54 protein-coding genes (1 of these 54 only partly in view) are annotated in these 55,212 nt (G+C 73.8%); 25 read left to right on the top strand and 29 right to left on the bottom strand.

Annotated elements, in window-relative coordinates; translation table 11 throughout:
* Both ACFVU3_RS12270 and msrA read left to right on the top strand, forming a co-directional pair.
* On the top strand, positions 1–596 hold the 3' portion of the coding sequence (locus ACFVU3_RS12270) for a hypothetical protein (protein WP_390065802.1). It extends 505 nt beyond the left edge of the window; the window shows 596 of its 1,101 coding nt (coding positions 506–1,101); the start codon falls outside the window, past its left edge; its stop codon occupies positions 594–596.
* 85 nt (positions 597–681) lie between these two features.
* Positions 682–1,341 (top strand): peptide-methionine (S)-S-oxide reductase MsrA, encoded by a 660-nt coding sequence (gene msrA, locus ACFVU3_RS12265; protein ID WP_390065801.1) that lies wholly within the window; start codon positions 682–684, stop codon positions 1,339–1,341.
* On the opposite strand, the gene ACFVU3_RS12260 is transcribed toward msrA, so the two are convergent.
* The gene (locus ACFVU3_RS12260; protein WP_390065800.1) at positions 1,281–1,679 is read right to left on the bottom strand and encodes a DUF1330 domain-containing protein; all 399 of its coding nucleotides are present in this window, start codon (positions 1,677–1,679) and stop codon (positions 1,281–1,283) included. The two genes, msrA and ACFVU3_RS12260, sit on opposite strands and share 61 nt — an antisense overlap.
* 47 nt (positions 1,680–1,726) lie before the next feature.
* Complete coding sequence (locus ACFVU3_RS12255; protein ID WP_390065799.1) at positions 1,727–3,082, bottom strand: BTAD domain-containing putative transcriptional regulator; 1,356 nt, start codon at positions 3,080–3,082, stop codon at positions 1,727–1,729.
* 59 nt (positions 3,083–3,141) lie between these two features.
* On the opposite strand from ACFVU3_RS12255, the gene ACFVU3_RS12250 reads away from it, so the two are divergent.
* Positions 3,142–3,708: a hypothetical protein gene (locus ACFVU3_RS12250; RefSeq protein ID WP_390065798.1), complete on the top strand. Its 567-nt coding sequence runs from the start codon at positions 3,142–3,144 to the stop codon at positions 3,706–3,708.
* Positions 3,709–3,765: 57 nt separating this feature from the next.
* Here ACFVU3_RS12250 and ACFVU3_RS12245 read toward each other — a convergent pair whose 3' ends face one another.
* Positions 3,766–5,037 carry an Ig-like domain-containing protein gene (locus ACFVU3_RS12245; RefSeq protein WP_390065797.1) on the bottom strand — a complete coding sequence of 424 codons (1,272 nt, stop codon included), beginning with the start codon at positions 5,035–5,037 and terminating at the stop codon, positions 3,766–3,768.
* Between the two features lie 190 nt (positions 5,038–5,227).
* Positions 5,228–5,611, bottom strand: coding sequence for a hypothetical protein (locus ACFVU3_RS12240; protein WP_390065796.1), 384 nt, complete (start codon positions 5,609–5,611; stop codon positions 5,228–5,230).
* A gap of 115 nt (positions 5,612–5,726) precedes the next feature.
* Between ACFVU3_RS12240 and ACFVU3_RS12235 the strand changes: the two genes are divergently transcribed.
* On the top strand, positions 5,727–5,999 hold the full coding sequence (locus ACFVU3_RS12235) for a hypothetical protein (RefSeq protein WP_390065795.1): 273 nt from the start codon (positions 5,727–5,729) through the stop codon (positions 5,997–5,999).
* Positions 6,000–6,181: 182 nt separating this feature from the next.
* Here ACFVU3_RS12235 and hutH read toward each other — a convergent pair whose 3' ends face one another.
* The 5 genes from hutH to ACFVU3_RS12210 form a co-directional block, all read right to left on the bottom strand.
* Positions 6,182–7,723 (bottom strand): histidine ammonia-lyase, encoded by a 1,542-nt coding sequence (hutH, locus tag ACFVU3_RS12230; protein ID WP_390066005.1) that lies wholly within the window; start codon positions 7,721–7,723, stop codon positions 6,182–6,184.
* 243 nt (positions 7,724–7,966) lie between these two features.
* The gene (locus tag ACFVU3_RS12225) at positions 7,967–9,100 is read right to left on the bottom strand and encodes a diguanylate cyclase domain-containing protein (protein ID WP_390065794.1); all 1,134 of its coding nucleotides are present in this window, start codon (positions 9,098–9,100) and stop codon (positions 7,967–7,969) included.
* 169 nt (positions 9,101–9,269) lie between these two features.
* Positions 9,270–10,058 carry an enoyl-CoA hydratase/isomerase family protein gene (locus tag ACFVU3_RS12220; RefSeq protein WP_390065793.1) on the bottom strand — a complete coding sequence of 263 codons (789 nt, stop codon included), beginning with the start codon at positions 10,056–10,058 and terminating at the stop codon, positions 9,270–9,272.
* A 49-nt stretch (positions 10,059–10,107) separates the two neighbouring features.
* A complete protein-coding gene (locus tag ACFVU3_RS12215) occupies positions 10,108–11,295 on the bottom strand; it encodes an adenylate/guanylate cyclase domain-containing protein (protein ID WP_390065792.1) in 1,188 nt (395 codons plus the stop codon).
* Between the two features lie 115 nt (positions 11,296–11,410).
* Positions 11,411–12,262, bottom strand: coding sequence for a biotin--[acetyl-CoA-carboxylase] ligase (locus ACFVU3_RS12210; RefSeq protein WP_390065791.1), 852 nt, complete (start codon positions 12,260–12,262; stop codon positions 11,411–11,413).
* A gap of 134 nt (positions 12,263–12,396) precedes the next feature.
* Between ACFVU3_RS12210 and ACFVU3_RS12205 the strand changes: the two genes are divergently transcribed.
* Together ACFVU3_RS12205 and ACFVU3_RS12200 are read left to right on the top strand one after the other, a co-directional pair.
* Entirely contained in the window at positions 12,397–14,001 is a 1,605-nt protein-coding gene (locus tag ACFVU3_RS12205) for an acyl-CoA carboxylase subunit beta (RefSeq protein ID WP_390065790.1), read from the top strand.
* Between the two features lie 20 nt (positions 14,002–14,021).
* Positions 14,022–14,234, top strand: coding sequence for an acyl-CoA carboxylase epsilon subunit (locus ACFVU3_RS12200; protein ID WP_189853451.1), 213 nt, complete (start codon positions 14,022–14,024; stop codon positions 14,232–14,234).
* 70 nt (positions 14,235–14,304) lie between these two features.
* Here ACFVU3_RS12200 and ACFVU3_RS12195 read toward each other — a convergent pair whose 3' ends face one another.
* Positions 14,305–15,696 (bottom strand): MFS transporter, encoded by a 1,392-nt coding sequence (locus ACFVU3_RS12195; protein WP_390065789.1) that lies wholly within the window; start codon positions 15,694–15,696, stop codon positions 14,305–14,307.
* A gap of 36 nt (positions 15,697–15,732) precedes the next feature.
* Between ACFVU3_RS12195 and ACFVU3_RS12190 the strand changes: the two genes are divergently transcribed.
* Complete coding sequence (locus tag ACFVU3_RS12190) at positions 15,733–16,398, top strand: TetR/AcrR family transcriptional regulator (RefSeq protein ID WP_390065788.1); 666 nt, start codon at positions 15,733–15,735, stop codon at positions 16,396–16,398.
* Positions 16,399–16,488: 90 nt separating this feature from the next.
* On the opposite strand, the gene ACFVU3_RS12185 is transcribed toward ACFVU3_RS12190, so the two are convergent.
* Positions 16,489–17,040, bottom strand: a complete 552-nt coding sequence (locus ACFVU3_RS12185; RefSeq protein ID WP_390065787.1) for a dihydrofolate reductase family protein — start codon at positions 17,038–17,040, stop codon at positions 16,489–16,491.
* A 127-nt stretch (positions 17,041–17,167) separates the two neighbouring features.
* On the opposite strand from ACFVU3_RS12185, the gene ACFVU3_RS12180 reads away from it, so the two are divergent.
* Genes ACFVU3_RS12180 through ACFVU3_RS12170 form a run of 3 tightly spaced genes read left to right on the top strand, consistent with a single transcriptional unit; the run spans position 17,168 to position 18,916 of the window.
* Positions 17,168–18,106: a LysR family transcriptional regulator gene (locus ACFVU3_RS12180; RefSeq protein ID WP_390065786.1), complete on the top strand. Its 939-nt coding sequence runs from the start codon at positions 17,168–17,170 to the stop codon at positions 18,104–18,106.
* Between the two features lie 47 nt (positions 18,107–18,153).
* Entirely contained in the window at positions 18,154–18,282 is a 129-nt protein-coding gene (gene mmpB / locus ACFVU3_RS12175) for a morphogenic membrane protein MmpB (RefSeq protein WP_390065785.1), read from the top strand.
* Positions 18,283–18,295: 13 nt separating this feature from the next.
* Positions 18,296–18,916, top strand: a complete 621-nt coding sequence (locus ACFVU3_RS12170) for a nucleoside triphosphate pyrophosphatase (protein WP_390065784.1) — start codon at positions 18,296–18,298, stop codon at positions 18,914–18,916.
* Positions 18,917–18,923: 7 nt separating this feature from the next.
* Here ACFVU3_RS12170 and ACFVU3_RS12165 read toward each other — a convergent pair whose 3' ends face one another.
* A complete protein-coding gene (locus ACFVU3_RS12165; protein WP_390065783.1) occupies positions 18,924–19,358 on the bottom strand; it encodes a hypothetical protein in 435 nt (144 codons plus the stop codon).
* Between the two features lie 373 nt (positions 19,359–19,731).
* On the opposite strand from ACFVU3_RS12165, the gene ACFVU3_RS12160 reads away from it, so the two are divergent.
* A complete protein-coding gene (locus tag ACFVU3_RS12160) occupies positions 19,732–21,486 on the top strand; it encodes an acetyl/propionyl/methylcrotonyl-CoA carboxylase subunit alpha (protein WP_390065782.1) in 1,755 nt (584 codons plus the stop codon).
* A 141-nt stretch (positions 21,487–21,627) separates the two neighbouring features.
* On the opposite strand, the gene ACFVU3_RS12155 is transcribed toward ACFVU3_RS12160, so the two are convergent.
* Entirely contained in the window at positions 21,628–22,554 is a 927-nt protein-coding gene (locus ACFVU3_RS12155) for a DeoR/GlpR family DNA-binding transcription regulator (RefSeq protein WP_390065781.1), read from the bottom strand.
* Positions 22,555–22,802: 248 nt separating this feature from the next.
* Positions 22,803–24,242 carry an NAD(P)H-quinone dehydrogenase gene (locus ACFVU3_RS12150; protein WP_390065780.1) on the bottom strand — a complete coding sequence of 480 codons (1,440 nt, stop codon included), beginning with the start codon at positions 24,240–24,242 and terminating at the stop codon, positions 22,803–22,805.
* A gap of 230 nt (positions 24,243–24,472) precedes the next feature.
* Between ACFVU3_RS12150 and ACFVU3_RS12145 the strand changes: the two genes are divergently transcribed.
* From ACFVU3_RS12145 to ACFVU3_RS12135, 3 genes are all read left to right on the top strand, one after another.
* Positions 24,473–24,910, top strand: a complete 438-nt coding sequence (locus tag ACFVU3_RS12145; protein WP_390065779.1) for a gamma-glutamylcyclotransferase — start codon at positions 24,473–24,475, stop codon at positions 24,908–24,910.
* 176 nt (positions 24,911–25,086) lie between these two features.
* Positions 25,087–25,890, top strand: a complete 804-nt coding sequence (locus ACFVU3_RS12140; protein ID WP_390065778.1) for a purine-nucleoside phosphorylase — start codon at positions 25,087–25,089, stop codon at positions 25,888–25,890.
* Positions 25,891–26,071: 181 nt separating this feature from the next.
* Positions 26,072–27,724 carry a phospho-sugar mutase gene (locus tag ACFVU3_RS12135; protein ID WP_390065777.1) on the top strand — a complete coding sequence of 551 codons (1,653 nt, stop codon included), beginning with the start codon at positions 26,072–26,074 and terminating at the stop codon, positions 27,722–27,724.
* 69 nt (positions 27,725–27,793) lie between these two features.
* Here the strand turns inward: ACFVU3_RS12135 and ACFVU3_RS12130 are convergent, their stop codons facing one another.
* The 12 genes from ACFVU3_RS12130 to ACFVU3_RS12075 form a co-directional block, all read right to left on the bottom strand.
* Positions 27,794–28,615: a phosphate ABC transporter ATP-binding protein gene (locus ACFVU3_RS12130; protein ID WP_390066004.1), complete on the bottom strand. Its 822-nt coding sequence runs from the start codon at positions 28,613–28,615 to the stop codon at positions 27,794–27,796.
* A gap of 49 nt (positions 28,616–28,664) precedes the next feature.
* A complete protein-coding gene (locus ACFVU3_RS12125; RefSeq protein ID WP_390065776.1) occupies positions 28,665–29,540 on the bottom strand; it encodes a sortase in 876 nt (291 codons plus the stop codon).
* A complete protein-coding gene (locus ACFVU3_RS12120) occupies positions 29,537–30,802 on the bottom strand; it encodes a hypothetical protein (protein WP_390065775.1) in 1,266 nt (421 codons plus the stop codon). Before ACFVU3_RS12120 ends, ACFVU3_RS12125 begins: the two co-directional genes overlap by 4 nt.
* A gap of 127 nt (positions 30,803–30,929) precedes the next feature.
* Complete coding sequence (locus ACFVU3_RS12115) at positions 30,930–31,904, bottom strand: hypothetical protein (RefSeq protein WP_390065774.1); 975 nt, start codon at positions 31,902–31,904, stop codon at positions 30,930–30,932.
* Between the two features lie 131 nt (positions 31,905–32,035).
* Positions 32,036–34,609 carry a hypothetical protein gene (locus ACFVU3_RS12110; protein WP_390065773.1) on the bottom strand — a complete coding sequence of 858 codons (2,574 nt, stop codon included), beginning with the start codon at positions 34,607–34,609 and terminating at the stop codon, positions 32,036–32,038.
* Positions 34,606–36,456 (bottom strand): phosphate ABC transporter substrate-binding protein PstS, encoded by a 1,851-nt coding sequence (gene pstS / locus ACFVU3_RS12105; RefSeq protein ID WP_390065772.1) that lies wholly within the window; start codon positions 36,454–36,456, stop codon positions 34,606–34,608. Before pstS ends, ACFVU3_RS12110 begins: the two co-directional genes overlap by 4 nt.
* Positions 36,453–37,667 (bottom strand): phosphate ABC transporter permease PstA, encoded by a 1,215-nt coding sequence (gene pstA, locus ACFVU3_RS12100; RefSeq protein WP_390065771.1) that lies wholly within the window; start codon positions 37,665–37,667, stop codon positions 36,453–36,455. Before pstA ends, pstS begins: the two co-directional genes overlap by 4 nt.
* 13 nt (positions 37,668–37,680) lie before the next feature.
* Entirely contained in the window at positions 37,681–38,724 is a 1,044-nt protein-coding gene (gene pstC / locus ACFVU3_RS12095) for a phosphate ABC transporter permease subunit PstC (protein ID WP_390065770.1), read from the bottom strand.
* Positions 38,725–38,802: 78 nt separating this feature from the next.
* Positions 38,803–39,174 carry a DUF1508 domain-containing protein gene (locus ACFVU3_RS12090; protein ID WP_390065769.1) on the bottom strand — a complete coding sequence of 124 codons (372 nt, stop codon included), beginning with the start codon at positions 39,172–39,174 and terminating at the stop codon, positions 38,803–38,805.
* Positions 39,175–39,315: 141 nt separating this feature from the next.
* A complete protein-coding gene (locus ACFVU3_RS12085) occupies positions 39,316–39,960 on the bottom strand; it encodes a PH domain-containing protein (RefSeq protein ID WP_390065768.1) in 645 nt (214 codons plus the stop codon).
* A gap of 80 nt (positions 39,961–40,040) precedes the next feature.
* On the bottom strand, positions 40,041–40,661 hold the full coding sequence (locus tag ACFVU3_RS12080) for a class F sortase (protein WP_390065767.1): 621 nt from the start codon (positions 40,659–40,661) through the stop codon (positions 40,041–40,043).
* Positions 40,662–40,838: 177 nt separating this feature from the next.
* Complete coding sequence (locus ACFVU3_RS12075; RefSeq protein WP_390065766.1) at positions 40,839–42,572, bottom strand: hypothetical protein; 1,734 nt, start codon at positions 42,570–42,572, stop codon at positions 40,839–40,841.
* A 328-nt stretch (positions 42,573–42,900) separates the two neighbouring features.
* Here ACFVU3_RS12075 and deoC point away from each other — a divergent pair, with 328 nt between their 5' ends.
* Genes deoC through ACFVU3_RS12060 form a run of 3 tightly spaced genes read left to right on the top strand, consistent with a single transcriptional unit; the run spans position 42,901 to position 46,185 of the window.
* Positions 42,901–43,860, top strand: coding sequence for a deoxyribose-phosphate aldolase (deoC, locus tag ACFVU3_RS12070; protein WP_189847232.1), 960 nt, complete (start codon positions 42,901–42,903; stop codon positions 43,858–43,860).
* A gap of 5 nt (positions 43,861–43,865) precedes the next feature.
* Complete coding sequence (locus tag ACFVU3_RS12065) at positions 43,866–45,302, top strand: aldehyde dehydrogenase family protein (RefSeq protein WP_390065765.1); 1,437 nt, start codon at positions 43,866–43,868, stop codon at positions 45,300–45,302.
* Positions 45,295–46,185 (top strand): aldehyde dehydrogenase family protein, encoded by an 891-nt coding sequence (locus ACFVU3_RS12060; protein ID WP_390065764.1) that lies wholly within the window; start codon positions 45,295–45,297, stop codon positions 46,183–46,185. Before ACFVU3_RS12065 ends, ACFVU3_RS12060 begins: the two co-directional genes overlap by 8 nt.
* Before the next feature lie 56 nt (positions 46,186–46,241).
* Here the strand turns inward: ACFVU3_RS12060 and ACFVU3_RS12055 are convergent, their stop codons facing one another.
* Positions 46,242–46,982, bottom strand: a complete 741-nt coding sequence (locus ACFVU3_RS12055) for a TetR/AcrR family transcriptional regulator (RefSeq protein ID WP_390065763.1) — start codon at positions 46,980–46,982, stop codon at positions 46,242–46,244.
* Between the two features lie 115 nt (positions 46,983–47,097).
* Between ACFVU3_RS12055 and ACFVU3_RS12050 the strand changes: the two genes are divergently transcribed.
* Together ACFVU3_RS12050 and ACFVU3_RS12045 are read left to right on the top strand one after the other, a co-directional pair.
* A complete protein-coding gene (locus ACFVU3_RS12050; protein WP_390065762.1) occupies positions 47,098–47,691 on the top strand; it encodes an NADPH-dependent FMN reductase in 594 nt (197 codons plus the stop codon).
* A 2-nt stretch (positions 47,692–47,693) separates the two neighbouring features.
* Entirely contained in the window at positions 47,694–49,256 is a 1,563-nt protein-coding gene (locus tag ACFVU3_RS12045) for an MDR family MFS transporter (RefSeq protein WP_390065761.1), read from the top strand.
* Here ACFVU3_RS12045 and ACFVU3_RS12040 read toward each other — a convergent pair.
* A complete protein-coding gene (locus tag ACFVU3_RS12040) occupies positions 49,189–49,596 on the bottom strand; it encodes a hypothetical protein (protein ID WP_390065760.1) in 408 nt (135 codons plus the stop codon). The two genes, ACFVU3_RS12045 and ACFVU3_RS12040, sit on opposite strands and share 68 nt — an antisense overlap.
* Positions 49,597–49,648: 52 nt before the next feature.
* Here ACFVU3_RS12040 and ACFVU3_RS12035 point away from each other — a divergent pair, with 52 nt between their 5' ends.
* Positions 49,649–50,344: a uridine kinase gene (locus tag ACFVU3_RS12035; protein ID WP_390065759.1), complete on the top strand. Its 696-nt coding sequence runs from the start codon at positions 49,649–49,651 to the stop codon at positions 50,342–50,344.
* A gap of 144 nt (positions 50,345–50,488) precedes the next feature.
* Here ACFVU3_RS12035 and ACFVU3_RS12030 read toward each other — a convergent pair whose 3' ends face one another.
* A complete protein-coding gene (locus tag ACFVU3_RS12030) occupies positions 50,489–51,211 on the bottom strand; it encodes a SigE family RNA polymerase sigma factor (protein ID WP_390065758.1) in 723 nt (240 codons plus the stop codon).
* A 172-nt stretch (positions 51,212–51,383) separates the two neighbouring features.
* Between ACFVU3_RS12030 and afsQ1 the strand changes: the two genes are divergently transcribed.
* The 5 genes from afsQ1 to ACFVU3_RS12005 all read left to right on the top strand — a co-directional run bounded on the left by afsQ1 (position 51,384) and on the right by ACFVU3_RS12005 (position 55,101).
* Positions 51,384–52,061 carry a two-component system response regulator AfsQ1 gene (gene afsQ1 / locus ACFVU3_RS12025; RefSeq protein ID WP_390065757.1) on the top strand — a complete coding sequence of 226 codons (678 nt, stop codon included), beginning with the start codon at positions 51,384–51,386 and terminating at the stop codon, positions 52,059–52,061.
* Complete coding sequence (locus ACFVU3_RS12020) at positions 52,058–53,608, top strand: ATP-binding protein (RefSeq protein WP_390065756.1); 1,551 nt, start codon at positions 52,058–52,060, stop codon at positions 53,606–53,608. The genes afsQ1 and ACFVU3_RS12020 overlap by 4 nt, the downstream gene beginning before the upstream one ends.
* Entirely contained in the window at positions 53,605–54,207 is a 603-nt protein-coding gene (locus ACFVU3_RS12015) for a hypothetical protein (RefSeq protein ID WP_390065755.1), read from the top strand. Before ACFVU3_RS12020 ends, ACFVU3_RS12015 begins: the two co-directional genes overlap by 4 nt.
* Before the next feature lie 39 nt (positions 54,208–54,246).
* Positions 54,247–54,807: a VanZ family protein gene (locus tag ACFVU3_RS12010; protein WP_390065754.1), complete on the top strand. Its 561-nt coding sequence runs from the start codon at positions 54,247–54,249 to the stop codon at positions 54,805–54,807.
* A gap of 90 nt (positions 54,808–54,897) precedes the next feature.
* Positions 54,898–55,101 carry a PspC domain-containing protein gene (locus ACFVU3_RS12005; RefSeq protein WP_360601528.1) on the top strand — a complete coding sequence of 68 codons (204 nt, stop codon included), beginning with the start codon at positions 54,898–54,900 and terminating at the stop codon, positions 55,099–55,101.
* Positions 55,102–55,212 lie beyond the last annotated feature (111 nt).

Raw genomic sequence — 55,212 nt, 5'->3', positions numbered from 1 at the left:
AGGAGCTCGCGGGCGACGACCCGAGCCCGTTCATCGGCGAGCTGCCGCTCGCGATGGGCCTCGGCTACCCCCACGAGGCGTTCGAGGCGATCTGGGCCGAGATCGAGAAGCGCGACCCGCTCAACTACCTCGCCTACTCCAGCGGCCTGCAGTACTGGTGCGCCAAGTGGCGCGGCTCGCACGAGGAGGCGCTCGCCTTCGCCCGGCGCGGGGCGGACCGGGGCCGTCCGGGGCAGCTGCTCTCGGTGTTCCCGCTGGAGGCGTACTTCGAGCAGGAGTCGTACGACTCCGATCTCAACCCGCAGACCTTCTACAACCGCCCGGAGGTCGTCGCGGCCGCGGACGCGGCCCTCGCCGACCTGGCGGAGGCCGTGAAGGTCCTCGACGCCGCCGACCCGCGCATCGCGGAGACCCGGCACATGCTGGCCTGGATCCTGTACTGGCAGGACCGCTACGAGGAGGCGCTCGCGCAGTTCCGCGAGATCGACGGCCACATCGGGTGCGCGCCGTGGACGTACTCGGGCGACCCGAAGGGCCGCTACACGAAGGTCCGGGACTACACGGCGGCGGAGGTCCTCAAGGCGCGCGGCGCCTGACCGCGGCACGGCGGGTCCGGGCGGGGAATCCCTCCCGGACCCGCCGTGTTGTGCTTGTCGCCCCCTTGCCGAGGAGAGATGCCGCATGTTCCTGTCCCGCACCCCCGTCCTGCCCGCCCCGGAGCAGGCCCTGCGCGGCCGCCCGGAGCCGGAGTTCTCGGTGCCCGAGCGCCACACGGTGCTCGGCAACCCGCTGCTCGGCCCCTACCCGGAGGGCCTGGAGGTCGCCGACTTCGGGCTCGGCTGCTTCTGGGGCGCCGAGCGGAAGTTCTGGCAGACCGACGGCGTCTGGACGACGCTCGTCGGCTACCAGGGCGGCTACACGCCGAACCCCACGTACGAGGAGGTCTGCTCGGGCCTCACCGGGCACACCGAGGTCGTCCGGGTCGTCTTCGACCCGGCGCGGGTGTCGTACGAGACCCTGCTGAAGGTCTTCTGGGAGTCCCACGACCCGACCCAGGGCTTCCGCCAGGGCAACGACGTGGGCACCCAGTACCGCTCCGCGGCCTACACCCACTCCCCCGCCCAGGCGGAGACCGCCGAGGCGTCCCGCGCCGCCTACCAGAAGGTCCTGGCCGCCTCCGGGTACGGCGAGATCACCACCGCCGTCCTGCCGGCCGGCGACCGCCCGTTCTACCCGGCGGAGGGCTACCACCAGCAGTACCTGGACAAGAACCCGGCCGGCTACTGCGGCATCGGCGGCACCGGCGTCTCCTGCCCGATCGGGGTGGCCCCGGCGGAGTAGGCCGCGCGCAGGGCCGCGGCCGTCGCGGCCGGGTCGTACCCCTCGGGGGTGCCGTCGATCAGCAGCACGTCGCCCGCCATGTGGCGGGTCCGCAGGGGCAGCAGGGCCTGGTACGGCTCGGAGTCGTACCAGGCCCTCGCCGTGTCGTACGACGGGAAGGCGATGATCACGACAGCGCCCGGCCACGTCCCTTCGAGCACCTCGCGCCGGGGTGCGCCGTGCACGAGGAAGCGTCCGCCGAAGGGGTCCAGGGTGGCCTGGATCCGCTCCATGTAGGCGAGCACCTCGGGGTCGAGGACGGGCTTCGGGCTCAGGACGGCCATCGCGTATGCGGTCATGGCCCCAGCGTGCCGGGCCCCGGCGCCGGGGTCGATTACCCCGGAGGTCAGGCTCCGGCCGCAGGCGTCCGGGCCGGGCCGCCGCCGCAGGTGGAGAGGGAGCACCAGCGGCGGCGGCCCGCCGCGTCCTGGAAGAGCCAGCCGCAGTCGGCGCCGGGGCAGGCGCGGAGGGTGAGGCGGGCGGGGGTGGTGAGGAGGTCGGCGGCGGCCCGTGCGGTGGCCAGCAGCGGCAGGCGCAGTCCGGCCGACGGGGGCAGCCGCCAGTGGGCGACGCCGTCGGGTCCCGCGGTGAGGACGGCTGCGGCCGCCGCCTCGCCGGCCGTGGCGGCCACGGTACGGAAGGCGCGGGCGTCGGCGGGGTCCGTGAGGCAGGCGTAGAGGGCCGTGCGGAAGGACCGGGCCTCTTCGAGGGCGGCGGTCGCGGCGGCGGGGCGGGCCAGGGCGAGGTCCAGGAGCGCGTCCACGACCGTGTCGTCGGCCAGGTCGAGGTGGCCGGCCCAGACGGCGAGGGTCGGGTAGCCGCGGAGCCAGTCGGAGCCGGGTGTCTCGGGGCTGCGGTGCCAGCCGGCGTAGGTGTTGCAGAACTCCAGGGCGGGGTGGCCTCCGGTGGACCAGGGCAGCCAGTGGTCGCGGACCCGGACCGCGTAGAGCGGGGCCGGCGGGCGGTCCAGGCGGGGGTCGGCGGCGAGGATCCGCTCGTGGAGGGTGGTGAGCGCGGGACCGGGGTCGATGCCGAGTTCGGTGACCAGGTGGTCGCGGGTGGCCCGGTACGCCTCCAGGGCCTCGGCCTGGCGGCCGGAGCGGTACAGCGCGGTCATCAGGGCGGCGACCAGGCGTTCCCGGTCGGGGTGCGCGGCGGCGAGCGGGGCGAGGTCGGCGAGGACGCGGGTGTGGAGGCCCATGGTGAGGTGGCTCTCGGCGCGTTCCTCCAGGGCGGTGAGGCGCAGCTCGGCGAGCCGGCCGCCGATCCGGGCGCGCCGGCCGGGGTCGAGGAGGCCGTCGAGGAGGGGGCCGCGCCAGAGGGCGAGGGCGCGGTCGTGGCAGCGGACCTGTTCGCCGGGGTCGCCGGCGTGCGCGGCCCGGCCGAGGAGCGCGAGGAACTCCTGCACGTCCACGGCGTGTCCGCCGGTCTCGACCGCGTATCCGTCGTGCCGGGTGGCGACGGTGACGCCGTGGGGCCGGAGGGCGGCCCGCAGCCGGCCCACGTAGGTGTGCAGGGTGGCGCGGGCGGTGGGCGGCGGGGCGCCGTCCCACAGCAGGTCGGCGAGGCGGCCGGTGGGGACAGGCCGGCCGGCCTCCAGGAGGAGGAAGGCGAGCAGGCACCGTTCCTGGCGGCGGATGCCGAGCGGCACGGGCCGTCCTTCGTGGCGGGCCTCGAAGGGCCCGAGGAGGGCGAAGTCCATGGTGCCGGAACCCTACGGGGCCGGTGGTCAGGTTGTGGTCAGGGGGCGGGCGGAAGGTGGTGCCGTTCGCATCCGCCTTCCTCACCGAGGAGTTCACCATGCGCAGCTCCGTCCTCGCGCTGGCCGTCTGCGGCGTGCTCGCCGCCCCGCTCGCCACCGCCGCCCCGGCGGCCGCCGCGACCACCGCGACCGCCCTGCCCGGCCCGTGGGAGCCGGCCCCCTCCCCGTCCTGGTCGTATCCGGCCGGTGTCCGCTGCGACTTCGCCGTGCACGGCGGTCCCGTCGTCGACGAGGTGGTGCGGCGCACGCTGGCCACGTACGAGGACGGCACCCTGGTCGTCGAGTACAAGGGCACGCTCGTGGTCCGGGTGACCCACTCGGGGACCGGCGCCTCGTACGACGCGGACGCGAGCGGCCACGCCGTCGTCGTGCTCCGGCCGGACCGCTCGCAGCGGTGGTACGTCACCGGCCCGATCCTGGCCGGCTTCGGCGAGGGCGGCGGGAACGTGGCGCGCGGGCTGTACACCGTGGACGGGACGTACACGCTCGACGTCTCGCCCACCGGGTACAAGACGCTGGACCTGCTGCGCGGCACGACCGAGCCGCTCTGCGCCGAGGTGGCCTGAGCGCGGAAGGGCCCCCTCCGGAGCGGAGGGGGCCCTTCTCGCGGGGCCGGGGGCGGGTCAGACCGCCGAGCCGGCCTTCCAGGCGGACCAGTTCATGTTCCAGCCGTTCAGGCCGTTGTCGGGGGCGATCGTCTTGTCCTTGGAGTTCTTGACGACCACGACGTCACCGGTGATCGACTGGTCGTAGAACCAGGCGGCCATCTGGTTGGGGTCGCCGGCGCCCTTGACGTCGGCGAGGCCGACGCAGCCGTGGCTGGTGTTCACGGAGCCGAAGATGGAGCGGGCGCCCCAGTAGTTGCCGTGGATGAAGGTGCCGGAGGTGGACAGGCGCATGGCGTGCGGCACGTCCTTGATGTCGTACTCGCCCTTGCCGTCGGAGTCGGTGAAGCCGACGGTGGCGCCGTTCATCCGGGTCTCCTTGAACTTCTCGGAGATCACCATCTCGCCGTTGTAGGTGGTGTTGTCCGGGGAGCCGGCGGAGATCGGAATGGTCCGGATCACCTTGCCGTCGCGCACGACGGTCATCGTCTTCTTCGCGACGTCGACCGTGGAGACCTGGCTGCGGCCGACCTTGAAGGTGACGGTCTTCTGCTGGACGCCGAAGACGCCGTCGGCGCCCTCGACGCCGTCGAGGTCGAGCTTGAGGGTGACCGTCGAGCCGGCCTTCCAGTAGTCGTCCGGGCGGAAGTCGAGCCGGGTCGAGTTGAACCAGTGGCCGACGATCTCCTGGCCGGAGCTGGAGGTGACCTCGATGCCGCCCTGGACGGCCTTCTTGTCGGTGATCGCCTTGTTGAAGTTGATCGAGACCGGCATGCCCACGCCGACGGTCGAGCCGTCCTCGGGGGTGAAGTTGCCGATGAAGCTGTTCTCCTTCGACACGGTGGTGAAGGAGGAGTTCTCGTGCGCCTCCAGGCCGGCCGCGTCGACGGCGGTGGCGGCGATCTTGTAGACGGTGGCGCGCTCCAGCTGGCCGGACGGCTTCCAGGAGAGGCCGTCGGCCGCTATCTCGCCCTTGACCGCGGTGCCCTCGGCGGAGGTCATGGTGACCTCGGTGAGCTTGCCCTCGGTGACGGCGACCTTGGCGTCGTTGTTGATGGAGGCGTTCTGCGAGCCGTTCTCCGGCGAGATCGTGATCTGCGCCTTGGAGGTCTTCTGCTCGGCGGCCTCGTCGACCTGGGCCTGTGACGTGGCGGTCGGCGAGCCGGACGCGGCCGCGCCGGCCGAGTCGTCGTCGTTGCAGGCCGAGAGCACGAGTACGCCGCTGAGCACCGCCGCCGCGGCTGCCAGGCTCCTGCGGCGCTTGCCGACCGTCATCACACGCTTCTCCATCGTCGCCGATTCCCTGTCAATCCATCAGAACACCCATGACACCCCGTCCGGTTCCGGAAGCGGGGGGTTTGTGGGGAACACCACTGATCGACACGCGTGCGGCGGCGTTCCGGTTCCCGCTCGTCGCACACCGGCGCGAAAAGGCCCCGGGACGCCGTCCCAGGGCCGGTGGACAGGGCGGTCGTCGCCCCTACGGCCGGTCGGCGCCCTCCGCGTCGTCGGAGTCGTCCCCGTCCCCATCTTCCTCGTCGAGCTCCCACTCCATCGCATCGGGGTCGTACTCGATCTCCTCGCTGCTCCAGGCGGCCTGGACGAGCTCGACGCCCGGCAGGTCGCGGACGAGGTCGAACGGCTCCACGAGGTAGGCCAGGGCCTCGGAGGCGTCCTCCCGGACGGCGGCCCGGGCGTGCTCGCGCTCGTCGGCCGGCATGAACTCGTCGGAGTCGATCCGTCCCTCGGCGGCGGTGGTCAGCTCGGCGGGCCCGTCGATCTCCAGGACGATGTCGACGCGGAGGCGGACGTGGCGGGCGGTGGTCTCGGGGCCGGCGGTGGCGGGGGTCTCGGAGGTGCTCATGGCTGGGAGCGTAGGGTCTGCCCGCCCTCGGCTTTCCCGCGACCCGCTGTGTTCAATAGCATCTGGCCCACCGCGGGGTCCCGCGGGGCCTGCCGTGAGGGAGAACGAGATCCGCGTGTCCGCCGCCCGACGTCCGCTGCTGACCGCCACCGCGGCGGGGACCCTGCTGTGCGCCCTGTGGTTCGTCCCGTCGGCGAACGCCTCCGACGGCGCCGCCGGGGCGGGGGTGCGGAGCGGCGGCTCGCACCCCGTGGCCCCCGGCGACGGCCGGCTGGCGGAGACAGGCGGCCCGGACACGACCGCGTACGTACTGAGCGGGACGGGGTTCCTCGGCGTGGGCGCCGGCTTCGTGGCGCTGGCGATGCGGCGGCACGGACGCGCCTCCTGACGCTTCCGGGACAGAGCCTCCCGGCCGAGCTTTCCGACACCGGGCCTCACCGAGGCCGGGGCTTTCCGGCCGGGGCTTCGAGACCGGGGCTTCGACACCGGGGCTTTCCGGCCGGACTTTCCCCGCACGCGAGAAGGGCCGCCCCGGAGGGCGGCCCTTCTCGCGCGGTCGTGGGGCGCGGGTCAGGCGAGCGGGCCGGTGACCGGCTCGACGGCGGCGACCAGCCGGCCCTCGCGGACGAAGGCGTCGGCGGCGGCCAGGTCGGGCGCGAGGAAGCGGTCCGGGCCGGGGCCCTCGACACCGGCGGCGCGCAGGGCGTCGATGGCGGCCCGCGAGGCGGGGGCGGGGGTGAGGCCGTGGCGCAGCTCGATGCCCCGGGTGGCGGCGTACAGCTCGACGGCGATGATCCGGGCGAGGTTGCCGACGGCGGTGCGGAGCTTGCGGGCGGCGGACCAGCCCATGGAGACGTGGTCCTCCTGCATCGCGGAGGACGGGATCGAGTCGGCGGAGGCCGGGACGGCGAGCCGCTTCATCTCGCTGACCAGGGCCGCCTGGGTGTACTGGGCGATCATGAGGCCCGAGTCGACGCCGGCGTCGTCGGCGAGGAAGGGCGGCAGGCCGTGGCTGCGGTTCTTGTCGAGGAGCCGGTCGGTGCGGCGCTCGGCGATGGAGCCGAGGTCGGCGGCGGCGATGGCGAGGAAGTCGAGGACGTACGCGACGGGGGCACCGTGGAAGTTGCCGTTGGAGCGGACCTCGCCACTGGACAGCACGACCGGGTTGTCGACGGCGGCGGCCAGCTCGCGCTCGGCGACGAGCAGGGCGTGGGCCATGGTGTCGCGGCCGGCGCCGGCGACCTGCGGGGCGCAGCGGATCGAGTAGGCGTCCTGGACGCGGGGGGCTTCGCCGGCCTGGAAGTGACCGGTGAGGCCGGAGCCCTTGAGGACGGCCAGCATGTTGGCGGCGGAGGCGGCCTGGCCGGGGTGGGGGCGGATGGCGTGCAGCTCGGGTTCGAGGACCTTCTCGGTGCCGAGGAGGGCTTCGAGGGAGAGGGCGGCGGTGACGTCGGCCGACTTGTAGAGGGTGTCGAGGTCGGCGAGGGCCATGATCAGCATGCCGAGCATGCCGTCGGTGCCGTTGAGGAGGGCGAGGCCCTCCTTCTCCCGGAGGACGACGGGCTCGATGCCGGCCGCGGCGAGCAGCTCGCCGGCGGGCTTCACGGTGCCGTCGGGGCCCTCGGCGTCGCCCTCGCCCATGAGCGCGAGGGCGCAGTGGGAGAGCGGGGCGAGGTCTCCGGAGCAGCCGAGGGAGCCGTACTCGTGGACGACCGGGGTGATGCCGGCGTTGAGGACGTCGGCCATGGTCTGCGCGACCTCGGGGCGGACGCCGGTGTGGCCGGAGGCGACGGTCTTGAGCCGCAGGAACATCAGGGCGCGGACGACCTCGCGCTCGACGCGCGGGCCCATGCCGGCGGCGTGCGAGCGGACGATGTTCCGCTGGAGCTGGGTGCGCAGCTCGTGGTCGATGTGCCGGGTGGCGAGGGCGCCGAAACCGGTGGAGACGCCGTAGACGGGCTCGGGCTTGGCGGCGAGCGCGTCGACGACGGCGCGGGAGGCGGCGAGCGCCTCGACGGCCCCCTCCGACAGCTCGACACGGGCGCCGTGACGGGCGACGGCGATGACGTCCTGCGGGGTCGTGCCGGACGTGCCGAGAACGACTGTCTGCATATCCATATTCAGCACCCTACGGATTGAAGACCGACCTGTCACTAGGCAATCCGTCACCGTCCCACACGGTCACGGCCCCTTACCGGTCACCGACCCCGCCCGGGGGCGGACGGAGGGGTTCCAGTCTGCCCCGCGGGGTCGCCGCGGCACCGGAGGCGGCGCCCCCGGGACCCCGGGGCGGGCCGCCGGGGAGCGCCCCCGCCGCGACACCCCGTCCCGCGGCACCCCCTCCCGCCGCGCCCGTCACGGACCCGGCGGCAGCTCCACCGTCGGGGCGTCGCGGAAGCGGCGGCGGTCACGGCCGCCGGGCGGGGCGTCGGCGAGGCGGATGACGGTGCCGTCGCGGCCGGCCACCACCGGTTTCGTGGAGCGGGCGGCCTTGGCCTGGTACTGGGCGGCGTCGGCGAGCCGGAAGAGGCGGCGGGCGGACTTGAGGGGGCCGATGGGGTCGCCGGTGGAGGCGACCCCGCAGGCCACGCCCTCGCCCAGCTCCAGCTCGGCGGCGCGGACGCAGAGCTCCTCCGCCACCGCCACCACCTCGTCGGCGGTGGGCCCGACCGCCAGGAGGCAGAACTCGTCGCCGCCGAGGCGGGCCGCGAGGGCTCCGGGGAGGCGGGCGCCGCAGCGGGAGAGGACGGAGCCGAAGCGTTCGAGGAGGCGGTCGCCGACGGCGTGGCCGTGGGTGTCGTTGACGCGCTTGAGGCCGTTGAGGTCGCAGACGACGAGGCTGACGACCGAACCGTCGGCCCGATAGCGCTCGATGGCCTCGTCGAGGCGGGCGTCGACCGCGCGCCGGTTGGCGAGGCCGGTGAGGGGGTCGGTGAAGGCGAGCTTGCGGACCTCCTCCAGGCGTTCGGCCTGGGCGATGCCGGCCGCGACGACCGCGGCGAGGACGTTCGCGAAGTCCGCGTCCGCCGCGGCGAAAGGTTTCGCCCCGGCGGGCCGGGCCACGTACAGCTCACCCCAGGCCCGCCCGTGCAGCACGATCGGGGCGACCACGCAGCAGCACCGGCCGCGCCGCCGCAGGCCAGCGACCCGGCCGGTGACGACGGGCGCGTCGGCGGTCTCGATCCAGGCGTGCGGACCGGCGCCGACCGCCCACCGCTCGTGCAGGAACTCGGTGATCTCGGGGAACTGGTGGACCGGATACGTCTCCGCGTCCGGGAACTCCTCCTCGCCGACCGCCCGCTCCCCGGCGTTCACCAGCACCCGCAGCCGCCCGTGGTCCCGCTCCCAGACCGACAGGGCGCCAAAGCTCCCGTCGAGCCCGGCACTCGCCCCGAGCGCCGCGGCCCGCCAGAACTCGCGCGGGGTGTGCGCCGCCGCCATCCCCTGCGCCAGCGCCACCACGGCCCGCAGCCGCACGTCCTCTCCCATTCCTCCAGCTTAGGGAGGTTTGATCTGATTTCCCCTCCGAGACGTCACGGAAAGTGATAATTGATCATCCAGAAGGGCGGAATCAGTCACTCCGCTTCACGGATCGCCTCGCCGATCACCTCACGGGCCGCCTCGGGGATCACCTCGGGGATCGCCTCGCGGATCGCCGTCACTCGCCGGGCCACTCCGGCTTCCGCTTCTCGTTGAACGCCGCCACTCCCTCGGCGCGGTCCCCGGAGAAGGCCACCGAGCGCCAGGCCGCGTCCTCGACCTCCAGGCCGGCCCGCAGGTCCAGGCCCTGGCCCAGCCGCATCGCCTTCTTCGCGGCGCGCAGCCCGACCGGCGAGTTCACGGCGATCCGCCCGGCGAGCTCCAGGGCGGCCGTGCGGGCGTCCTCCGCGACGACGTCCACGAGGCCCAGCTCGCGCGCCTCGCCGGCCTCGACCCGGCGCGCCGTGAAGACCAGCTCGGCGGCGCGCGCGGCACCCACCCGGCGCGGCAGCAGCTGCGTACCGCCGCCGCCCGGGATGACGCCGACGGAGACCTCGGGGAGGCCGACGACGGTGGTGGCGTCGGCGACGATCAGGTCGCAGGCGAGCGCCAGCTCGTAGCCGCCGCCGAGGGCGAAGCCGTGCACGGCCGCGACGGTCGGCATCGGCAGCTCCAGGACACCGGTGTAGGCGCCGCGGGCGGTGGGCCGCTGGCGGACCAGCTCGGCGTCGGTGAAGGAGTTGCGCTCCTTGAGGTCGGCGCCGACGCAGAAGGCCCGGTCGTTCGAGGAGGTCAGGACGGTGACCCGAACCGCCGGGTCGGCGGCGAGCGCCGCGCAGGCGTCGCCGATGGAGCGGGCCATCTCGGAGGAGACCGCGTTCATGGCCTTGGGCCGGTCGAGGACGAACTCGGCGACGTGCCCCTCCTTGCGGACCAGCACGAACTCACCAAAACGCTGCTCGGACATCTCCTGCGCCCTCCCGGTTAACGACGGTTCACATGCACCGGGAGGGATCTTAGGTCGGACGGCGGTTCAGGAGCCAGGGCTCCACGACGCCGAGGCCGCGGACCGACCGCTGCCACATGGGCTGGAGCGCGAAGCGGTACGTCTCCGGGGTCCGGCCCTCCTTCTCGGCGCGGGCGGCCTCCTCCGCCGCCTCGGCCTCCGAGACGGGCACCTCGCGGGTCCTGGTCAGCTCCTCGGCGAAGGCGCTGTCCACCAGGACGGCGTCCTTCGGCGCTATCGAGGTGAGCCGGCTCGCCAGGTTCACGGTGGTCCCGAAGACATCGCCCATCCGGGTCGTGACGGTGCCGAAGGCGATGCCGACCCGCAGCGCCGGCATGGTCTCGTCCTGGCTGAGGGTCTCGATCAGGCGCAGCGCGATCTCGGCGGCGATGCCGGCGTCGTCCGCCGCGTACAGCACCTCGTCGCCGAGGGTCTTGATGAGCCGGCCGCCGTGCGCGGCGACCAGGTCGGCGCAGGTGGTCTCGAACGCCTCGACCAGCTCGCCGAGCTCCTCCTCCTCCAGGCGCCGGGTGAGGCGCGTGAAGCCGACGAGGTCGGCGAAGCCGACGGCGAGCCGGCGGTCGACCATCTCCTCGTCGTCGGCGGCCTGCGCGACCCGGCCGGTGGCGGCGGCGAGCTGCCGCCGCCACACGTAGATCAGGAACTCCTCCAGCTCCGGCAGGAGCAGCTCGACCAGGGGGTAGGTGACCTCGGCGCGGGTCATGCCGGGCTCGGGCGGCTCGGTCAGGCCCTCCAGGAAGGAATCGATCTGCCATTCGGCCAGTCGGGCGGTGGTCTGCCCGGTGGAGCGGGCCACCTGCACCGCCATGGGCTCGCTGAGCAGTCCCGCCTCGACGAGGCCGGCGAGCCGCCGCAGGGCGAGCACGTCGGCCTCGGTGAGCGCCTTGGCCTGTCCGATGTCGGCGAAGCCCATGGCGCGCCAGAAGCGGGAGGCCAGTTCCATGGAGACGCCCGCGGTGCGGGCGGCCTGGAAGGGGGTGTAGCGGCGGTCGGCGCCGAGGATGAGCTGTTCGAGGCGGATGGCGAGCGGGTCGTCGGTCGGCTCGACCGTGTGGTCGACGGCGTGGTGGGGCGTCGGGTACGCCGAGGTCTCGGCGGCCGCCGCCGTCTCCGGCGGGTCCGACGGCTCGGGTGGCCCGGACCGGTCGTCGCCCGTGTTCGCGTCGTCGACGGTCACCGGCCGCCTCCTGCCCGTTCCCTGCCGCTGCCCACTGTCCTGCCGATCTGTTCGCCTGGATCGCGCTCCACGATACGACAGGTGTGGGCTGGCTCACGCCGGAACGGCCGGGGGATCAGCCCTCCGCGCGCAGGTGGACGATGTCGCCCGCGCCGACCGCCTCCGTGCCGCCGCCCTCGGTGGCCACGACCAGGCGCCCGTCGCCGTCCAGGGCGACCGCCTCACCCTCCAGCATCCGCTCGCCCGGCAGGTCGGCGCGGACCCGGCGGCCGAGGGTGACGCAGCCGGCCGTGTACGCCGCCAGGACCCCGGACTCCTCGGGGTCGCCGCCGGCCCGCGTCCAGGCGCCGTACCAGTCGGCGAGGGAGCGCAGGACGGCCCGGAGCAGGGTGTCGCGGTCGGTGGAGACGGCGTCGGCGAGGAGGAGGGAGCCGGCCGCGGGGACGGGCAGCTCGTCGGCGCGCAGGGAGACGTTGATGCCGAGGCCGACGACGACGCCGTCCTCGCCGGCCCGCTCGGCGAGGATGCCGCCGGCCTTGCGTTCGTGGCCGTCGACCGTCACGAGGAGGTCGTTGGGCCACTTGAGGGAGACGTCGGCGCCGGCGGCCTTCACCAGGCCGGTGGCGGCGGCGACGCCGGTGAGCAGCGGGAGCCAGCCGAGCCGGTGCGCGGGCACGTCCGGCTTGAGCAGGACGGAGAGGAAGAGCCCGGAGCGTGCGGGGGCGCTCCAGGTGCGGTCGAGGCGGCCGCGTCCGGAGGTCTGCTCCTCGGCGACCAGCACGGCTCCCTCGGGGAGCCCGGCGGCGCGGGCGGCGAGGTCGGAGTTGGTCGAGCCGGTGGTGGGGACCACGTCGAGCGAGGTCCACAGGCCGTCCGGGAGGAGCAGTGCCTGACGCAGCGCGCGGGCGTTGAGCGGGGGCCGTTCGAGGTCGGACCAGGGTCCGCCTGATGCGTGGGAGGACGTCATGCAAGCCAGACTAGGTGTGGGATAGACCGCACTGCGCTGCCCTACCGGCGCCGATACGCTACGGGTCAGTAGGCCGTCAGTAGCCCATTCGCAGTCAACGAACCCCCCGTGACCAGGCAGGGAGCCGCATCCCGATGTCCGAGCCGGCAGAGCAGTACGAGATCGACATTCACACGACCGCGGGCAAGATCGCGGATCTGAAGCGCCGCATCGGCGAGGCCACGCACGCCGGCTCGGAGCGCGCGGTGGAGAAGCAGCACGCGAAGGGCAAGCTGACCGCGCGTGAGCGGATCGCCCTGCTGCTCGACGAGGGCTCCTTCGTGGAGCTGGACGAGCTGGCCCGGCACCGGTCGACCAACTTCGGCCTGGAGAAGAACCGGCCGTACGGCGACGGTGTCGTCTCCGGCTACGGCACGGTGGACGGGCGTCCGGTGGCCGTCTTCTCGCAGGACTTCACGGTCTTCGGCGGGGCGCTGGGCGAGACGTACGGGCAGAAGATCATCAAGGTGATGGACTTCGCGCTGAAGACCGGCTGCCCGGTCGTCGGCATCAACGACTCCGGCGGCGCCCGCATCCAGGAGGGCGTGAGCGCGCTCGGCATGTACGGCGAGATCTTCCGCCGCAACACCCACGCGTCCGGCGTGATCCCGCAGATCTCGCTGGTCGTGGGCCCGTGCGCGGGCGGTGCGGTGTACTCCCCCGCGATCACCGACTTCACGGTGATGGTGGACCAGACCTCGCACATGTTCATCACCGGTCCGGACGTCATCAAGACGGTGACCGGCGAGGACGTGGGCTTCGAGGAGCTGGGCGGCGCCCGGACGCACAACACGACGTCGGGCGTGGCGCACCACATGGCGGGTGACGAGAAGGACGCCATCGAGTACGTGAAGCAGCTGCTCTCGTACCTGCCGTCGAACAACCTCTCGGAGGCGCCGGCCTTCCCGGAGACGGCGGACACCGAGGTCTCGGGCGAGGACCTGGAGCTCGACACGCTGATCCCGGACTCGGCGAACCAGCCGTACGACATGCACACGGTGATCGAGCACGTCGTGGACGACGGCGAGTTCCTGGAGACGCAGGCGCTGTTCGCGCCGAACATCCTGACCGGCTTCGGCCGGGTGGAGGGCTTCCCGGTCGGCATCGTCGCCAACCAGCCGATGCAGTTCGCGGGCTGTCTGGACATCAACGCCTCGGAGAAGGCCGCGCGGTTCGTGCGCACCTGCGACGCCTTCAACATCCCGGTGCTGACCTTCGTGGACGTCCCGGGCTTCCTGCCGGGCGTGGACCAGGAGTACGGCGGCATCATCCGGCGCGGCGCGAAGCTGATCTACGCGTACGCCGAGGCGACCGTCCCGCTGATCACGGTCATCACCCGCAAGGCGTTCGGCGGCGCGTACGACGTGATGGGCTCCAAGCACCTGGGCGCCGACCTGAACCTGGCGTGGCCGACGGCGCAGATCGCGGTCATGGGCGCGCAGGGCGCGGTGAACATCCTGCACCGCCGCACGATCGCGGAGGCGGAGGCGAACGGCGAGGACGTCGAGGCGGTGCGGGCGCGGCTGATCCAGGAGTACGAGGACACCCTGCTCAACCCGTACATCGCGGCCGAGCGCGGGTACATCGACGGCGTGGTCCTGCCGTCGGAGACCCGGGCGCAGGTCGTGAAGGGTCTGCGTCAGCTGCGGACCAAGCGGGAATCCCTGCCTCCGAAGAAGCACGGCAACATCCCGCTCTAACCCTCGGGAGGGACAGCACGATGATCAAGGTCGTACGAGGCAACCCGACGCCCGAGGAGCTGGCCGCCGCACTGGCGGTGGTCCAGGCCCGGGCCGCGGCCACGGCGGCGGCGGCCGCGCAGGGCGGCGGCCCGGCGGTACCGGAGGGCTGGTCGGATCCGTCGCGCATCGCGCGTGCGGTGCGGCAGCGGCCGGGCCCGCGGGCCTGGGCGCGGTCCTACTGGCCGGTCTGACCGGTCCGACCCGTGTGACGTGAGTGAAGGCCGGACCCCGTGTGCGGGGGGTCCGGCCTTCGTCGTGCGGTCAGCGCCGCCGCAGGAGGAGCGCCGGCACGAGGACCGCCAGGAGGACGAGGGCCGCGTTGACGGCGACCGCGCGGGCGATGCCGCCGGGGAGCGTCGCGGCGGTGACGACGACGGCGCTCATCACCGGGGTGCCGAGGGTGATGCCGACCTGCTGGGTCATGGTCGCGATGCCGGTGGCCATGCCCTGCTCGGTGTCGGGGAGGCCCGAGGTGGCGGTGACCATGAAGCCGACGATGGCGAGCATGTTGCCGACGCCGCCGGCGAAGGTGGCCGCGAGCAGCAGCCCGTACGTGTTCCGCCCGTCGCCGATGCCGAGGAGGGCGAGGGTGGCGGCGGCCTGGAGGACGCCGCCGGCGACGAGGGCGGCGCGGGGCGAGAAGCGGCCGATGAGGCGGGGGGCGAGCAGGCCGCCGAGGACGGTGCCGGCGCCGAGGACGCCGAAGGAGAGGCCGGCGGCGAGCGGCGAGAAGCCGAGCACGTCCTGGAGGTGCAGGGTCATCAGGAAGACCAGCGAGGTCTCGGTGGCGAAGGCGGCGAGCCCGGCGAGGTTGCCCCAGACGACGGTGCGGCGCTTCAGGACCCGGAGGGGGACGAGGGGCGCGGCGGAGCGCCGCTCGACGAAGGGGAAGGCGGTGAGGAGGCCGGCGGCGACGGCGAGCGGGACGAGGGTGCCGGGGGCGGTCCAGCCGTGCTCGTCGGCGCCGGTGAGGCCGAGGACGAGGGCGAGCAGGCCGCCGGTGACGGTGATCGCGCCGGGCACGTCGAGGCGGGGCCGGTCGGCGGGGCGGCTCTCCTTCAGGACGGCGGGGGCGACGAGCAGGACGGCGAGGGCGACCGGCACGTTGACGAGGAAGGCCCAGCGCCAGGAGAGCAGGTCGGTGAGGACTCCGCCGAGGACGGCGCCGGTGGTGAATCCGGCCGACATCAGGGCGCCGTTGAGACCGAGGGCCTTGTCGCGGAGCGGTCCCTCGGGGAAGGCGGAGGTGAGCAGGGAGAGGCCGGCGGGGGTGACGGCGGCGGTGGCGAGGCCCTGGGCGACGCGGGCGGCCATGAGGAGTTCGGGGGTGGTGGCGAGGCCGCCGGCGAGGGAGGCGGCGCCGAGGACGGCCATGCCGGCGAGGAAGACGCGGCGGCGGCCGAGGAGGTCGGCGAGGCGTCCGAAGAGGAGGGTGAAGCCGGCGGCGGCGAGGGCGAAGGAGGTCGCGATCCACTGGAGGCCGCCGAGGGAGAAGCCGAGTCCTTCGCCGATGACGGGGAGGGCGACGTTCAGGATCGAGAAGTCGACGGCCAGCATGAACTGGGCGACGAGGAGGACGACGAGGACGAGCCGGGTCCTGCCGTCCATGCGGACGGCCGGGGCCGGGACGGGACGGGCATCGAGGGCGACCATGACGGGACCCCTTAATGGGAGACTGGTTCCGTTAAGATGAACGAGACCGTAGCAGACCGCGACGCCTTAATGGAACAGGAGACCCATTTGAGCGAGAGCCCGTCGGCCGTGCCCGGCACCCAGCGCCCCGGAGGCCGCACCGCCAAGGTGCGCCGGGCGGTCCTCGACGCCACCGAGGAGACCCTCGCCGCCGGCGGCTTCCACACCCTGAACATGGACCAGATCGCCGCCGCCGCCGGCGTCGGGAAGACCACCGTCTACCGCCGCTGGACCTCCCCCGTCGGCCTGGTCGCGGACCTCCTGCACGACATGGCCGAGCAGTCGCAGCCCGCCGCCGACACCGGCACCCTCGCGGGCGACCTGCGGGCCAACGCCGCCCTCGTGCGGGAGACCCTCACCGACCCGCGGATGGGCGCCGTCTTCCGGGCCGTCATCGCGGCGGCCGCCTGCGACGAGGAGTGCGCCCGCGCCCTGAACGGCTTCTACCGCACCCGGCTGACCGAATGGGCCCCGGTCGCCGTCCGGGCGGCCGCCCGCGGCGAGCTCCCCGCCGGCACCGACCCGCTGGAACTCCTCCGGGCCGTCTCCGCGCCGCTCTACTACCGCTTCGCCGTCACCCGCGAGGAAGTGACCGCGGCCGACGCCGAACGGGCCGTCACGGCCGCTCTGGCCGCCGCCGCCGCGGGCGCGTACACGGCCTGAACCGCCGCACGCCGCCGGCACCCCGGGAAGCCGCTTGACCCGGGGCGCCGGCGGCGCCATAGTGACACAACGAGACGATACGGTTCGTCTCTACTGTGCGAGGGGGGCGGGCGCGTAGGTGAGCACCACGACCCCGGTGTCGAGGGTCTCGGTACGGATGTGCCGGAGCCGGCCCTCGAAGCCGTCGGCGGCGAGGGTCCCGCCGCCCGCGATCACCGGGTGGACCCAGAAGTGGACCTCGTCCAGCAGGCCGTGGGCGAGCAGGGTCTTGGCGACGGGGCCGAAGCCGTACATCAGGATGTCCCCGCCCGGCCGCTCCTTGAGCGCGGCGACCGCCTCGACGGCCCCCTCCCGGGGGATCACCGTGGTGGGACCCCACGCGCCGCCCGTGAGGGTGTCGGAGACGACGTGCTTGTCGAGGGCGTTCATGCGGTCGGCGAAGGCGTCGGTGCCCGCCCGCTCCGTCCAGGCGGAGGCGAAGTCCGTGTAGGTCCCGCGCCCCATCAGCAGCGCGTCGGCGGCGAACAGCAGCTTGTTCGCGTACCGCTCCAGCTCGTCGCTCCAGTACGCGAAGGACCACTGGTCGAGCTTCTCGATGTCGCCGTCGAGGGAGACGTACGTCGAATTGACGATCTTGCGCATGCCGGTGCACTTCCTTGGCCGAGACGGGCATTCCTGGGGCCCCAGCATCAGGAGCGGCCGGATCCACCGACAAGAACGGAAGGAGCAACGCTCGTTGAGCCTGGCTACACGAAGGGACGGACACCCCATGCTGGAGCGGCTGGAGCTTGAGGCGTTCCTCACGCTCGCCGAGGAACTGCACTTCGGGCGCACCGCCGCCCGGCTCCACGTGACGACGAGCCGGATCAGCCAGACCATCGGGCGGCTGGAACGGCGTCTCGGCACCCGGCTGTTCACCCGCACCAGCCGGAGCGTGGCGCTGACCGGGGTCGGCGAGCGGCTGCGGGACGACCTGCTGCCCGCGTACGAGCAGATCGGGCTGGGGCTCGCGCGGGCCGTCGCGGCCGGCCGGGGCGGACGGATCGAGGGGCTCGTCCGGGTGGGCTGGTCCGCGCCGTGGTGCGGCGACCTGGTGGCGCGGGCCGCGCGGCTCTTCCTGGCCCGGCACCCCGGCTGCGAGGTCGAGCTGCGGGAGGTCCAGCTCCGCGACCTGCTGGGCGGCCTGCGCGCCGGCACCGTCGACGTCCAGCTGGCGGAGTTCCCCGTCGACGAGCCGGACATCACCACCGGACGGCTGGTGTTCGCGGAGCCGAGGGCGCTGATGGTCCCCGTCGACCACCCGTTCGCCGGACGGGGGTCCGTCTCCGTCGAGGACCTCGCGGACACCCCGCTGGTCACCCTCGCCGACGCCCGCGCCCCCCGCCCCTGGATGGACCGCCACTTCCCCCGCCGGACCCCGGCCGGCCGGCCGGTCCCCCAGGGGCCCGCGACGCACTCCTGGCAGGAGGTGCTCGTCCACGTCGCCGCCGGCGCGGGCGTCGGCACGGCCGCCGCCCGCGCCGAGCCGTTCCACGGCCGGCCGGGGCTCGCCTTCGTCCCCTTCCGTGACGCCCCGACCGTCGACTACGGCCTGATGTGGCCCGCCGGCCGCCGCAATCCGCTGGTCCGCCCCTATCTCGACACCCTCGACGAGCTCGCGCCTCCGGAGCCGGGACACTCCCGGGAGGAGACCGCGGGGGGCGGTTGAGTATCCGTACTCAGGCGCTCCGGCCGCCCCGGCCGCAAGATCGGAGCATGCTGTGGTCCGACCCGGAGAACAAGCCGCCGAAGTTCCTGCGCGAGACGCAGGAGATGGTGCGCAGATCCGGCGTGCTCCTGGCACTGGCCATGGTCGTCCTGATGCTCGTGGTGGGCGCCCGCTGAGTACGCTGCCCCCATGACTGCTGATCGCCCGGGCGGCACGCCCCGCCGTCTCGTCCTCGCCTCCGCCTCCCCCGCCCGGCTGGGCCTGCTCCGCCAGGCCGGCCTCGCCCCCGAGGTGATCGTCAGCGGCGTGGACGAGGACAAGGTCCACGCGCCGACCCCGGCGGAGCTCGCCCTCGCCCTCGCGGAGGCCAAGGCGGCCCACGTCGCCGCCCGCCCGGAGGCGAGCGGCGCCCTGGTGATCGGCTGCGACTCGGTCCTGGAGCTGGACGGGCGTGCCCTGGGCAAGCCCGCGGACGCCGCCGAGGCCACCGCCCGCTGGAAGGAGATGCGGGGCCGGGTCGGCATCCTCCAGACCGGCCACTGCGTCTACGACACGGCGGCCAAGCGGTACGAGTCGGCGACGGCGGCCACGGTGGTCCGGTTCGGCGAGCCGACGGACGAGGAGGTCGCGGCGTACGTGGCGAGCGGCGAACCGCTGCACGTGGCGGGCGCGTTCACGCTGGACGGCCGGTCGGCCCCGTTCATCGAGGGCATCGACGGCGACCCGGGCAACGTGATCGGCCTGTCGCTGCCGCTGCTGCGCCGGCTCCTCGCCAAGCTGGACGTGGGCATCACCGAGCTCTGGGCCTGATCGTGCGTCAGGCCGCCGCGGGCGCCGCCGCCGGCTCCTCGGGGGCGGCGGGCTCCTTCCCGTACGCCACCAGGGTGAGCACGATCAGCCCGACGACGGTCATCAGGACGGCGAAGGCCCTCCAGCCGATCAGGCCGACCGCGACCGCGCCCAGGACGCCGTGGACGACCGCGCAGCCGATGAGCAGTCCCCGGCCGAAGCGGCCGGGGGCGCGGTCGCGGAGGCCGGCGAGGAGGGCGACGAGGGCGCAGAGCGCGAGGGCGAGGCCGGAGGCGATGCCGAGGGCCCAGGTGCCGGTGACCATGTGGCCGGGGTCGAGCCCGTCGAGGGACATCGACTGGACCTCCACGAACCGGGCCATGATCGCGTTGAGGCCGACGACGGCGGGCGCCTCCACGAGGAGCACGGCGGCCGTGACGAGTGCGATCGGTCTGCGGGCCACCTCGGCCACCCCCTGGATTCGCCTGTTACCGACAGTACGGTCGACAGCGCGAAGGCTACTGGCCGGTAAACGCCCGGACAAGAGTGCGCACGCGATGGCCGAAGGACGACGGTCCGGCAAAGAATCATTGAGCCATTCGTAGGGACTCCACAAAGAAACCCGAATGGCGACTGGCTCCACGAACAGAGACCTGCGCCACACCTCGGAGCTACTGTGCCGTAAAGAAACCCTGCGTACCTTGGTGCGACAAGGGATTTCACGACCCGAGCGACCGTCGATTCACGCTCCGTGTGGGCAAGCTCACCCTTGGGGACGGGTCGAGGGGCCGTGTCGGCAGTCCCTAAACTCAGCTTGTTTCAAGGAGGGAGCCATCGTGCGCAAGGTGCTCATCGCCAACCGTGGCGAAATCGCTGTTCGTGTCGCCCGTGCCTGCCGGGATGCCGGGATCGCCAGCGTAGCCGTCTACGCGGACCCGGACCGGGACGCTCTGCACGTCCGCGCGGCCGACGAGGCGTTCGCCCTGGGCGGTGACACCCCGGCCACCAGTTACCTGGACATGGCCAAGGTGCTCCAGGCTGCGAAGGACGCCGGCGCGGACGCGATCCACCCCGGCTACGGCTTCCTCTCCGAGAACGCGGAGTTCGCCCAGGCCGTGCTCGACGCCGGTCTGACCTGGATCGGCCCGCCGCCGCAGGCCATCCGCGACCTCGGCGACAAGGTGGCCGCCCGCCACATCGCCCAGCGCGCCGGCGCCCCGCTCGTCGCGGGCACCCCGGACCCGGTCTCCGGCGCGGACGAGGTCGTCGCCTTCGCCGAGGAGCACGGCCTGCCGATCGCCATCAAGGCGGCCTTCGGCGGCGGCGGCCGCGGCCTCAAGGTCGCCCGCACCCTCGAAGAGGTCCCGGAGCTGTACGACTCCGCCGTGCGCGAGGCCGTGGCCGCCTTCGGCCGCGGCGAGTGCTTCGTCGAGCGCTACCTCGACAAGCCGCGCCACGTCGAGACCCAGTGCCTCGCCGACCAGCACGGCAACGTGGTCGTCGTCTCGACCCGTGACTGCTCGCTCCAGCGCCGCCACCAGAAGCTCGTCGAGGAGGCGCCCGCGCCATTCCTGACGGACGACCAGAACGCGCAGCTGTACGCGGCGTCGAAGGCGATCCTGAAGGAGGCCGGCTACGTCGGCGCCGGCACGGTCGAGTTCCTCGTCGGCCTCGACGGGACGATCTCCTTCCTGGAGGTCAACACCCGGCTCCAGGTGGAGCACCCGGTGACCGAGGAGGTCACCGGCATCGACCTGGTCCGCGAGATGTTCCGGATCGCCGACGGCGAGGAGCTCGGTTACGGCGACCCGGCCGTACGCGGTCACTCCTTCGAGTTCCGTATCAACGGCGAGGACCCGGGCCGCAACTTCCTCCCGGCCCCCGGCACGGTCACGCTCTTCCAGCCGCCGACCGGCCCGGGCGTCCGCCTGGACGCGGGCGTCGAGTCCGGCTCGGTCATCGGCCCGGCGTGGGACTCGCTCCTCGCCAAGCTGATCGTCACCGGTGCCACCCGTGAGCAGGCGCTCCAGCGCGCCGCCCGCGCGCTCGCCGAGTTCAAGGTCGAGGGCATGGCCACCGCCATCCCGTTCCACCAGGCGGCCGTGGTCGACCCGGCGTTCACCGCCGACCCGTTCCGCGTCCACACCCGGTGGATCGAGACCGAGTTCGTCAACGAGATCCCGCCGTTCGCCCCGGCCGGTGCCGACGCGGAGGACGACGAGGCCGGCCGCGAGACGATCGTGGTCGAGGTCGGCGGCAAGCGCCTGGAGGTCTCCCTCCCGTCGTCGCTCGGCATGACCCTCGCCCGCACGGGCCTGGCCGCCGGTGCCAAGCCGAAGCGCCGCGCCGCCAAGAAGTCGGGCCCCACCGCCTCGGGCGACACCCTCGCCTCGCCCATGCAGGGCACGATCGTGAAGGTCGCGGTCGAGGAGGGCCAGGAGGTCAAGGAGGGCGATCTGATCGTCGTCCTGGAGGCCATGAAGATGGAGCAGCCGCTCAACGCGCACAAGTCCGGCACCGTCACCGGCCTGAACGCCGAGGTCGGCGCGTCCGTGACGTCCGGCGCCGGCATCTGCGAGATCAAGGGCTGACGGCCCTCGTCCACGCGGACGCCCGGAGGAAGGGCCCGCAGGCAGCCGCCTGGGGGCCCTTCGCCGCGTGCGGGGCGGGAAGGGACGGCGGCTCACTGCGTACGGGTGCGGCCCGGGTGGTACGGGGAGGGCCGCGCGGGGTCAGCGGCGGCGCAGGTCCGCGACGCGGGCCGTGCGCTCCAGGGGCTCGGCGCCCAGGCCGGGGCCGGGCCCGCGGAACTGGCCGCCCGGCATCCTGCCGCCGCGCTGGACGGGGAGCGGCATGTCACGGCGGCCCCGGACGCCCGGGGGCAGCTGCTCACCGGCGGGGGCGCCGCTCTGCCCGGTGCCGGCCACGGCGATCTGCACGCCCTGGTCGGCGAGGGCCTGGAGCTCGGTGGCGGCCCGCTCGTCGTGCGGCGGAGGCTCGTCGGTGACCAGCCGGGTGATCACGTCCGTCGGCACCGTCTGGAACATGGTGTCGGTGCCGAGCTTGGTGTGGTCGGCGAGGACCACGACCTCGGCCGCCGCCTGCACCAGCGCCCGGTCCACGCTCGCGGAGAGCATGTTGGACGTGGAGAGGCCGCGCTCGGCGGTGAGCCCGCTGCCGGAGAGGAAGGCGCGGGAGACGCGCAGCCCCTGGAGCGACTGCTCGGCCCCGCTGCCCACCAGGGCGTAGTTGGAGCCGCGCAGGGTGCCGCCGGTCATGACGACCTCGACCCGGTTGGCGTGCGCCAGGGCCTGGGCGACGAGCAGCGAGTTGGTGACCACGGTGAGGCCGGGCACCCGGGCGAGCCGGCGGGCCAGCTCCTGGGTGGTGGTCCCGGCGCCGACGACGATGGCCTCGCCCTCTTCGACCAGGCTCGCGGCGACGTCGGCGATGGCCGTCTTCTCCGCGGTCGCGAGATGGGATTTCTGCGGGAAGCCGGATTCTCGCGTGAATCCGCCCGGCAACACCGCACCGCCGTGCCGGCGGTCGAGGAGTCCTTCTGCCTCCAGGGCCCGTACGTCGCGGCGCACGGTCACTTCGGAGGTCTGGACGACGCGGGCGAGCTCGCGGAGCGACACGGCCCCATTGGCTCGCACCATTTCGAGGATCAACTGGCGACGTTCTGCAGCGAACACGAAACTGACAGTAACGTGCGCCGAGGTTGCTTTTCAGCACTATGCGCCGGATTGCGGAAGATGCACACGGGCGGGGTCTCCAAGTGGTATGGAGAGCCCCGCCATTGATCCGTTTTGTGCCCCGGCTATGCCCCGCCTTGCCGGGAGTTGTCCGAGTCGGCGAACCGTTCCCGCAGGCGGGGACGGTGATCGCCACCGTGGTCCGCGGGGTGTCAGCCCTCGCCCGAGGTCTTTCGGGTGTGCAACTGCCGTGCCACTTCCGCGATCGAGCCCGACAGGGAGGGGTACACGGTGAAAGCATTTGCGATCTGTTCGACCGTCAGGTTGTTGTCGACCGCGATCGAGATCGGGTGGATCAGCTCGCTCGCCCGCGGGGCGACGACACAGCCGCCGACCACGATGCCGGTTCCGGGGCGGCAGAAGATCTTCACGAAGCCGTCGCGGATGCCCTGCATCTTGGCGCGGGGGTTGCGCAGCAGGGGCAGCTTGACGACCCGGGCGTCGATCTTGCCGGCGTCGACGTCGGCCTGGGTGTAGCCGACGGTCGCGATCTCGGGGTCGGTGAAGACGTTCGAGGAGACCGTCTTCAGGTTGAGCGGGGCCACCGCGTCGCCGAGGAAGTGGTACATGGCGATCCGGCCCTGCATGGCGGCGACCGAGGCGAGCGCGAAGACGCCGGTGACGTCGCCGGCCGCGTACACGCCGGGGGCGGAGGTGCGGGAGACCTTGTCGGTCCAGATGTGCCCGGACTCCTTGAGCCTGACCCCGGCCTCCTCCAGGCCCATCCCGGCGGAGTTCGGGATGGCGCCGACGGCCATCAGGCAGTGGGTGCCGGAGATGACCCGGCCGTCCGCGAGGGTGACCTCGACCCGGTCGCCGACCCGCTTGGCGGACTCGGCGCGGGAGCGGGCCATGACGTTCATGCCGCGGCGGCGGAAGACGTCCTCCAGGACCGCGGCCGCGTCCGGGTCCTCGCCCGGGAGCACCCGGTCGCGGGAGGAGACCAGGGTGACGCGGGAGCCGAGGGCCTGGTAGGCGCCGGCGAACTCGGCACCGGTCACACCGGAACCGACCACGATGAGCTCCTCCGGGAGCTCCTTCAGGTCGTAGACCTGGGTCCAGTTCAGGATCCGCTCGCCGTCCGGCTGGGCGTCGGCCAGCTCGCGCGGGTGGCCGCCGGTGGCGATCAGCACGGCGTCGGCGGTCAGCGTCTCCTCGGTGCCGTCGGCGGCCGTCACGATCACCTGGCGGGAGCCGTCCACGGCCTGGCGGCCGGAGAGCCGGCCGCGGCCGCGCAGCACCCGGGCGCCGGCCCGGGTGACGGAGGCGGTGATGTCGTGCGACTGGGCGAGCGCGAGCCGCTTCACCCGTCGGTTGACCTTGCCGAGGTCCACGCCGACGACGCGGGCGGCCTGCTCGACGTGCGGGGTGTCGTCCGCGACGATGATGCCCAGCTCCTCGTAGGAGGAGTCGAAGGTGGTCATCACCTCCGCCGTGGCGATCAGGGTCTTGGAGGGGACGCAGTCGGTCAGGACGGACGCGCCGCCGAGGCCGTCGCAGTCGACGACGGTCACCTCCGCGCCGAGTTGGGCGCCCACCAGGGCCGCCTCGTATCCGCCGGGTCCGCCGCCGATGATCACGATCCGGGTCACTGGGATCTACGCCTCGCGCTCTCGTTCTGCCGGGGGTGTGCGGCCCCCGTGGGCTGCAGTGCGTACGCCATTGTCCCGCACGCTTCACGTGCGTAGCCCATTGTCCCGTACGCGGCCGGGTCCCTCGCGCCGGGGCCGGAAAATCGCCGCCGGGCCGCCGCGGAACCCCCCGGGCGGCCGCCACCCCGGGGTTCGCCGGGCACCCCCGTCCCTCCCGTACCCTCGGACCCATGTCGCTCTACGCCGCTTACGCCGGCAACCTCGACGCGCGGCTGATGAGCCGCCGCGCCCCGCACTCCCCGCTGCGCGGCACCGGCTGGCTGAACGGCTGGCGGCTCACCTTCGGCGGGGAGCAGATGGGCTGGGAGGGGGCGCTCGCCACCCTCGTCGAGGCCCCGCGCCAGCAGGTCTTCGTGGCGCTGTACGACATCGCGCCCATGGACGAGGAGTCGATGGACCGCTGGGAGGGCGTCGGGCTCGACATCTACCGGCGGATGCGCGTCCGCGTGCACACCCTCGACGGCGAGGAGCCCGCCTGGGTGTACGTGCTCAACGCGTACGAGGGCGGGCTGCCGTCCGCCCGCTACCTGGGCGAGGTCGCCGACGCGGCGGAGTCGGCCGGAGCGCCGCACGACTACGTGATGGAGATCCGCAAGCGGCCCTGCTGAGGCCATGCCCCCACCCCCGCCGCGGGGTGCTTTCGTGGGAAACGACAAGACAACGATCGCATGTCCGTCCGCGCCGTCATCTACGCGCGTAGGAATTCTCGGGCTAGGCTTCTTCGCGAACGAATTCCGTCCGGGGCCACCTCCCTCGGACCCCCTCCCCGAGGCGAGAAGAGCCAGTGAACGCTACTGCCACCCCGTACGAGGCCGCCGACGCCGCCGCCGCGCGCCTGCGCGAGCTGACCGGAGTCGAGAACCACGACGTCGCCCTGGTCATGGGCTCCGGCTGGGCCCCGGCCGTCGACGCCCTGGGCGCCCCCGAGGCCGAGTTCCCCGTCACCGAGCTCCCGGGCTTCCCGCCGCCGGCCGTCGAGGGCCACGGCGGCAAGGTCCGCTCGTACAAGATCGGTGAGAAGCGCGCCCTGGTCTTCCTCGGCCGCACCCACTTCTACGAGGGCCGCGGCGTCGCGTCCGTCGCCCACGGCGTCCGCACGGCCGTCGCCGCCGGCGTGAAGACCGTCGTCCTGACCAACGGCTGCGGCGGTCTGCGCGAGGGCATGCGCCCCGGCCAGCCGGTCCTCATCAGCGACCACATCAACCTGACGGCCGCCTCGCCGATCGTCGGCGCGAACTTCGTCGACCTCACCGACCTGTACTCGCCGCGGCTGCGGGCGCTGTGCAAGGAGGTCGACGAGACGCTGGAGGAGGGCGTGTACGTCCAGTTCCCCGGCCCGCACTACGAGACGCCCGCCGAGATCAACATGGTCCGCGTCATGGGCGGCGACCTCGTCGGCATGTCCACCGTCCTGGAGGCCATCGCCGCGCGCGAGGCCGGTGCGGAGGTCCTCGGCATCTCCCTCGTCACCAACCTGGCGGCGGGCCTCTCGGGCGAGCCGCTCAACCACGAGGAAGTCCTCCAGGCGGGCCGGGACTCGGCGGCGCGGATGGGTGAACTGCTGACGCGGGTCCTGGACCGGATCTGAGTTCTCCCGGCGGCCGGCGGCCCGGCCGCGGGCCGTACGGGGGCCCGGGGCTCGCCCCCGGTTCGGGAAGGGGCGGGGCGGGGAAAGGCTCCGCCCAGCGGCCCCGCCCGCGCCCCCGCCCGCCCGCACCCGCTCCCCCACGCACGCACCCCACCGCCCGCACTCCGAAAGGCGCATCACCGTGACGCAGGACGAACTCCTCGCCCGGGCCCAGGCGTGGCTCGCCGAGGACCCCGATCCCGAGACCCGGGAGGAGCTCGGCGCGCTCCTCGACCGCGGGGACACCGACGAGCTGGCCGTCCGGTTCGCCGGGACGCTCCAGTTCGGCACCGCGGGGCTCCGCGGCGAGCTGGGCGCCGGGCCCATGCGGATGAACCGGTCCGTGGTGATCCGGGCCGCCGCCGGGCTCGCCGCGTACCTGAAGGCGCAGGGGCGGGCCGGCGGGCTGGTCGTCATCGGCTACGACGCCCGCTACAAGTCCGAGGACTTCGCCCGGGACACCGCCGCCGTGATGACGGGCGCCGGGCTGCGCGCCGCGCTGCTGCCGCGCCCGCTGCCGACGCCGGTCCTGGCGTACGCCATAAGGCACCTGGGCGCCGTCGCCGGCGTCGAGGTGACGGCGAGCCACAACCCGCCGCGCGACAACGGCTACAAGGTGTACCTGGGCGACGGCTCGCAGATCGTGCCGCCGGCGGACGCCGGGATCGCGGCCGAGATCGACGCCGTCCGGGCGCTGGCCGACGTGCCGCGGCCGGAGGACGGCTGGGAGACCCTGGGCGAGGAGGTCCTGGAGGCGTACCTGGCCCGCACCGACGCCGTCCTGACCCCCGGCTCGGCGCGCGGCGCGCGGACGGTCTACACGGCCATGCACGGCGTCGGGAAGGACGTCCTGACGGCCGCCTTCGCGCGGCACGGCTTCCCGCCGCCCGCGCTGGTCGCGGCGCAGGCCGAGCCCGACCCGGCGTTCCCGACCGTCGCGTTCCCGAACCCGGAGGAGCCGGGGGCCATGGACCTCGCCTTCGAGGCGGCCCGGGCCGTGGGCCCCGACATCGTCATCGCCAACGACCCGGACGCCGACCGCTGCGCGGTGGCCGTGCCGGACGCGTCCGCCGAGGGCGGCTGGCGGATGCTCCGCGGCGACGAGGTCGGCGCGCTGCTCGCCGCGCACCTGGTCAGCAAGGGGGCGACCGGCGTCTTCGCCGAGTCCATCGTGTCGTCCTCGCTGCTCGGGCGGATCGCCGGGGCGGCCGGGGTCGGGTACGAGGAGACGCTGACCGGCTTCAAGTGGATCGCCCGCGTCGAGGGGCTGCGGTACGGGTACGAGGAGGCGCTCGGCTACTGCGTGGACCCGGAGGGCGTCCGCGACAAGGACGGCATCACGGCGGCGCTGCTCGTCGCCGAGCTGGCCTCGGAGCTGAAGGAGCGGGGCCGGACGCTGACCGACCTGCTGGACGACCTGGCGGTCGCGCACGGGCTGCACGCCACGGACCAGCTGTCGGTGCGCGTGGAGGACCTGTCGGTCATCGCGGACGCGATGGCGGCGCTGCGCGAGAAGCCCCCGGTGCGGCTCGCCGGGCTCTCCGTCGTCTCGGCGGAGGACCTGACCAAGGGCACGGAGTCGCTGCCGCCGACGGACGGCCTGCGCTACCACCTGGACGGGGCGTACAAGGCGCGGGTCATCGTCCGCCCGTCGGGCACGGAGCCCAAGCTGAAGTGCTACCTGGAGGTCGTGGTCCCGGTCGCCGGCGCGAGCGGTCTGGCCGCGGCGCGGGCGACGGGCACCGAGGTGCTGGGCGCGCTGAAGAAGGACCTGGCGGCGGCCGCGGGGCTGTGAGCCGGGCGTGAAGGGCGAGGGCCGGTACGGGAGTTCCGTACCGGCCCTTCGCCGTCCGCGCCGACCGTCCTACCCGAAGCGGCCGTTGACGTAGTCGGCGGTGCGCGGGTCGCCCGGGGCGCCGAACATCCGCTCCGTGGGGCCGTGTTCGACGATCACCCCGGGCGTGCCCTGTTCGGCGAGGAAGAAGGCGCAGGAGTCGGAGACCCGGGCGGCCTGCTGCATGTTGTGGGTGACGATCACGATCGTCACCTCGGACTTCAGCTCGGCGATGGTCTCCTCGACGCGCCGGGTGGAGGTCGGGTCGAGGGCGGAGCAGGGCTCGTCCATGAGGAGCACCCGGGGGCGGACGGCGAGCGCGCGGGCGATGCACAGACGCTGCTGCTGGCCGCCGGAGAGTGCCCCGCCGGGCTGCCGGAGCCGGTCCCTGACCTCGTTCCAGAGGCCGGCCCGGGTGAGGCACTCCTCGACGAGGGCGTCCTTCTCGTCGCGGCCGGCCCGGACCCCGCCGAGCTTGAGGCCGGCGAGGACGTTGTCGTAGAGGGACATCGCGGGGAACGGGTTGGGCTTCTGGAAGACCATGCCGATCTCGCGGCGGGCGTGGGTGATGCGGCGGCCCCGGTCGTAGATGTCGGCGCCGTCGAGGAGGACGCGGCCCGAGAGGGCGGCGGAGCCGATGAGCTCGTGCATCCGGTTGAGGACGCGGAGGAAGGTGGACTTGCCGCAGCCCGAGGGGCCGATGAGGGCGGTCACCTCGCGGGCGGGCATGGCGAGCGAGACCCGGTCAAGGACCTTGCGGTCGCCGAACCAGGCGGAGACGGCCTCGGCGTCGAGCGCGCCGGCGCGGCCGGCGGCGCCGGCCGGCGGCTTTCCGGCGGGGACGGGCGGCAGGGTGACGGTGTCGGCGAGGTCGGTCACGGCGGCATCAGCTCCACGCGGTTCAGAGGAGGTTGGGGAGGAGGCGGGTGAGGTCGCCGGAGACGAGGACGCCGAGCGCGACGAGCACGGGGGTGGCGGCGATCCAGGTCTGGCGGGGGCCCCAGCGGCGGCGGGCGGCGACGGTCAGGACGGCGGCGAGGAGGAGGGCCTGGGCGCCGAGGAAGACGCGGGGCCAGGCGGCCGGGTCGCCGGCGAGCGGCTTCTCGGCCCCGGTGATCCAGCCGGGCCGGAGCGGGCGGGGCGGGGCGGGCTGGACGGCGGAGACCAGCTTCGCGTCGACGAAGAGGTGGTCCTCGGGGGTGTACGCGCCTCCGCTCGCCGTCACCAGGGTCAGCCGGCCCTCGCCGTCGCGGGGCGTGGCCGGGGTCGGGTCGCCGGGGCGGCGGACGCCCATCACCTCGTACACGGCCTCGCCCTGGCCGGTGGTCACCTCGACGCGGGCGCCGGACGGCAGCCGGTGCAGGTCGTTGAAGGGGCTGCCGTAGCCCCACTGGCGGCCCATGAGCACGGCCTGGCCCGCCTGGCCGGGCAGGGGGGTGTCGCGGCGGTGGCCGGGGCCGGACATGAGGACCCCGGAGGTGGTGCCCTCGGCGACGACCTCGCGCAGCCCGAGGACCGGGATGCGGAGGAGGGCGACGGGGTCGCCGAGGGCGACCGCCCTGCCGTCGTACGTGGTCTGTCCCACCGGGGCGGTGCCGAGGGCGAGTTGCTCGCGCAGCTCGTCGTAGGCGGTGGACTGGTCGCGGGCGTGCTGGAGGTGCCCGACGACGGTCAGGTTCGCGGCGAAGCCGATGAGGAGGGCGGCGAGGACGCACAGCGCCGCCCCGGCCAGGCCGAGCCCGGCGCGGGGGGCGGCCGGTGCCGGTGCGGTGGTCACGGCCGGGCGACCGCCGTGCGGCGGCGGGCGTGGAGGACGGCCGCGGCGCCGAGCAGGCAGAGCGCGAGCGCGCCGGCCGCGGCCGAGGCGGCGGAGGCGGCGCCGGTGGCGGCGAGGGTGCCGCCGCCGCCCTGGGCGGTGGTGCCGCCGGTGCCGGAGCCCGTGCCGGTGGAGCCGCTGTCGCCGGAGCCGCCGGCGGATCCGGAGCCGGACGGGCCGGACGCGTCCCCGGTGGTGCCGGTGCCGCCGGTGCCGGACGCGGTCGGCGTCGGGGTGGCGCCGCCGGTGGTCTCCGTGGGCGTGGGTCCGTCGGTCGGCCCGTCGGTGGGGTCGTCGGTGGGGTCGTCCGTCGGCTCGCCGGTGGGGGTGTCCGTGGGCGTCGGTGAGGGGGTGCCGGTGGGGGTGGGCGTGGTGGCGGTCGGCGTCGGGGTGGCCTCGGGGCCCGCGGTGAAGACCTGGAGGACCTGGGCGGGCGTGTACGCGGCCGGGTCGGCGGGGGCGTACTGCGCGAGGACGGGGAAGGCGAGGTTGACCGTGGTGTGCATGGTGGCCGTGATCTCGGCCTTGCCGGAGACGAGCTCCCTGGTGCCGAGCTCCTTGATCTCGCCGGTCGCGTCGTCGAGCGTGAGGAAGGTGACCGTGCCCGCCGCGCCGGCCGGCTCGATCTCCGCCCTGATCGGGAAGGCCCGGCCCGCGGGCGGGGTCTCGCTGTCGGAGCCGACCCTCAGGCGGGGCGCCTGCTGGTCGATGGCGGACCAGTCCTCCCCCGCCACCTCGATCATCCGGGAGAAGTACGCGTCCCGCGTCCCCGGTTCGGCCGTCTCGCAGAAGAGCCTCAGCTCGTACCGGCCGTCGAGGGGGCCGGAGGGCGTGATCTCGCGGAGCCGGTCCTGGAGGGAGGCGTAGCCGGCGCCCGAGCCGTCGACCGTGCCGGAGAGGGGGGTGGTGCCGGGCTCGGCGCCCGCCGCGACCTCTCCCAGGAGCGCCTCCGGCAGGGTCGGGTCCACGGGGTTCACGAGGCCGAGGACGCCCTTGACGTACGGCCGGCCGGCCTCGGCGGGCGCGGGGCAGGGTCCGTCGGCGGTGACGGACGGCAGTCCGGTCGCGAGGGTGCCCGAGGCCGGGGTCGGCGTGAAGGTGCCCTGCCGGGTGACGGCGGCGGCGGGCGTGGACAGGGCGAGGACGATCGCGAGGGTGCCGCAGAGGAGGGCGAGGGCCGTGAGCAGGGCCACGGGCGGTCTGAGGGGGGTGACGCGGTTCATGGGGCGGGGTTCCTCCGGGGCGGGTGGACGCCGGCGGCGTGGCCGGCGCGGACGGTGGGCGGGGTACGCCGTGGGGCCGGGCACCCTGGGGTGCCCGGCCGTCGCGCGGGTCGGGGGAGCGTGGCGGTCAGCGCTCGCCCTTGAGGGTGGTGGTGCCGCAGCCGGCGCCGAGCGTGCCGAAGCCGTAGGCGGTGATCGTGGTGCCGGCGGCGCAGACCTTGGACGTCGAGCCGACGAAGGTCGAGGCGACCGTGGCGTTCGTCAGCTTCGCGGTCGGGACGACGTTGTAGACGTCGCGGGTGAAGGGGAAGGACAGGTTGAGCGTCTTGTCGGCGTTGCGCGGGGCGACGGTGCCGACGGAGCCGAGGACGGCCGCGCCGCGGCGGTCGGTGACCACGGCCTTCTCCTGCGCCGTGTACTGGGCGACGGAGTACGGGGCGATGTCGCCGGCGGAGTCGAGGACGGTGCCGTCGTTCTCCTGGACGCCCTGCTGGACGCAGGTGCCCGGGGTGGTGACGCCGATGGAGGAGAGGAAGAACTGGCGGGTGCCGGAGTTGGACTGGGGCAGGATCGGAGTGAGGGCCACGCCGTTGAGGGACGTCGTGGTGCACTCGTAGACCGCCTTCAGCTGCGCGGCCGTGAGGTCGGACGGCAGGGCGCTGTCGGAGCGCTTCACCCAGGACACCGCGTCCTTGGCGAAGGGGATCCAGGTGAGGTCGGTGGTGGAGGCGTCGGCCGGGCCGCGCGAGGAGCGGGCGAAGTCGAGGCAGCCGGAGGCGGTGTCCACGGCGTTGCGGAGCGCGTCGATGCCGGCCGAGGAGCCGTTCGGGCGGTTGATCACACAGCCGGTGGCCTTGGTCTTGACGGTGGCGGTGCCGGTGGCGTCCCAGGACGCGATGATCTTCTGGCCGAAGGCGTTGGTCACGACGTTGCCGAGACCGTTCAGGACGTCCTGGGTCGTGTCGGAGCCGACACCCGCCAGGGTGCGGTACTGGGTGACCGGGCTGGGGTCGGCCTGGGCCGCCGGGGCGAGGGCGGCACCGAGACCGAGGGCGGCCACGGCGAGGGCGGCACCGAGACGAGCGCGGGACTTGACGTTCACTTCTGATCTCCTCCGTGAAAACGGATGTCATGGAATGCACGCACAAGCAGATCCGGATTCTTTTTCCCGGCCGACCCGTCGACCGGCCGGGAACAACGATTCCTTATCGGCGGATCCGGACACCACCACGTTCAGCCGCTTTTCAGGTTACGAATCCCTGTCCTAGGTGAATCCGCGGGGATCGCTCGCCGGCCGGCGAATCCGAGGACGGCGGGACCCGCGATCCCGGCGGCTCCGCCGGCGACCAGGACGCCCAGCAGGACCCAGCGGATCCAGCCGAGCACCCCCGAGGGCGTGGTTCCGGTGGTGGCGGCGAGCTGGGGGCCGGGCGCCGGGCCGGAGCCCGTACCTCCGCCGGCGCCGGAGTCGTCCGCGGCCCCGCCGGGCGGGGCGGAGGAGGGGGCCCCGGGTCCCGTACCGCCGCCGTCCGTGCCGGAGCCGGCACCGGGGTCCGCGCCGCCGGCCGGCCCGGTGGCGGAGGAACCGGACGCGGAGCCGGGGCCGCCGGGTCCGGAGCCTGGGTCGCCGGTCCCGGAGCCCGTCGTGCCCGATCCTCCGGAGCCGGCGGAGGTGCCGGGCGTTCCGCCCGGCCCGCCCGGTCCGGCGGGCGCGCCGCGCTCCAGCCGGTCGGCCGCGGCGGCGGCCTGCGCCCTGAGCTCCGCGGGCATCGGAGCGTACCCGTAGGGCAGTTGGCCCGGTCCGGTGCCCTGGTCCTGGCCCGGTCCTGAGGCGTACCGCATCAGCCGCGCGTACTCCTTGCGGGCGTCGGCGGGGAGGCCGCTGGAGGAGGCGGCGTAGGTGACCACCGTCAGCGGATAGCCGCCCCCGCCGACCCGCGCCGGGTCGGCGGCGAGCACACCGGGGACGGAGGAGTCGCGGAACTGTCCGACCGCCTGGAGCAGGGCGGCGGCCGTGGGGCGGACGAAGGTGCCGTCCCGGTTCGGCAGGGCCGCGTACTCCAGGCTGTACCGGGCGGCGGAGGCGGTGTCGACGATCCCGAAGGCCCGGCGGGCGCCGGGGTAGGTCGTCGCGGCCTTCAGCTTGAGTCCACCGGTGGTCGTGTCGTTCTCGGCCTCGAACCTGGAGTTGTGGGTGCCCCGCCTGATCCACCGGGCGGCGTCGTGGAGGTCGGTGGCGTACGGGGAGCGGTCGACCGCGCCGTAGACGATGGTCCGGTCGCCCAGGACGAGGGGCGTCTCCGTGGGGTCGGCCTTCGGGAATTCATGGGGGCTGGCCCCCGCGACGTCCAGTTCCTTGTAATGGGGGTTCACCTTCATTCCCCACGGGTCTGCTTTCCCTTCGAGAAATGCGCGGGCGCCCGGATCGCTCCGGACATAGTCCCAGACGACCGCGGAGGTGTCGGACCGCTCGGCGGAGAGCAGAATTCCGCCCGGATAGTTCAGCTCGCCCTGGCGGATCTCGTCGAATTTCGGATTGAGCGCCAGGAATTCCGGGTCGCGGAGGAGGGAGTTCGGGTTGCCCTTCAGGTGTTCCAGGGGTTCGAGCCCGTGGACGCCGACCCTGACGTCGTACGGGTAGGAGAGCGTGAGCAGCTTGGCCAGGAGCCGCTGGTTGAGCCGCAGGTCCTTCACGAGGCCGATGCCGTCGGCCTCCCAGAAGAAGCCCACGGTGAGCCCGCTCACGGCGACGGGGGCGTGGACGAACCCGGCCTTCTCGCCGCCCTCCACCGGCTCGACGGTGAAGGCGAGCCCCGGCGAGGTGGAGGTCGGGGCGAGCAGGCCGGCGCGGGCCAGTTCCTCGCCCCGCTGGGAGAAGGTGAAGCGGGTGCTGCCGGTGGCGCACAGCGATGCCTGCCACGAGGTGACGGCCTCGGTCATCAGCTCGGAGCCCGAGATCCGCCGCTCGGCCTTGTCGGCCGGGCAGGGGTCGCCGACCGGGAGGAAGTCGAGCGGGAAGACGATCCGCTGGTTCCAGTTGCCCTGGGAGAACGGCGAGCTCTGCGGCCGGCCGTTGTTCCGCGAACCGTCCGGGTCGAAGGAGCCGCGGGGCACGACGACGAGCCAGCACGTCCGGCCGCGTGCGCCCGCGCCCGCGCCGCCGGGATCGCCGCAGCCCAGGTGGGGGGCCTCCCGCGTGGACTGGAGGTTGAACCCGACCTCGCCGGTGCCGTCGGGCTGGGTGACGGCGTACGCCTCCTCGTTGGTGTCGTTGGGGCCGAAGTAGGTCCAGTCGGTGACCCTCGTCGTGGCCGGCCCGGACACGGGGGTGAAGGGGACGAAGGGGCTGGTCTTCAGCCCCGGCACGTCCGGGTCGGGGATGTCCTCGGTGTACGTCCGCTCCAGGGGGTCCGTGCCGGGGATCAGCTTGCGCTGGCCGACGAAGCTGCCGAGCGATCCGATGGAGGACATGTTGGTGGCTCCGAACTGGCACTGCTCGCGCTCCGGCCCCGCCGGGTCGTCCCCCCAGCACTGCATGATCTGGAGGAAGTTCGTGCCCAGCGCGGTGGGCTCGCCGCCCTTCCACGTCACCCGCACGCCCTGTCCCCGCAGGTCCCGGGTCTGGTGGACGGTCACCTCCAGGCCGGAGAAGTCGTCGTACGGGCCCGCGGTGCCGCGCTTCGTCATCGCCGAGCCCTCCGGCTCGGCGGCGACCGCGACGGTGTCCCGCGGCAGAGGGAGGAGGGCGAGGAGGACGGCGGCGAGGAGGGCGCCGAGGCCCGTCGCCCTGCTGCGGCGGTACGTCATCGGGTGCCTCCCGGGCGCTCGGCGCGGTGCGCCATGAAACGGCCGACCAGCGGCGGGACGACGACGGTGGCGAGGAGCAGGAGGGCCGAGAGGACCATCAGCAGGCCGCGCAGGCCGGCGCCGGAGTCGGCGGCGAGGGTGACGGGGGTGCCGACGACGGGGTTCGCCGCGTCGCCGCCGCCCGCCGCGCCGCCCGCGCCGCCGTCGGTGACGATGTCGCCGGTGTCGGGGTCGACGACGGGGCCGCCGGAGGTGCCGGAGGCCGTACCGGCGGAGCCGGAACCGGCCGCGGAGCCCGGACCGCCCGGAGCCGCGCCGCCCGTGGAGCCGCCGCTGGTGCCGGTCGCGCCGGACCCGCCGGTCGCCGCGGAGCCGGGGGCGCCACCGGAGCCCGTTCCGGAGCCCGTGCCGCCGCCGTTGGCCGCGCCGCCCGGGCCGCCGGTGCCGGTGCCGGTGGCGTTCCCGCCGCCGGAGCCGCCCGTGGTGGCGGTGCCGCCGGAGGACGAGCCGCCGGTGGTGCCGCCTCCGGTGACGGGGGTCGCCACGCCCTTCGCGCCTCCGGTGCCGTCGGCGCACTGCCGCGCGCCCCGCTTGTCGCACTCCTTCGGCCTCGGGGCGTTCCTGGCGAGGGTGTTGGTGCCGTCGGCGGAGAAGGTGGGGTTGCGGCAGGAGGAGAGGTCCACGGCGCCGGTGGGGGCGCCGGGGATGCGGCGGACCTGGTCGAAGCCGGCCTGGACGAGGTTCTTCGGCAGCGGCGAGTAGCCCAGTTCCTCGGCCTGCTGCTGGCCCTCGCAGAGGAAGTAGCGGGCGAAGGTGCCGAGCGAGCGGCCCTTGTCGGCGGTGTGCGGGGCGGCGTCCGAGGTGGGGACGATCATGTAGCTGTAGCTGGAGAGGGGGTAGGCGCGGGCGTCGCCGGAGCGGTAGACGTCGTCGAGGATCTGGGTGAGGTGGTCCGGCGAGGCGCGGTCGGTGTTGATCCGGGCCTTGAGGAGGGCGACGGCGACGGCCTGGGCGGTCGGTTCGACGTAGTACCCGGACCGGTTGAGGACCTTGACGACGGGGAAGTGCGCGTTGACCGCGTAGGAGTACTCGACGTAGGTGATCGCGCCCTCGCCCTGCGGCTGGCGGACGTGCGCCGAGACGCCGAGGGAGCCGGACTTGGCGACCGCCGTCGTGCCGGGCACCACGGGGAAGTACGAGGTCATGCCGCAGGGGGTGGAGCGGCCGGCCCGGCGGCAGTGCTCGTTCCAGACCGCGCCGTGCTCCTTGGCGAGCCAGGTGGTGAACTGGGCGGTGGTGCCCGAGCCGTCGGAGCGGACGACGGGCACGATCCGGCGGGCGGGGAGGGTGAGGCCGGGGTTGTCGGCCTTGATCTCGGGCGCGTTCCACATGGTCAGCTGTCCGGTGAAGATCCTCGCGAGGACGGGGCCGGAGAGGCGCAGGTTGGTGACCTGGCGGCCGCCGATGCGGAGGTTGTACATGAAGGCGGTGCCGCCTGCGACGATCGGCATGTAGGCGTAGCCGCGGCGCGGCGGGACGTCGGTGGCGCCGCCGTCGGTGAGGCCGTACGGGATCTCGGAGACGGCGAAGTCGACGGTGCCGTTCTTGAACTGCTCGCGGCCCTGCGAGGAGCCGTTGGCGTTGAAGTTGACGGTCAGTCCGGCGTTGGCGCCGATGTTGCGCCGCCACTGCTCGACGGCGTTGGAGCTCCAGGTCGAACCGGAGCCGGTGATCTTGGTGTAGCCGGCGGCGTGGGCGTCGGGCGGGCCGGCGAGGAGGGCGAGCAGCGCGCAGAGCACGGTGCCCAGCCCCAGGAGGGTGCGGGCGAGCGGGACGGGCGATCTCACGGCGTGCTCCTCGGAGGTGCGGGCGGGGAGGGAAGGAGGGAGGCGCGGGCGAACCGGGCCGCGTCCTCCCGCGAGGCCGCCGCGCGCCGCCTCTCCTGGCGCTTCGTCAGCTGTCCGGGGCCGCGCCCGCCGGCGATCCGGGCGAGCACGAAGAGCAGCAGGACGAGGAGCATCAGCACGGCGGCGGTGCCGAACCCGCGGGCGATCATGTGCGGTTCGGGCGACTTGACGAGTTCGAAGGTGGCGAGCGGCAGGGAGACCTGGGCGCCGGAGGTCGGCAGCGCGTTGAGCTCGGCGGTGAAGCCGGCGGTGAGCAGCACCGGGGAGGTCTCGCCGACCCCGCGCGCGGTGCCGAGGATGACGGCCGTGGTGAGGCCGGAGCGGGCGGTGGGCAGCACGACGTGCCAGACCGTGCGCCGGCGCGAGGCGCCCATGGCGTACGAGGCTTCGCGCAGGGTGCCGGGGACGAGCCGGATGACGACGTCGGAGGCGCGGATGATGATCGGCAGCATCATCACGGAGAGGGCGAGGGCGGCGGCGAGGCCGGAGCGTTCCATGCCGAGGGCGAGGATGACGGTCGCGTAGACGAAGAGGCCGGCGACGATCGACGGCAGCGCGGTCATCGCCTCGACGACGGTGCGGACCAGGCGGGCGAAGAAGCCGGGGACCTCGTTGAGGAAGACGGCGCAGACGATGCCGGCCGGGACGGTGAGGACGAGCGCGATGCCGACCTGCTCCAGGGTGCCGACGACGGCGTGCAGGACTCCGCCGACGTCGAGCGGTTCGAGGGGGCCGGCGAGGCTCATGTCCTCGGTGAAGAAGTTGAGGTGGACGAGGGCCTCGCGGCCCTCCCAGAGGGTGAAGGCGACGACGAAGACGAGGACGGCGAGGAGGACGAGTCCGAGGGTGCGCACGACCGCGCCGGCCACCCGGTCGCGGACGGCGGGACCGTCCTCGTCGAAGGAGACGAGCAGGGCGTAGAGGCCGAGGAAGAGGGCGTACGCGACGAGGACGAAGCCGACGGTGCCGGTGAAGGGGAGCAGCCGGGCGAAGAGCAGCCAGGTGAGGGCGAGCGCGGCGGCCGCGGCGCCGAGCACGGCGTAGAGGTCGGTGGCGCGCGGGCCGGAGGTGGTCCGGCGCCGTTCGGGGCCGGCCGGCGGGGCCTGCCCGACGGACGGCCGCGGCGCCGGCCGCTCCGGGGTGATGGTCATGGGGTTCCCCCTGTTACGCGTCGCTGGACGCGCCGGAGCGGCTGCGGGCGACGATGGACGAGGCGGCGAAATTGACGATCAGGGTCAGGACGAAGAGGGCGAAGCCGGCCGCCATCAGGGCGGACATGCCGAAGGGGGTGGCCTCGCCGTAGCGCAGCGCGATGAGCGAGGAGACCGAGCTGGTGCCGGTCTGGAGCACGTGCCACTGGATCGTGAAGACCTGCGAGATGACCATGTAGACGGCGATGGTCTCGCCGAGGGCGCGGCCGAGGCCGAGCATGGTGCCGCCGATCATTCCGCCTTTTCCGAAGGGCAGGACGACGGAGCGGATCATGCCCCAGCGGGTGGCGCCGAGCGCGTACGCCCCCTCGCGTTCGCCGGCGGGGGCCTGGGAGAAGACCTCGCGCATGATCGAGCAGATGATCGGCGCGACCATCATGGCGACGACGAGTCCGGCGACGAAGGTGGAGGAGGTGTAGACGGTGGGCGGGGCGAGCGGGTCGTCGGGGTCGGCGCCGTCGACGCGCAGGAAGGGGATCCAGCCGAGGTACGCGGAGATCCAGCGGGCGATCGGCAGGATCGATTCCTCCAGCCAGAACACGCCCCAGAGGCCGTAGACGACCGAGGGCACGGCGGCCATCAGGTCCACGGTGGAGATCAGGGTGCGGCGCAGCCGGGGCGGGGCGTACTCGGAGATGTAGAGCGCGGCGCCGGTGGCGAGCGGCACGGCGACGGCGATCGCGACGAGGGCGATGAGGACGGTGCCGAGGAGGACGGCGGCGATGCCGAAGTTGCCGGCGTCGGGCTCCCAGTTCTCGGTGGTGAGGAAGGAGCCGCCGGCCCGGTCGAGGGCCTGCCGGGCACGGTGCAGGAGGAAACCGCCGACGAGGAGCATCACGGCGAGGACGAGGCCGCCGCCGGTGCGGGCGACGCCGCGGAAGACCCGGTCGGCGGGACCGGGGTCGGCGTGCAGCCGCCTCGGCGTGTCGGGCGGGAGGTCGGGCCTCGGGCCGGGAGCGCCGGGCGGCGCGGCCGGATCGGTCGTCTCGGTCGTCACGGGAAGGACGTAAGTCAGGTCCGATGGACATGCGCGCCACGAGACGTGAACGAGGGGCGCCCGAGAGGCAACTTCCGTTCACCATAAGGAGGTGGAGCTCCAGTGCGTGGCCTCGGCGGCCAGCAGGGCGCGGAAGCGGTCGTAGGCGGAGCGGCACGTGGAGTGGCGCTCGTACGCCCTCCCGGAGAGGGCGGCGGTCCGGCCCTCGGCGTCGCGCAGCAGCCAGACCCAGCCGTTGCCGCCCGCGGTGTGCTGCACCCCGCCCCCCATGGCCGCGTGCCCGGCGCAGAGCGCGGCGAAGGCGGCCCGGCAGGCGGCGTGGTCGGCGAAGCGCTGCCCCGACCGCGCCACCACCCGCCCGTTCTGCGCGACCAGCCGCCAGCCGTATCGTCCGTCGGCTCTGACGTCGACCAGACAGCGCGTTCCGGACACACCGGTGCCCTTGGTCATTGCCCCCACCCCCACAGTCTCGGCAGGCGCAATCTATTGACCCCGCCGGGATCGTTGGGCGCTAAACCATCTGCGGGAGGCATGCTTCACCCCGCCGTTGCCCCTTGGACACCGGCGGGGCGGGGGGAGCGGACGCGGGGCTCAGCCGGTGGCGGCGAGCACCACGAAGAGGATCAGGCCGACGACGGCCGGGACGATGATCTCGTACGCCCAGCGCGTCTGCGGCTCGCCCTGCGCCCCGGCCCTGCCCTGGTGGCGCTCGGCCATCTCCCGCAGGTCGGCCACGTTCTGGTCGCTGGGCGCGACGCGCGAGGCGCTGTCCCGGACGTCGGCGGTGACCGAGGTGCGTCCGTGGGGGTCGTCCTGGGAGGCGCGGGCCGCCTTGCGCGCGGCCTTCTTCCGCTGCCGCAGCGAGACGGGGACGGCCCACAGCTGGTACTTCGCGCCCTCCTTGGTGAAGACCTCGCTGGAGTAGCCGGCCCGGAGGTCGGCGACCGACGCCCAGGGCAGCAGGATCGAGCGGAAGGGGTTGCGGATCCGGAGCCGGTCCTCGTTGGCGTACACGGCGGGCCGGACGGTGAAGGCGGTGATCAGCGGCACGGCGAGCAGCAGCCCGGCGAGGGCCAGCCAGGGCGCCCGGCCCTCGCCGCGGACCAGCGCGTCGATCACGAAGACGAGCGTCAGGGCGAGCAGGAAGACGCCTCCCGCGATGCCGAAGGAGGAGCGGTAGACGCGGTCGGCGGAGGCCGGCTCGGGGGTCGGCTCGGAGGGCGTGGGGCTCGTCATGCCGCCGATTCTGCCTCAGGAGGCGCCGGGAGGCTCGGGCGCCCCGCTCGGCGCCGCCGGGGGCCGCTCCGGGGCGGCGCTCATGCCTTCCGGGTGGCGACGAGGTCCGCGTACAGGATGATGTTGTCCGGCCGGTGCCCGTCGACGAGTTCGCCGCCGCAGGTGATCACGCGCAGTTCGGGGCGGCGGGTGTCGCCGTACACCTTCTCCGTCGGGAAGGCGTCCTTGTCGACCTGCTCCAGTTCGCGGACGCGGAAGACGGCGGTGGTGCCGTCCTCGCGGGTCACGGTGATCTCGTCGCCGACCCGGACCTTGGAGACGTCCTTCAGCACGGCCGGTCCGCGCTCCGTGTCGAAGTGTCCGATGAGGACGGCGGGGCCGGTCTCGCCGGGCGTGACGGCCTTCCCGTACCAGCCGATCCGGTCGGCACGGTCGACGGAGGGCACCTCGACGGTGCCGTCCGCGTTCAGCCCGAGGTCCAGGAGGTCCCGGGCGTCCACACCGGCCGAGGGAAGCTGGACCCGGACGGGCCGGGAGCGGTCGAGCGGGCGGACCTGCGCGGCGCTCGCGGTGGGGGCCGGCGCGGCGGACTCGGCGATCCGGGCGGGCGGGGTCGCCTCGGCCCCGGCCGAGCAGCCGGTGAGCGCGAGGAGGACGGCCGCGCACAGCGCGGCGGAGGCGGAACGGCGGCGGTGCTGCATGGGCGGGGCTCCGGCGGCGGTAGGTCCGTACGGCGGGCGGCCGGCCGCCACGAGGGTCGTGACGGCCGGCCGGGGGCGGGACGGGGTGGGGCGGGACGGGGTGGGACCGCTCCGGGCTCGGGTCATGGGGCGGGGAGCGGGGTGAACGGGGCGTGCGGGGCGTGCGGGGTGTACGGGTCAGCCCCGGGCCGCGGCGGAACGGCGGCGCAGCACGGTGAGACCGAGCCCCGCGGCGGCCAGCGAGGCGGCGCCGGCACCGACCGCGACCAGCGTGGCGGAGCCCTCCTCGGCGGCGAGCTCGGCACCGGCCGCGACCCCGCCCCTCGGGACGACGGAGGTCTGACCGCCCTGCGGGGCGGTGCCCCGGCCCTGGGCGGCGGGGGCGGCGTTCAGCTCGCAGCCCTTGGGGAGCTTCGGGAAGGCGTGCGTGCCGCCCTTCGCGTCGCCGCCCTGGGTCTTGGTGTAGAGGGACGGGGTGGTGCTGTGGGCGTCGACGATCCGGGCGATGATGCCGGCGTCCTTCGGGAGCGACGGGTGGGCGCGGTCGAGGACGGCGATGACCTTGTCGTCACCGGCGGTGATGAGCTTGGCCTTCGGACCCTTGGGGCTCATGATCAGCTTGGCGCCGGTGCCCGCGCCGATGTCCACGAAACGGGTGACGGTGCACTCGCCCAGGGCGTCGGGGTCGGTGTCGACCGGGCGCTCCTCGCCCTGGCCGCCGCCGCCCATGCCGTACGGCTGCGGGGCGGCCTGCCGGGCGGCGCCGGGGATGTAGGCGGCGAAGCCCCCGTCGCTCTCCAGGACGACGACGGCCTTCGCGAAGAAGAAGACCTGGCGGTCGCCCGAGAGGTAGGTGAAGCCGCGGCCCTTGTCGTCCACGATCTGCTGGAGGCCGAGGCGGCCGTTGTGCCTGGCGAGCTCCAGGACGGTGCCGTCGGCGAGCCGGTAGATGCCGGGGGTGGCGCCGGCCCGGTGGTTGCCGACCCAGTTGTGGAGGCTGCCGTCGGAGTTGAGGACGACGAACTCGCCGTTGTCGTTGCCGGCGACGGAGCGCCGGTCGGCGTCGAGCTCACCGACCGGGTGGCCGCCGCGGAACAGCTCGGCGCGGTGGTGCGTCGCGCCGATCTTGTAGATCTTGGCGACGGTGCCGCCGATGAGCGTCCGGGTGCCGACCAGGGTGCCCTCCGGGCCGGCCTCGACGGCGGTGACCCTGCCCTCGGAGTCCAGGGTCACCGCGTAGCCGGCGAAGACCCCGGTCGCCGTCGCCGGGTAGCCGGCGCCGGCCTTGAGCCGCCCGAGCTCCGAGCCGCTCTTCAGGACGGTGGCGGTGTAGTAGGGGTGCTGGTCGCCCTTGGCGTACACCTTGGCGGAGAGCCCGCCGTGGAGCTGGACGGTGCGGACCAGGGTGCCGTTCGCGGCGTCGACGGCGACGGCGGTCACCTTGCCCGCGGAGTCCAGGGTCACCGCGTAGCCCACGATGGTCGTCGTGTCGTCCGCGCCGTAGCCGGCGCCCGCCTGCAGCTCGGCGAGGACGACGCCGTCCCGCTCGACGGTGGCGGTGTAGTAGCGGTGCTGGTCGCCCCGGGCGTACACCTTGGCCGAGAGGCCGCCGGCGAGCTGGACGGTGCGCAGCGGGGCGTCGGCGGGAGCGGCGGCGGGAGTCTTCGCGGTGGCGGCGGCCTTGCCGGGCGCGGCGGGCGCGGCCTTCCCGGGCGCCGGCGTCGCGGCCTTGCCCGGCGCGGTCGCGGTCCTGCCGGGCGTGACCGTCGCGGTCTTGCCGGCCGCGGCGGTCGCGGGCTTCGGCGCCGGGGCGGTCCCGGCGGCGAAGGCGCTGCCGGCCGCGACGGCCGGGGTGGCGACGACGCCGGCGACGAGCGCGGTGGCGAGGGCGGTGCGAAGGGCGGTGCGCATAACGACTCCCGAAGAGGTTCGGTGGCGGATGGAGCAGAGCCGCATGCCGCTGATATCTCCTCGGGGAGGGCCGGTGAGTTCTCGCTGGCTGCTGATAAAGAATCTAAAGATCTCGTATGGGGGATCCGTCCGCTCCGTGTCACGGCCCTGTGACAGCCGTCACCACCCCGACGGACCTTTCGCGCGCGGCCGTTCGCGCCCGGCGCACGCCGGTGTCGCGTCCCGTCCGACACGGGCACCACGCCGTCCCGTGCCCGTGACCTCGGCCTCCTCGGACGCCCTCCCCTGTACAGGTCGCTACGCGCGTAGATATGCTCGACTGGTGACCATGCCCACCACTGCATCCGCAGCAGCAGCTTTCGCCGACGTGACCGCGTCCGAGAGCACGCTGCGCCGCTTCCTCCACGGGCTGCCCGGCGTCGACGCCGTGGGCCTGGAGGCGCGCGCCGCGTCCCTCGGCACCCGCTCGATCAAGACCACGTCGAAGGCGTACGCCATCGACCTGGCCATCTCCATGATCGACCTGACGACGCTCGAAGGCGCGGACACCCCGGGCAAGGTCCGGGCCCTCGCCGCCAAGGCCGTCCACCCCGACCCGACCGACCGCACGACCCCGACGACCGCCGCCGTCTGCGTCTATCCCGACATGGTGGCCACCGCCAAGGCCGCCCTCGCGGGCTCGGACGTCAAGGTCGCCTCGGTCGCCACCGCCTTCCCGGCGGGCCGTGCGGCCCTCCCCGTGAAGCTGGCCGACACCGCCGACGCGATCGCCGCCGGCGCGGACGAGATCGACATGGTCATCGACCGCGGCGCCTTCCTCGCCGGCCGCTACCTGGAGGTCTACGAGCAGATCGCCGCGATCAGGGCCGAGTGCGGCGACCGCGCCCGGCTGAAGGTGATCTTCGAGACCGGCGAGCTGTCCACCTACGACAACATCCGCCGCGCCTCCTGGCTCGGCATGATGGCCGGCGCCGACTTCATCAAGACCTCGACCGGCAAGGTCGCGGTCAACGCCACCCCGGCGAACACCCTGCTCATGCTGGAGGCGGTGCGCGACTTCCGCGCCCAGACCGGCGTGCAGATCGGCGTGAAGCCGGCCGGCGGCATCCGCAACACCAAGGAAGCCATCAAGTTCCTGGTGCTGGTCAACGAGACCGCGGGACCGGACTGGCTGGACAACCACTGGTTCCGCTTCGGCGCCTCCAGCCTGCTCAACGACCTGCTGATGCAGCGCCAGAAGATGGCGACCGGCCACTACTCCGGCCCCGATTACGTGACGGTGGACTGATCGACATGACCTCCCCCTTCGAGTACGCCCCCGCGCCCGAGTCGCGCGCGGTCGTCGACATCGCCCCGAACTACGGCCTGTTCATCGACGGCGAGTTCACCGACGCGGCCGACGGCAAGGTCTTCAAGACCGTCTCCCCCTCCTCCGAGGAGGTCCTCTCCGAGATCGCCCAGGCGGGCGAGGCCGACGTGGACCGCGCGGTGAAGGCCGCCCGCCGGGCCTTCGAGAAGTGGTCCGCGCTGCCCGGTTCCGAGCGCGCCAAGTACCTCTTCCGGATCGCCCGGATCATCCAGGAGCGCTCCCGCGAGCTGGCCGTCCTGGAGACCCTGGACAACGGCAAGCCGATCAAGGAGACCCGCGACGCGGACCTCCCCCTGGTCGCCGCGCACTTCTTCTACTACGCGGGCTGGGCCGACAAGCTCGACCACGCGGGCTACGGCGCGAACCCGCGCCCGCTGGGCGTGGCCGGCCAGGTCATCCCCTGGAACTTCCCGCTGCTGATGCTGGCGTGGAAGATCGCCCCGGCGCTCGCGACCGGCAACACGGTCGTCCTGAAGCCCGCCGAGACCACCCCGCTCTCCGCTCTGTTCTTCGCGGACATCTGCCGCCAGGCCGGGCTGCCGAAGGGCGTCGTCAACATCCTCCCCGGGTACGGGGACACCGGTGCCGCCCTGGTCGCGCACCCGGACGTGAACAAGGTCGCCTTCACCGGCTCGACGGCCGTCGGCAAGCGGATCGCCCGCACGGTCGCCGGCACCGACAAGAAGGTGACCCTGGAGCTGGGCGGCAAGGGCGCCAACATCGTCTTCGACGACGCCCCCCTCGACCAGGCCGTCGAGGGCATCGTCAACGGCATCTTCTTCAACCAGGGCCAGGTCTGCTGCGCGGGCTCCCGCCTGCTGGTCCAGGAGTCGGTCCAGGAGGAGCTGCTCGACAGCCTCAAGCGGCGCCTGTCGACGCTCCGCCTCGGCGACCCGCTCGACAAGAACACCGACATCGGCGCCATCAACTCCGAGGAGCAGCTGGCCCGGATCACCTCCCTGGTCGCGCAGGGCGAGGCGGAGGGCGCCGAGCGCTGGACCGCCGCCTGCGACCTCCCGGAGGCGGGCTACTGGTTCGCGCCGACGCTCTTCACCAACGTCACCCAGGCGCACACCATCGCCCGTGACGAGGTCTTCGGCCCGGTCCTGTCGGTGCTGACCTTCCGCACCCCCGACGAGGCCGTCGCCAAGGCCAACAACAGCCAGTACGGCCTCTCCGCCGGCATCTGGACGGAGAAGGGCTCCCGCATCCTCGCGGTCGCGAACAAGCTCCGCGCCGGCGTCGTCTGGGCCAACACGTTCAACAAGTTCGACCCGACCTCGCCGTTCGGCGGTTACAAGGAGTCGGGCTTCGGCCGCGAGGGCGGCCGCCACGGCCTGGAGGCGTACCTCGATGTCTGATGTGACCCGCCTGAACGTCTTCAAGACCTACAAGCTGTACGTCGGGGGCAAGTTCCCCCGTTCCGAGAGCGGCCGGGTGTACGAGGTGACCGACTCCAAGGGCAACTGGCTGGCCAACGCGCCGCTCTCCTCCCGCAAGGACGCCCGTGACGCGGTCGTCGCCGCGCGCAAGGCGCAGGGCGGCTGGGCGGGCGCGACCGCGTACCTGCGCGGCCAGATCCTCTACCGCGTGGCCGAGATGCTGGAGGGCCGCAGGGACCAGTTCGTCCGCGAGGTCGCGGAGGCCGAGGGCCTGTCCAAGTCGAAGGCGGCGGCGCAGGTCGACGCGGCGATCGACCGCTGGGTCTGGTACGCGGGCTGGACCGACAAGATCGCCCAGGTCACCGGTGGCGCCAACCCCGTCGCCGGCCCGTTCTTCAACCTCTCCACCCCGGAGCCGACCGGCGTCGTCACCGTGATCGCGCCCCAGGAGTCGTCCTTCCTGGGCCTGGTCTCGGTGATCGCCCCGGTCATCGCGACGGGCAACACGGCGGTCGTCGTCGCCTCGGAGAAGGCCCCGCTCCCGGCGCTCTCGCTGGGCGAGGTGCTGGCCACCTCCGACCTGCCCGGCGGCGTGGTCAACATCCTCTCCGGCAAGGCGTCCGAGATGGGCCCGCACCTCGCGGCCCACCGGGACGTCAACGCGATCGACCTGACCGGCGCCGGCGCCGACCTGGCGAAGGAGCTGGAGATCGCGGCGGCGGACAACCTGAAGCGCGTCCTGCGCCCCCGTACCGAGGACTTCGCCGAGTCCCCCGGCACGGACCGCATGACCGCGTTCCTGGAGACCAAGACGGTCTGGCACCCGACGGGTTCGCTGGGCGCGAGCGGCTCCTCGTACTAGGAACCGGCCGTACGGACGGCCCCCGGGCAGCAGCACTGCCCGGGGGCCGTCCGCGTTCACCGCCCGCCGCGCTCGACGAGGCCCGCGACGCCGTCGAGGACGCACTCCAGGCCCGTCTCGAAGGTCCACTCGGCGTCGTCCTTGCGCGCCGCCGTCCGCGTGTACCGCAGATACACGGGGTAGCGGCCGGTCCCGAGCAGGTAGCTCATCTGCGGGGCCAGGCCCCGCCGGGTCTCGTCGCCGCTCTCCCAGCCCTGCTCGCGCATGTACTGCCGCAGGGAGACCTCCGACTGGGTGGCCCCGTGCACGTACGAGGACACCGTCCGGAACGCGGCCATCATCGTGTCGTCGTCGAGGCCGAGTCCGTCGAGCGCGGCGAGCTGCCGCTCGGCGCCGGCCATCCGGGCCGGGGTGATCGCGAAGAGCGGCGCCGGCAGCTGGGCGAGCCAGGGGTGCCGGAGGATCGAGGCCCGGGTCCGCCGCGCGTGGGCGCGCAGCGTCTCCCGCCAGTCGAGCGCCTCCTCCCCCTCCCCCGGGTCCAGCTCGGCCGAGACCCGGTCGACCATGAGCGCCCAGAGCTCGTCCTTGCCGTCGACGTGCCGGTACGCGGCCATCGGCGCGACGCCCAGTTCGGCGGCGATCTTCCGCATCGTGACGGCCCCGAAGCCGTCCCGGTCGGCGATGCCGATGGCGACCTCGGCGATCCGCCGCGGGGTGAGGGAGGTGCGCGGCGCGGCCGCGGGCCGCTCCAGCCGCTCCCAGAGCGAGACGCCGTCGGCCTCTTCCTTCTTCACCATCACACACTCCTCATCTCGCGTACAGCGTACGCCGAGTAGACGCCGTACACGGTGATGTGTACGTTGTACACCGCTGAGTGTACAACGTACACATCACTCGGTCCGAAGGGGATCCATGACCACCGCTCCGCTCCGCGTCGCCGTCGTCCAGGGCTCGACCCGCGACGGCCGCCTCGGCCCCGTCGTCGCCCGCTGGATCCGGGACCACGCCGCCGGACGCCCCGACATGACCACCGATCTGATCGACCTCGCCGAGACCCCGCTGCCCACGGTCTTCCCGCAGCTCGGCCAGGCCCCGGCCCGCGCCGAGGACCGGGAGCTGCTCGCCGCCGTCTCGCCCCGCCTCGCCGGCGCCGACGCCTTCGTCGTCGTGACGCCCGAGTACAACCACAGCTTCCCGGCTTCCCTCAAGAACGCCATCGACTGGCACAACCGGGAATGGCACGCGAAGCCCGTCGGCTTCGTCGGCTACGGCGGCTTCTCCGCCGGCCTGCGCGCGGTCGAGCAGCTGCGCCCGGTCTTCGCCGAGCTGCACGCCGTCACCGTCCGCGAGGCGGTCGGACTCCAGGGCGTCTGGGGGCAGTTCGACGCCGGGGGCCGGGCCGTCGACCCCGCCGCCGACACCGCCGCCCAGGCGATGCTCGACCAGCTCGGCTGGTGGGCCCAGGCCCTGCGCGAGGCCCGCGCCACGTCCCCCTACGCGGGCTGACGATGACCCTCGCCGCGCCCCGCCCCGGCCTGCCCCGCCTGGCGATCTCCGGCCTCATGCTCGGCATCGTCCTCGGCACCCTCGACGGCACCGTCGTCGGCACCGCCCTGCCGACCATCGCCGGCGAGCTCGGCGGCCTCGACCGGCTCTCCTGGGTCGTCACCGCCTATCTCCTCACCACCGCCGTCACCACCCCGCTCTGGGGCAAGGCCGGCGACCTCCTCGGCCGCAAGGGCGCCTACCTCGCCGCGGTCGGCGTCTTCCTCGCCGGCTCCGTCCTCTGCGGCCTCGCCGCGACGATGGACCAGCTCATCGCCTTCCGCGCCCTCCAGGGCGCCGGCGCCGGCGGCCTGATGGTCGGCGCCTTCGCCCTGATCGGCACCCTCGTCCCGCCCGAGGACAGCCCCAAGGTGCAGGCGGTCACCGGCACCATGCTCCCGGTCGCCTTCGCGGGCGGCCCGCTCCTCGGCGGCCTCCTCACCGACCACGCCGACTGGCGCTGGGCCTTCTACGTCAACGTCCCCGTCGGCCTCGCCGCCCTGCTGATCGTCTCGCTCGCCCTCACCGTCCGCACCCCGCGCGTGAAGGCCCGGATCGACTGGGCGGGCGCCCTGCTGCTCACCACCGGCGTCCTCGCCCTCACCCTGCTGGCGAGCCGGGCCGGCGGCACCGGCACGGGCGTGGCCCTGGCCGCCGTCGCCGTGGTCTCGCTCGCCTGGTTCGTCCGGGTCGAGCTCCGCGCCGAGGAACCCGTCATCCCGCCCCGCCTCTTCCGGTCCCGGAACTTCACCCTCGCCCAGATCCTCAGCCTGCTGGTCGGCGCGGGCATGCTCGCCGCCCTCAACCACCTGCCGCACTACCTCCAGTTCGCGCGCGGACAGTCGTCCACCGCGAGCGGCCTGCTGCTCCTGCCGCTGATGCTCGGCATGGTCGCCGCCCAGCTCGCCTCCGGCCGGCTGGTCGCCCGCACCGGCCGCTACCGCGCCCACCCGCTGCTCGGCGGCGCGCTGATGACGGCCGGCGCGCTCCTGCTCCTCCTCCTGGAGGCGGACACCCCGACCGCCCTCGCCTCCGCGCTGACCGTCGTCATGGGCGCGGGCATGGGCCTGCTCATGCAGTCCACGACGCTGATCACCCTGTACGGGGCCGAGCCCCGCGACCTGGGCGCGGCCAGCGGCACCGTCACCCTGGTCCGCACCCTCGGCGGCTCGCTGGGCGTGGCCGTGCTCGGCGCGGTCTTCACGGCCCGCCTGGGCGGCACCGACGCCGGGCTGACCCCGGAACGGGCCGCCGCGCTGCCCGGCCCGGCCCGTGACGCCCTGCGGGCGGCGGTCACCGACGGCGTCCACGGCGTCCTGCTCGGCACCGCCGCGCTCGCCGCCCTGGCCTTCGCGGTCGCCTGGCTCGTACGGGAGATCCCGCTCGTACCGCGGGACGCGGAGACCGGCCCGGACGCGGAGGCCGGCCCGGACGCGGAGGCCGGCCCGGACGCGGAGGCTACGGAAGCAGCCGCTGCGTCAGCGGACCCGCGACCGGCAGATCGGCCACGGCCCCGCCCTGCGTGAGGTGGTCGGTGACCAGATGGGTGCCGACCGGCTTGAAGTCGGCGACCTGGGTGCCGATGCCGTTGGCCAGCGGGTCGACGCCCGTCTTGGCCAGCGGGTCGAGCTGGAGCCGGGTCAGCGGGCCCAGGCCGTGCGTGACGCCGGACAGGGCGCCCGCGCCGGCCGCGCCGGCGTCCGTCCGGGACAGCGAGTCCACCGGCAGCGGCACGGAGGCACCGGGGGCGGCCGCCTGGGCCGCGGCCGCCGCCCCGAGCACGGCGGCGCCGGCCGCGGTGACACCGAGACCGGCCTTGAACAGGACGCCGCGGCGGGGGGCCTTCGGCTGTGCGTGACGCGCCATGGGGATCCTTCCGAGGGGTGAGCGGGCGGCCACCGACAGTAGTGGAGGTGTGATGCTCGATACCAACAGCCCTCCTCGGTGGTCCCCTGGACGGATTAATGCCTCACACTGGTGTTCCGTGAGTTCCCAACCGATCCCGACCCGGGTCGTCCTGCTCGCGGGCCCCTCCGGCTCCGGCAAGTCGTCCCTCGCCGCCGCCGCCGGCCTCCCGGTGCTGCGCCTCGACGACTTCTACAAGGAGCACGACGATCCGTCGCTCCCGCTCGTCGACGGCGGCAGCGACATCGACTGGGACTCCCCGCGATCCTGGGACGCGGACACCGCCGTCGCCGCGATCGTCGAGCTGTGCCGCACCGGCAGCACCGACGTCCCCGTCTACTCCATCGCCACCAGCTCGCGCACCGGCAGCGACCGCCTCGACATCGAGCGGACCCCGCTCTTCATCGCCGAGGGCATCTTCGCCGCCGAGATCGTCGACCGCTGCCGCGAGCTCGACGTGCTGGCCGACGCGCTCTGCCTGCGCGGCCGCCCGTCCACCACCTTCCGCCGCCGGCTCCTGCGCGACCTGCGGGAGGGACGCAAGTCGATCCCGATGCTGCTGCGGCGCGGCTGGCGCCTGATGCGCGCCGAGCGCGCCATCGTCGCCCGCCAGACCGCCCTGGGCGCCCACCCCTGCGCGAAGCCGGAGGCCCTGGGCCGGCTGGCCGCCGCCGCGGCGGGCCGTCACCGCACCCCGGCGGGCCGCTGACCCGCCGCCGTACCGGCACAGCACGAAGCGGGCCCTACGAGACCCCCCGGACTCGTACGACCCGCTTCGTTTCTTTCCCCCGTAGGCCCCAGATCCCCCCTGAGGCCCGTTTCCCCCGTGTTCCCCCGTGTCCCCCCGTGATCCTCAGGCGACCAGTTCGCCGAAGGACTCCTCCTCGTCACGGCCGAAGCTCAGCACCTCGTCCTCGCGCAGTCGCCGCAGCGAGCGCCAGATGCTCGACTTCACCGTGCCGACACTGATGTCCAGGATCTCCGCGATCTCCGGATCGGTCCGGCCCTCGTAGTAGCGCAGCACCAGCATGGTCCGCTGGAGCTCGGGCAGACGGGCCAGCGCCTGCCACAGCACCGCGCGCAGCTCGGTGCCGCGCATCGCGTCCGTCTCGCCGACCGTCTCCGGCAGCTCCTCGGTCGGGTACTCGTTGACCTTGCGCCGGCGCCAGGCGCTGATGTGCAGATTGGTCATCGTGCGGCGCAGGTAACCGCCGACGGCGGCCTTGTCGCTGATCCGGTCCCAGGCGCGGTACGTGGAGAACAGCGCGCTCTGGAGCAGGTCCTCGGCCTCGAAACGGTCACCGGTCAGGTGGTAGGCGGTGGCGTACAGGGAGGCCCGGCGCTCCTGGACGTAGGCCGTGAACTCGGCCTCCGAGCAGGAACGCTCCCCCGTGACCTCCCCGTACACCGCTCCCCCGTCAGCGACGGCGACCATGTAGGGCGCCTTGCGCTGACGCCCGACGGTTCGAACGCACCCCCGTCCGTTCGTTGCACCGCCGGACTTCTCGGTGCTCCGCACGACGTCGTGGAGACGCGTGACCACTGCGCTGGAGGTGGTGCCGTGCAGTGCGTTCATGGTGCGCCCCCCGTCGTTCGGAGTGTGACTGTCGGTCCGTGTGCCAAGAAGCTTGCCCGCCGGACTTCATGGCGTTGTCCGCCGACTGTCACAGACGTGTCACAGGGGCCCGGGACGGAAGCGCGCCTCCGGGCGGTCGATCTCGGACGGCTCATGAGCCAGAATGACGTCCGTGCCTTTTCTGTTGCTGATCGAGGACGACGACGCCATCCGCACGGCCCTCGAACTCTCCCTGTCCCGGCAGGGCCACCGGGTGGCCACCGCCGCGTCGGGCGAGGACGGCCTGCAGTTGCTGAAGGAGCAGCGGCCCGACCTGGTCGTGCTCGACGTGATGCTGCCCGGCATCGACGGCTTCGAGGTGTGCCGGCGCATCCGGCGCACGGACCAGCTGCCGATCATCCTGCTGACCGCGCGCAGCGACGACATCGACGTGGTCGTGGGGCTGGAGTCGGGTGCCGACGACTATGTGGTGAAGCCGGTGCAGGGACGCGTGCTCGACGCGCGGATCCGGGCCGTGCTGCGGCGCGGGGAGCGGGAGTCGACGGACTCGGCGACCTTCGGCTCCCTGATGATCGACCGCGCGGCGATGACCGTGACGAAGAACGGCCTCGACCTCCAGCTGACCCCGACCGAGCTGCGGTTGCTGCTGGAGCTGAGCCGGCGGCCCGGACAGGCGCTGTCCCGGCAGCAGTTGCTGCGGCTGGTGTGGGAGCACGACTACCTCGGCGACTCGCGTCTGGTCGACGCGTGCGTGCAGCGGCTGCGGGCCAAGGTGGAGGACGTGCCGTCCTCGCCGACCCTGATCCGCACGGTGCGGGGCGTCGGTTACCGGCTGGACGTCCCTGCGTGACGAAGGGGAACAAGGGGGTGTTCGCCCGGCTGCGCCTGTCCAGCCTGCGGCTGCGGCTCGTCGTGGTGTTCGCGCTGGTGGCGCTGACCGCGGCGGTGTCGGCGTCGGGGATCGCGTACTGGCTGAACCGCGAGGCGGTGCTCAAGCGCACCCAGGACAGCTCGCTGAACGACTTCCGGCAGGAGATGCAGAACCGGGTGGCGACGCTGCCGCTGCGGCCGACCCAGGAGGACCTGAGGCGCACCTCCGAGGAGATGACCGCGGGCGGTTCCGGCTACCAGGTGCTGCTGCTCGGCGAGCGGGCGGCGGGGAAGCCGATCGTGGGGGCCTCGGACCCGGACGTGTTCACGCTGGCGGACGTGCCGGTGTCGCTGCGGGAGGCGGTGGACACCCGGCGCCCGGTGACGGACGCCAACCCGTACCCGTACCACCTGTTCTGGCAGCGGACCGAGCGCGGCGGGACTCCGTACCTGGTCGGCGGGACGCGGATCGACGGCGGCGGCCCGGCCGGCTACATGTTCAAGTCGCTGGCGGCGGAGAAGGCGGACCTCAACTCGCTGGCCTGGTCGCTGGGGATCGCGACCGGCCTCGCCGTGATCGGTTCGGTGCTGCTCGCGCAGGTCGCGGCCTCGACGGTGCTGCGGCCGGTGCGGCGGCTCGGCGAGGCGGCCCGGCAGCTCGGCGAGGGCAAGCTGGACACCCGGCTGCGGGTGACCGGCGCGGACGAACTGTCCGATCTGTCGCGGACGTTCAACAGCGCGGCGGAGAACCTGCAGAAGAAGGTGGCGGACATGAGCGCCCGGGAGGAGTCCTCCCGGCGGTTCGTCGCCGACATGTCGCACGAGCTGCGGACGCCGCTGACCGCGCTGACGGCCGTCACGGAGGTCCTGGAGGACGAGCAGGACTCGCTCGACCCGATGATCGCCCCGGCGGTGGCGCTGGTGGTGAGCGAGACCCGGCGGCTCAACAACCTGGTGGAGAACCTGATGGAGGTGACCCGCTTCGACGCGGGCACCGCCCGGCTGGTCCTGGACGACGTGGACATCGCCGACCAGATCACCGCGTGCATCGACGCGCGGGCCTGGCTGGACGCGGTGGACCTGGACGCGGAGCGCGGCATCGTGTGCCGTCTCGACCCGCGCCGGCTGGACGTGATCCTCGCCAACCTGATCGGGAACGCGCTGAAGCACGGCGGTTCGCCGGTGCGGGTCTCGGTCAGGACCGAGGACGGTCCGGGCGAGGAGGAGCTGGTCGTCGCGGTGCGGGACCACGGCCCCGGCATCCCCGAGGAGGTGCTGCCGCACGTCTTCGACCGCTTCTACAAGGCGAGCGCCCAGCGGCCCCGGTCGGACGGCTCCGGCCTCGGCCTGTCGATCGCCATGGAGAACGCGCTGATCCACGGCGGGACGATCTCCGCCGCCAACTCGACGGGCGAGGACGGTGCCGTGGACGGCGCGGTGTTCGTCCTGCGGCTGCCCCGGGACGCGTCGGCGGTCGCCCGCGCCCTGGGCACCGGTTCCAGGCAGGGCAAGGGGGAGGACGAGTGAGGCTGCGTTCGGTGGCGGCGGTGGCGCTCACCGTGCTGGTCACCGGCTGCGGGATCAGGACGACCTCGGTGCCGGTGGACGCGGGCGCGGCCCCGTCGCGGGTGCCGTGCAACGTGGCGGAGGCGTCGGCGCCGGCCAAGGGCGTGCCGGTGCGGGCGTTCCTGGTGTGCGGGTCGCAGCTGGAGCCGGTGGACCGCAGGTCGCCGCAGCCGGAGGACAAGGCGAGCGGCGATCCGGTGCGGACGGCGTCGGCGCTGCTCGCGCAGCTGCTGGCGGAGCCGTCGGAGGCGGAGCGGCAGGCCGGGTTCACCACGGCGGTACGGGCTCCGCTGTCGGTGGCGGGCGGCCGGACCGGCGATCCGGAGGGCACGCTGCGGCTGAGCCGGCAGCCGGAGGACCTGGCGCCGGCGGCGCTGTCGCAGCTGGTGTGCACCTTCGCGGAGAGCTCGGCGGGCGCGGGCGGGCACACGGTGCTGCTGGCGGGCCCGGGGGCGTACCCGCCGAAGCGCTACCGCTGTACGACGCAGCTGCGGGAGCGTCCGGAGTCGGCGCCCCCGACGGCCCCGGTGCCGGCCCCCTCGGGGACGGCGGGGGGCTGAACCGGAACCGTTCCCGGCGCGGGCGGCGTCTTGGGGGGCGTGCAGCGTCAAGGTTCGGGCGGGAACGCCGCCGTGGTCGTCCGCGTGACGGGGTTCGTGCTCCTGGTCGCGCATCTGCTGCTCGTCGCCTGGGTCGGACTGCTCCCACGCGACGTGGCCTGGGTGACCGCCCCGAACACGGTGCCGCTGGCCGGGCTCCGCGCCGATCTGGCGCTCGGGCCCGCCGAGGCGGCCCGGCAGATCGCCGAAGGACTGCTGCTGCTCGCCCCGCTCGGGGTGCTGCTGCCGATGTGCGACGGGCGGCTCGACGTGTCGCGGTGGGCGTCGCTGACCCGGACGACGGCGGCGGGCGCGCTGGTGTCGCTGGCCCTGGAGCTGTTGCAGACGGCGGTGCCCGGGCAGGTCGTGGACGTGGACTCGGTGCTCCTGAACACGCTCGGGGTGGCGCTGGCGCACCTCCTGGTGGTGCCGGCCGCGCGGGCGTGGCTGCGGCGCCGGCGGACGTCGTCCGAGGGGCGGGGTCAGGGTCGTGTCGTGATCGGGAACGAGACGGATCAGGGTCGTACCCCGAGGATTCCCAGGGTCCCGATCGCCCGGTAGACCGACGTCGCAGGGGTGGCCCGGGTCGCACCATGGAGTCATCGGGAAGCCCGAGGAGCGGCTTTCCGGAACCCGACGAAGGAGCCCACCATGGCCGCACTTGTCCGCCCGCGTGAAGGCCGGATGATCGGCGGGGTGTGCGCGGCGCTCGCCCGGCGCTTCGGCACCTCCGCCCTGACGATGCGCGTGATCTTCCTGGCCTCGTGCCTGCTGCCCGGCCCGCAGTTCCTGCTCTACCTGGCGCTGTGGCTGCTGCTGCCGAGCGAGTCGAGGACGAAGGCGGCCGCCTGGTAGCGGCCGCGGGACCGGCGCGGGCGCCGGGGGGGGCCGCCCCCGGCCGGCCGGGGGCGCCCCCCCCGCCGCGCCGGGGGGGGGGGGCCGCGGCCAGGCCCCGCCCCCCCCCGG

This window comes from Streptomyces sp. NPDC058052 (assembly GCF_042885515.1).
GTDB lineage: Bacteria > Actinomycetota > Actinomycetes > Streptomycetales > Streptomycetaceae > Streptomyces.
Note: the sequence above shows the minus strand (reverse complement) of the source record. Positions and strands in the feature narration are given on the sequence as shown.

Coding starts and splice junctions, on each gene's coding strand:
- msrA (WP_390065801.1), top strand. CDS start 682: ATGTTCCTGTCCCGCACCCCCGTCCTGCCCGCCCCGGAGCAGGCCCTG.
- ACFVU3_RS12260 (WP_390065800.1), bottom strand. CDS start 1,679: ATGACCGCATACGCGATGGCCGTCCTGAGCCCGAAGCCCGTCCTCGAC.
- ACFVU3_RS12255 (WP_390065799.1), bottom strand. CDS start 3,082: ATGGACTTCGCCCTCCTCGGGCCCTTCGAGGCCCGCCACGAAGGACGG.
- ACFVU3_RS12245 (WP_390065797.1), bottom strand. CDS start 5,037: ATGGAGAAGCGTGTGATGACGGTCGGCAAGCGCCGCAGGAGCCTGGCA.
- ACFVU3_RS12240 (WP_390065796.1), bottom strand. CDS start 5,611: ATGAGCACCTCCGAGACCCCCGCCACCGCCGGCCCCGAGACCACCGCC.
- hutH (WP_390066005.1), bottom strand. CDS start 7,723: ATGCAGACAGTCGTTCTCGGCACGTCCGGCACGACCCCGCAGGACGTC.
- ACFVU3_RS12225 (WP_390065794.1), bottom strand. CDS start 9,100: ATGGGAGAGGACGTGCGGCTGCGGGCCGTGGTGGCGCTGGCGCAGGGG.
- ACFVU3_RS12220 (WP_390065793.1), bottom strand. CDS start 10,058: ATGTCCGAGCAGCGTTTTGGTGAGTTCGTGCTGGTCCGCAAGGAGGGG.
- ACFVU3_RS12210 (WP_390065791.1), bottom strand. CDS start 12,262: ATGACGTCCTCCCACGCATCAGGCGGACCCTGGTCCGACCTCGAACGG.
- ACFVU3_RS12205 (WP_390065790.1), top strand. CDS start 12,397: ATGTCCGAGCCGGCAGAGCAGTACGAGATCGACATTCACACGACCGCG.
- ACFVU3_RS12200 (WP_189853451.1), top strand. CDS start 14,022: ATGATCAAGGTCGTACGAGGCAACCCGACGCCCGAGGAGCTGGCCGCC.
- ACFVU3_RS12195 (WP_390065789.1), bottom strand. CDS start 15,696: ATGGTCGCCCTCGATGCCCGTCCCGTCCCGGCCCCGGCCGTCCGCATG.
- ACFVU3_RS12190 (WP_390065788.1), top strand. CDS start 15,733: ATGAACGAGACCGTAGCAGACCGCGACGCCTTAATGGAACAGGAGACC.
- ACFVU3_RS12185 (WP_390065787.1), bottom strand. CDS start 17,040: ATGCGCAAGATCGTCAATTCGACGTACGTCTCCCTCGACGGCGACATC.
- ACFVU3_RS12180 (WP_390065786.1), top strand. CDS start 17,168: ATGCTGGAGCGGCTGGAGCTTGAGGCGTTCCTCACGCTCGCCGAGGAA.
- mmpB (WP_390065785.1), top strand. CDS start 18,154: ATGCTGTGGTCCGACCCGGAGAACAAGCCGCCGAAGTTCCTGCGCGAG.
- ACFVU3_RS12170 (WP_390065784.1), top strand. CDS start 18,296: ATGACTGCTGATCGCCCGGGCGGCACGCCCCGCCGTCTCGTCCTCGCC.
- ACFVU3_RS12155 (WP_390065781.1), bottom strand. CDS start 22,554: ATGGTGCGAGCCAATGGGGCCGTGTCGCTCCGCGAGCTCGCCCGCGTC.
- ACFVU3_RS12145 (WP_390065779.1), top strand. CDS start 24,473: ATGTCGCTCTACGCCGCTTACGCCGGCAACCTCGACGCGCGGCTGATG.
- ACFVU3_RS12120 (WP_390065775.1), bottom strand. CDS start 30,802: ATGAACCGCGTCACCCCCCTCAGACCGCCCGTGGCCCTGCTCACGGCC.
- ACFVU3_RS12110 (WP_390065773.1), bottom strand. CDS start 34,609: ATGACGTACCGCCGCAGCAGGGCGACGGGCCTCGGCGCCCTCCTCGCC.
- pstA (WP_390065771.1), bottom strand. CDS start 37,667: ATGACCATCACCCCGGAGCGGCCGGCGCCGCGGCCGTCCGTCGGGCAG.
- ACFVU3_RS12090 (WP_390065769.1), bottom strand. CDS start 39,174: ATGACCAAGGGCACCGGTGTGTCCGGAACGCGCTGTCTGGTCGACGTC.
- ACFVU3_RS12085 (WP_390065768.1), bottom strand. CDS start 39,960: ATGACGAGCCCCACGCCCTCCGAGCCGACCCCCGAGCCGGCCTCCGCC.
- ACFVU3_RS12080 (WP_390065767.1), bottom strand. CDS start 40,661: ATGCAGCACCGCCGCCGTTCCGCCTCCGCCGCGCTGTGCGCGGCCGTC.
- ACFVU3_RS12075 (WP_390065766.1), bottom strand. CDS start 42,572: ATGCGCACCGCCCTTCGCACCGCCCTCGCCACCGCGCTCGTCGCCGGC.
- deoC (WP_189847232.1), top strand. CDS start 42,901: ATGCCCACCACTGCATCCGCAGCAGCAGCTTTCGCCGACGTGACCGCG.
- ACFVU3_RS12065 (WP_390065765.1), top strand. CDS start 43,866: ATGACCTCCCCCTTCGAGTACGCCCCCGCGCCCGAGTCGCGCGCGGTC.
- ACFVU3_RS12060 (WP_390065764.1), top strand. CDS start 45,295: ATGTCTGATGTGACCCGCCTGAACGTCTTCAAGACCTACAAGCTGTAC.
- ACFVU3_RS12055 (WP_390065763.1), bottom strand. CDS start 46,982: ATGGTGAAGAAGGAAGAGGCCGACGGCGTCTCGCTCTGGGAGCGGCTG.
- ACFVU3_RS12050 (WP_390065762.1), top strand. CDS start 47,098: ATGACCACCGCTCCGCTCCGCGTCGCCGTCGTCCAGGGCTCGACCCGC.
- ACFVU3_RS12045 (WP_390065761.1), top strand. CDS start 47,694: ATGACCCTCGCCGCGCCCCGCCCCGGCCTGCCCCGCCTGGCGATCTCC.
- ACFVU3_RS12040 (WP_390065760.1), bottom strand. CDS start 49,596: ATGGCGCGTCACGCACAGCCGAAGGCCCCCCGCCGCGGCGTCCTGTTC.
- ACFVU3_RS12035 (WP_390065759.1), top strand. CDS start 49,649: ATGCTCGATACCAACAGCCCTCCTCGGTGGTCCCCTGGACGGATTAAT.
- ACFVU3_RS12030 (WP_390065758.1), bottom strand. CDS start 51,211: ATGAACGCACTGCACGGCACCACCTCCAGCGCAGTGGTCACGCGTCTC.
- ACFVU3_RS12005 (WP_360601528.1), top strand. CDS start 54,898: ATGGCCGCACTTGTCCGCCCGCGTGAAGGCCGGATGATCGGCGGGGTG.